The organism is Microcoleus sp. Pol11C2 (assembly GCF_036701505.1).
GTDB lineage: Bacteria > Cyanobacteriota > Cyanobacteriia > Cyanobacteriales > Microcoleaceae > Microcoleus.
Genome location: NZ_JAUBQX010000005.1, coordinates 1 through 57,671 on the forward strand (window position 1 = coordinate 1; position 57,671 = coordinate 57,671).

The following is a 57,671-nucleotide window of genomic DNA, read 5'->3' on the forward strand; positions in this document are numbered from 1 at the left end:
CTGCCTATCTTTTTTTACCACAAGTTGGCTCAATCCTTACTAACTATGGGTTTGGGGCGGGTCGTCACCCCCCCAGATCTCAGAGCGCGGATGCTGAAAAAATATTTAGCGATTTTCAGAAGCTTATGAGAAGTTGGGAGGCCACAGAACTTAACTATCTTTTTAGTTCTTCCAAAACACCTGATATTTCGCCTATACTCGACGGCATAAAGACTTTCTGTATTCATCATAGGGATATAATAAATCAAGAATTAAACTCTTTACAAGGAACTGATATAGGCAAGTGGATTTTAGAGCTTTCGTACCCGGCTTTGTTGTCTATTCTCTGTGACTGGGGACAAGAGTTTAACCAACTTAAAGTTTTTTGTGATGTTAGTAAACCACTCAAAGAAAACAATAGACTGTTCCATCCTATGATTGGGATAAAGGATAAGATTGATATGGACTTTTTTCAAGGAGTAAAAGAACCCTGTACATTTAATCTATCCCAAGAAGTTCAATTTGTGGAATCCGATAAATTTCCGGGCATACAAATAGCTGATGTTGCTGCGGCTGCTTGTGCCTATGCTGCTAGAGAAGGTGTCAACCAAAATACAGAGAGCTGGATAGAGCATATACCCGGTATTATAGGTGGCAACTCAGTGATTCCTGATTTGAGTTACACCGACCCACATACATTTGATGCGACCAGAAATTATATGTTGTTAATATATTTGGTGGAGAAAAGTATCAACAAACAGCCATTGCTTGATGGAATAGAAGAGTTTTTATCGGCGGTTACTCATGATTTAAATCTCAATCCGAGCAATCGGATAGCTACTATTGCCGAGAATTGTCGAAGCGACGCACCCTACTTTAACTTTTAGCAGGTAAAGGAATCTCATCCCCGCACTTATAAGCAGTCTCTATCCACAACTCCCTAGCTTCCTCAATGTTCTCCATCGCTTCCGACAAAGTTTCCCCCACAGACATACAACCCGGAAGGTTTTTGATTATCGCCGTGTAACCTTCAGATTCTGGATAAAAAATGATAGGATATTTCAGGCTCAAGTAATAATCTAGAGATTTAAACTTGACTTTCATTTTCTAATTATAAAGATCGATCGCACTCTTCATCCGCGTTCATCTGCGTTCATCTGCCTACATCAGCGGTTCCTAAAAAAATAAGGTGAGCAACGCCCACCTTACTATCTTACAAAAAACTATTAAACCTTAGCTTCTTTATTCACCAAGTCACCCCAACCCAAATCCTTCAGCGAATTATTCCGGCGCAATGGACGAGTCACCAACTCCAAAATATCCCGCGCATTACCAAAGCCGTGAATCTGAGCAAAAGTAAACTCAACAGACCACTTAGTATTAATTCCCCGCGCTTCCAAAGGATTAGCGTGAGCCATACCAGTAATCACCAAGTCAATATTCTGCTCGTAAATCCGCTGAAGCTGATTGTAATTGTCTGGTTTCTCCACAATCCGAGGAGTAGGAACTCCCATCTCGTGACAAGTTTTTTCTAACAAAGCCAATTCTGCCGCCTGATAGCGCTTGTCCATGTAAGGAATGCCAATTTCCGGGCAAGTCATGCCGCAGCGAATCAAGAAACGTGCTAAAGAAATCTCTAACAAATTGTCCCCCATAAAGAAGACAGATTTACCGCGAATTATTTGCAGGTAATCTTCCAAACCAGCCCAAATTTGCGCTTCCCGTTCGTCCAAACCTTTTGGTTCAATTCCCAACACTGAGCAAATCTTCTCAATCCAAGCGCGAGTTCCGTCAGGGCCGATCGGGAATGGCGCACCAATTAGCTTACACTTGCGACGACGCATCAACGTAGAAGCAGTACGCGACAAGAACGGATTCATACCCGATACATAATAACCTTCTTCCAAGACTGGCAATTCAGTGTAGCGCTTGGAAGGAAGCCAACCGGAAACTTTGATTCCTTGCTTCTTCAATTCTAGAGTTAGCTGAGTAACAACCGGATCGGGCAAAGAACCGAAAAGTACCAGCGGTGTGTGCTTGACATATTCCGATTCATCTGCTGCAACTTCCTCTTTTTTCTTGCCGAAATTCAGCAATTGAGAGATAGCATTGCGTTCTTGTTTCTGAGATTCCATCACGGGCGCTTTCTCAGGACATTTAGCAGCCATCGCTGCTAAAACGGTATCTTCCCCTTGAGTAAAAGCGTAATCCAAGCCGTTAGCGCGAGCCGTGACGATGGGAATCCCAATTTCTGCTTCGAGTTTAGGCGCTAACCCTTCCAAATCCATTTTGATGATTTCGGTGGTGCAAGTGCCGATCCAAACAATTACACTGGGGTTACGATCGCGCTTAATTTGCAAGCACAGCCGCTTCAACTCATCATAATCGTTTAACTGAGCGGAAATATCGCCCTCTTCCAACTCAGCCATCGCATAGCGAGGCTCAGCAAAGATCATCACGCCCATTGCGTTTTGCAAGAAATAGCCGCAAGTCTTGGTACCGATGACCAAGAAAAAGCTATCTTCAATTTTTTGATAAAGCCAAGCTACGCAGCTAATCGGACAAAAGGTGTGATAATTGCCTGTTTCACATTCAAAGTTTAAAGCTTCCGGTTCATTAGTAGTAATAGCAGTCATATCTCAAATCTTCTCCCTTTAAATTGTTTTTTGTCTGGAACAGGACAGGCTCGCTAAGCGAGGAAATACCTGTTTTTTGCGATCGCCTCCTTGCTCTCGCGGACTATAGAAATAGGTTGTTTTCCCTCTCAAACGCGAACAGGCACAGGAGCGAAAAAAATCTGTTTTTTGCGATCGCGCTGAAGCAGCGAACAATAAATAGAAATACCTGATTTTGGGCTAATTCCTCTGAAAAATAGATGCAACAAACTCAATATTTCCGCAGCCGCAGCATCCAAAATTTGAGCTAAAAAATTCTGCGCGAGGGCTTATAATCCCTCACAGCAGGGATTTAGTTTTCTTCAACTAGCTCGTGGCAAAAAGCCTTTTGGCAGTTGTGAGTTGGAGCTAATTAAAAATTAACAACTCGCAACTCACAGCTCACCAATAGAGTGGCAAACTTCAAGACTAGAAGAGACGCGGGCGATCGCAACAACCTCACTTAAAATCAGATAAAAACCCGGAAATTTCTTCATCCTCATCGTCGGAATCCAAATCGCCGAGACCTAGAGCATCTAAATCATCTTCGTCAGGATCTCCGGTAGTTGCTTCCCCCAGATCGTCGAGTCCGAGATCATCGAGGTCATCGTCATCAGATACAGAGAAATCGTCAATACCGTCATCGTCCAAGTCGCCCAGATCCATGTCTAGGTCATCTGAGGTCGCTGTCCCAAAAGGATCGGGTATTTCTTCGGCGACAAACTCTTCATCTTCTTCCCCAAACGGATCGGAAATCCCCGATTCGAGATCTCCCGAGGTCAAAGTCCCAAATTGTGAGGCTTCATCTTCCTCGTCATCGCCGAGGTCGAGACCGCCCAAAGCCAAAGCTTCATCTTCCTCGTCATCGCCGAGGTCGAGACCGCCCAAAGCCGAGGCTTCATCTTCCTCGTCATCGCCGAGGTCGAGACCGCCCAAAGCCAAGGCTTCATCTTCCTCGTCATCACCCATATCAAAGTCAGATACGGCGTCTTCCTCATCGTCGCCCATATCAAAGTCAGATACGGCGTCTTCCTCATCGTCGCTCATATCAAAGTCAGATACGGCGTCTTCCTCATCGTCTTCTAGACCGAGACCGTCCAAAGCCGAGGCTTCTTCCTCGTCATCATCCATGTCGAAGTCGGAGACAGCTTCTTCCTCGTCATCGTCCAAGTCGAAGTCGGAGACAGCTTCTTCCTCGTCATCGTCCAAGTCGAAGTCGGAGACAACTTCTTCCTCGTCATCGCCCATGTCGAAGTCGGAGACAGCTTCTTCCTCGTCATCGCCCATGTCGAAGTCGGAAACCGCTTCTTCCTCAAACTCATCGAAGGATTCCTCCTCTGAGCTCAGTGCTGACGCTGCTGCTGCCAGACCGGCGACTCCGGCGACTCCGGCGACTACTCCGCCGGCTGCTAAGGCAGCACCGCCCAATTTATTAGATTTGGCTGCGGCGGGTGCAGCAGTTGCAGTTTGAGCTGCTACGGGTGCAGCAGTTGCAGTTTGAGGGACTGCGGGTGCAGTAGTTGCAGTTTGAGCTGCTGCGGGTGCAGCAGTTGCAGTTTGAGCTGCTGCGGGTGTTGGAGATTTACCGACCGTCTGCGGCGCGAGATTTGAGGGCATACCCAGCGCGATGTCCGGGTCAAAATTTAGCCCCAACACTTCGATCAGGCTGTCTGCATCCGGCTTGAGTTTTGAGAAGGGCAGCATTAATTGCTGGAGTTCCGGCTCCAGGGCAGCCGCAATTCCCAGGATGAGGTAAGAAACAGGCCTTTTCCCGCCGTCGGGTGTGGCGACCGTGTTCTCAGCCGTCATGTGCAGGAGCAGCCAAGCCCGATTTACCTGGTAGTAGTCCAACCACTTCTGTTTGAGAGCAACTGAAAAAGTATCAAAAAAAGCCATAACCTCTTTATCCTCATCCTGATCGCTAGACCTATTAAACCATCATCAGGTCTAGCTCATCTTCCTCCTTCTTGACCACCGGTTGCACTGGATTTAGATAAAAATCTGAAAGTAAGGCGAATAATTCGCGATCGGGCGTGTCGTTGGGCACTACTCCTTCGGGCATTGCCAAAATCTGGTCAGCGATGTTGAGGTAGTAATCGCAGACGTAGTTGAGGGAAGGATCGCTTTCAGCCATCTCAAACAATGTTTTGCCTTTGACGCGAGAAACGCGAATGTCTTCAATCAGGGGCAGCACTTCCAGCACCGGCATCGGTACAGAGTCTATGTACTTGTCGATCAAGTCGCGCTTTGAGGTGCGGTTGCCAATTAAACCGGCGAGCCGCAACGGGTGAGTGCGGGCTTTTTCGCGGACAGAGGCGGCGATGCGGTTGGCTGCAAATAAAGCGTCGAACCCGTTGTCGGTAACAATCATGCAGTAATCGGCGTAGTTCAATGGGGCTGCAAAACCGCCGCACACTACGTCACCGAGCACGTCGAACAGGATGATGTCGTATTCGTCGAAGGCATTGAGTTCTTTGAGGAGTTTGACGGTTTCACCGACTACATAGCCGCCGCAGCCAGCTCCTGCAGGAGGGCCGCCTGCTTCTACGCAGTCAACGCCGCCGTAGCCTTTGTAGATGACATCTTCGGGCCAAACGTCTTCGTAGTGATAGTCCTTTTGCTGAAGCGTGTCAATAATTGTGGGGATCAAGAAGCCAGTGAGGGTAAATGTGCTGTCGTGCTTTGGATCGCAACCGATTTGCAAAACTTTCTTGCCGCGCTTGGCTAGGGCAACGGAGATGTTGCAGCTTGTTGTTGATTTACCAATTCCACCTTTTCCGTAAACTGCTAGTTTCACTCTTGGTTCTCCTATAGGTTTCTATCAAAACGATGAGGGCTGGGTTTTCCTGCTTTTTTTCGCTCGCCCAATTGCAATAGGCCAATTGCAATAGCCCAATTGCAATTCCCTTACTGTCAGTCGATTTGAGATTTCAGATTAAAGAATGGACTCCACAGATGAATCTGGGTCTTTTCTCTAACTAAAATTTTTTCTCTCGACGACTTTTGTTTGGGGCTTGTATCCGTCTTTGGGTTAGACCAATTTTGGACTCTGCCTTTAGTCACCTCGTTGAAAGCATTATTAGCTAACTTGCGATGAAAAGAAAGGGGGCGTCTAAATGAAAATGCTAGTAAATTGGTTTATTTTGCATCTTTGGGAATCTTAACTGGTTTTTTGATATAAAAATCTATTTTTAGATTATTTTTAGATTTTAAATTAATTTTAGAATACTTTCTTAATATAAAGAGGTACAAAAATAAAACAAAAATTAACTTCTCCAACAATCTGGGATTTTGGCTTTGGAGCTAGGATGCAGGCAGTTGATGGCTTGTGCGGGTAACTGGAACGGTCATAAAGGCGCTAGTGGATGAGGCAAACTCGAAGTGAGTTCGGCTCATTTGGGTCAGGGGAGGGCAAAGTTATGGGATTTTAGATTTTAGATTTTAGATTTTAGATTGGGAAAGAGGGACTTTGGTGGGGTTTCTGGCGTTTTGTAAAAAATTGTGAATTTTTAGGAAATGGTGGGGAGTTGGAAAGTGGGGGAGTGAGTCGGGAAGAGGGAGAGTGGATGGGGAGAGTGGGGGATTGGGAGAATATCATGTCTTCCCCATGACTACTGAATACCATTTGAAAAAAAGAATGCAACTTTAGGCCCGTGCTCCAAACCACGAGCTTAATGAGTCATTTCCAATTCTTCAATTTTTCAATCTAAAATCTAAAATCCTATGACTGCTGACTAATGACAACTGACAATCGGAATCTCGATCGCAAACTCAGTGCCCCGTCCCGGTTCCGAAACGCAGTTGAGCCGTCCCCCGTGCTGTTCGACAATTAAATGGTAAGAAATCGACAGTCCCAACCCAGTGCCCTTGCCGACTGGTTTGGTAGTAAAAAACGGGTCAAATAATTGGCGGCGAATCTCCTCCGGTATGCCCCGCCCGTTGTCGGAAATGCGGATCGCCACAAAATCGCCACCAACAACTTCAGTGCGAATTGTAATAGTGGGAAGAGTCAATGGAGAACTAGGATTTGACGGGAGTGAATTTTTCCCATTTCTCGTCGCCCATTCCCCTTTCTGGATTTCTTCATCCAAAGCATCAATAGCATTGCCGATAATATTCATGAACACCTGATTGATCTGACTGGCACAGCACTCGATGTGGGGCAAATTGCCATATTCTTTAATAATCTGGATAGGTGGATGTCCGCCGTGGGGTTTGAGCCGATGCTGCAAAATCAACAAAGTGGTTTCGAGTCCCTCGTGAATGTCAACGAGCTTGGTGTTAGATTGATCGGATCTGGAAAAATTACGCATCGACACAACTATTTGGCGGATGCGCTCGGTTCCCACTTGCATAGAAGACACTAGCTTAGATAAGTCTTCTACCAAAAAATCGACTTCCATCTCTGCTGCTGCTTCCCGAATTTCCGAGGCTGGTTCCGGATAGTGCTGCTGATAAAGTCCCAAAAGTTGGATCAATTCTTTGATGTAGTGGCTGGCGTGGGAAAGGTTGCCGTAGATAAAATTAACAGGATTGTTAATTTCGTGAGCGATACCGGCAATCATTTGTCCCAAAGAAGACATTTTTTCGGTTTGCACTAATTGAGTTTGAGTTAGCTGCAACTTTCGCACAGTTTGCTCTAATTGCTGCGCTTGATTTTTCAAGCAAGTTTGCTTTCGCCGCAACACTTCTTCGACTCTCTGGCGCTTGATAATATCCCGTCTCAACAATTCATTGGATTCTAAAAGTTGAGCCGTGCGTTCTTCAACTTGTTTTTTTAAGTCGTCGTGAGCTTGGCGCAGGGCTTCTTGGGCCCGCTGCCGCTCTAAAATTTCTTGCTGCAAAAGTTCGTTGGCTTTCTGCAATTGGGTGGCTCGATCGTCCACTGCTTGTTGCAACAGCTCGATCGTCCCATACATTTCAGATTGGTTAAAAACTTGCGGCAAATTTGTCTGAGACACAACGCCCAAAAGTTCTCCCTGGCTGCCAACTACTACCAAACGGCGGACGCAGTGGCGCTGCATGGACTGGTGGACACTCCACAGGGAATCGGCGGGAGATATGCAAAATAAAGGCGCACTCATGGCCCTTGCTGCTGGGATTTCCGAGAGGTTGAGTTCGAGGGCGTGAAACTGCACGATGTCGCGCTCGGTGACAATGCCGATCGGAATTTGATAATTTTGTGGTGGTGCGATCGCCCGCTCGGGATGCTGAGTTTGCTCTTTGACAATGACGACGGAACTAACTCGATGCTTGACCATGAGCTGGGCTAAATCGAGGGCTGAGGCAGTTGTTGGGGCAGAAATGACTTCTTTCGTCATGACATCTGCTGCACAGCGCAAATTGGTTAGCAAGTTAATCGGTTGCAGGGCTTCGTGAATGGCTTCGCGGGTGATGATGCCGAGAAGTCGCGAGTCGTCGTCCACTACTGGCAAATGCCGGATCTGGTGCTGGCGCAACGTGAACATAGCTGTGAAAATATCTTGAGACTCGGATTGTCTGAGGGTAATGGGCGATCGAGTCATTACGTCAGCAATTGTCAGTCCGACTGTACAAGCTGCGACGGTAGTTAGCTTGACGATATCCCGTTCTGTAAAAATGCCGATCGGCCGATTATCTTCGACGACTAAGACGCAACTGCGCTTGGCTGCGCTAGCAACAGCGTTTTGTTTTTCGCCACAAAGCTGACAGGAGACGCGCATCGGGTTCATGAGAGCCAACACCTGGGCGATCGGGGTTTCTGGAGCCACGGTGAGGGGGTGGCGGTCGATCGCCCGATCTAAAGGTGACGAGTAGAGCGGCCGGCTGTTAGGGCGTCCGGCGGGTTCTGATGATTTAATTACGGGCAACTGCGGGGCTAAATCTCGGAAATGTTGTAATTTTTCTTCTTGTAGCATGATTATTAATTTTACTTAATGAGTTGTTACAATTTTGGAGACTTGGGTTGGCAGACTTAGCATTAATTAAGCGGGTGATAGATGCTCGATCGCCTAAAATCTGATTGCTAGAACACTCTTATTTAATTTTTATTTTTTAAATCCTATGTCGTGGACTCCCTTAAGTCATCGAATTCATCACTTGCCGCTTATCCTTGCGGGCCCGATTTTGCGCCGGACTGAAAGTCGGGCCGTGACAGTTTGGCTAGCTTTAAAAGCACCCCGCCAAGTCGAACTCAAGGTTTATTCGACAGAGGGCGGAACCGGCGAAATTGTCGATCGGCCATTGCTCCAAGGTACGAACTCTACCGTGCAGCTCGGCAAATACCTGCACGTAGTCGCGGTGACTGCTAAACCAATTAATAGCAATGTCTTGACATCGGGGCAAATTTATGCGTATGACATCGAGTTTGCTGGGAGTAGCGAGTCGCCGTCGGCGGGCGCAGTCGCAGAAAATGAGAAAGAAAATCTCATTTCTTGCCTGTGGCCTGCCGCTCCTGATTTATCGGCTTTGGGGCCGGGGACGATTAGTTATTTCGCTCACCAGTTGCCGACTTTTGCCCTGCCACCGAACGATTTAAACTATTTGCGTATCGTTCACGGTTCTTGTCGCAAGCCCCACGGAGACGGCAGAGATGCGCTGCCAATCTTGGATAATTCGATCGAACAGTTTGCAGGAACGGCAAATAGCAGGCCCCATCAACTGTTTTTAACGGGCGATCAAATTTACGGCGACGACGTTGCCGATGCCATGCTGTGGGCCCTGACTGATGCTGGTGATACACTGTTGGGCTGGGAAGAGAGTCTACCCCTGATGGATGATGCCCAAATAAAAAAGAATTTGTGTATCAGTATACCTAAAAATTCGGAAAACGAAACTGCACTGGGCCAAGAGAGGGAAATTTTTAGAGAGTCGCCAATTCAGAAACCGTCTGATGCTGAGTATGAGTCCAAAAAACCAATTGAGTTACAGCCGGGGACTCGCAGCGATATTGCCAGAGATTTTGGCGGCTTTACGGCGATGTTGGTAAATAAACCCAACAATGCTAAAAGTCACTTGTTTAGCTTGGGCGAATATTATGCGATGTATTTGTTAGTTTGGTCGCCGGTACTCTGGTGTACGAGTTTTCCGAAGGGTAAGGATATTTGCCCAAATTATAAGCAGGCAAAAGTCTGGGATAGAGAAGTTGTTGAACTTAACGGTTTTGCTCGCAATTTGTGGAGGGTGAGGAGGGCTCTAGCGAATATTCCAAGTTATATGATTTGCGATGACCATGATGTTAGTGACGATTTGTATTTGAATCGAGAGTGGTGTTACCGGGTGCTGGGAAAGCCGCTGGGCCGACGGGTGGTGCAGAATGCTTTGCTGGCTTACGCTGTGTTTCAGGCTTGGGGAAATACGCCTGCACAGTTCGATCGCGAAAAACCTGGATATAAATTATTAACAACTGCTGAAAAATGGTCGGCTTCTGCTGGTACGGATGTTTCTGCTTGGGAGGAGGCGGCTTTGTATTTGGGAATTCCAGGACTCGATCCGAAAACTCATTTGCCTAAGTTGAAATTAGATGAAGATGTTTTTATTTTGGATAGAGATGACGATGGTGTAAATGAGGTTTTGAATTGGCATTTTACTGTCAGAAGTTTTAAGCACGAGGTGATTGTGCTGGATACGCGGAGTTGGCGGGGGTATCCGGTGAAAAGCGCAATCGATCCGCCCATGCTTTTGACTCACAAAGGTTTTGAGGAGCAAATTCAGAAACCTTTTAAGGAGACTGATTTGCTGAATAAAACTGGGGAGTTTGAGATTGAGGCGACGCTGGTAGTTGTACCAACAAATTTGGTGGGTCTGTGGATTATTGATGCGGTGCAAAAGTGGGATGTGGAACAGGGGAAGGTTTTTAATAGTGATGCAGGGGATGCTTGGAATTTTCATGAGTTAGCTTTTGTAAAGCTGTTGTCGGAGTTTTTTAAGCAGCGCGATCGGGTGATTGTGTTGACGGGGGATATTCACTATGCTGCTGCTGTGCGACTGAGTTATTGGTCTGATTGTCATTTTGGCGATTCTCGGCCGAATATTGATCCTTTGAAGGGGGCGAATTATAAGTCAAATTGTCAATATTCTGTGCTGGCGCAGTTGACTGCTAGTGCTTTTATCAATGAGGAGTGGAAAACGCATTTAGTTCATACTAAGATTAAGTCGCTGTTTCCTGAGCGATCGCACGAATGTTTGGGATGGAATGAGCCACTGGAATTAATGAAGATTTCGAGGGGTGGCCCAAAGAAAGCTATGGGGGCTGCTCTCAGGAATAGACAATCTCTGCCTGATTGGGGCTATCGGATTGACTGGATTAAACGGCAAAGAGCTCGGGTATTTTTGCTGCTAGAAAAGGGAACTGCGTCAGATAGATCGCATAAAAATAAACAATTGTCATTCCTGCGTAGGTTGTGGAATTTTATAGCGCTGTTGTGGCGCAATCGCTGGCTGCAAGAGGGTGATGAGATTGTGGGATATAGCAATATTGCGATCGTCAGTTTTCAGTGGCCCGCTGAGAATGATGGGGAGAAAGCGGTTATGCAAAATGTTTATTGGCGGCCTCTTTGGGAGCCGGATAGTGTGGTTTACAGTCAATATTTTGTGCCACTGGGATTAGATGAGGATGATTAGATTCACGATTTCTGGAAGAAGTCGGGGATTTGGATACGGGTACAATATTGTGATGAGTTTGTCGCAGTTTCCGCCGGGGGGGAAACCCTAGTCTCATAGCTAAAGTCGGTTGGAAGTGAGATGTTACACCATTCTCAAGAACAGGCTTTCGGGCCTGTTCCACAAAGAATAAGTTTTCTAGTGGGGAGTAGGGGTTGGGCAGGAGATCCCGCCCAAAAAAGGATTATTGATATTGGTGCAACATCTCCGGTGGAACTGAGAGGTGACACCATTCTCAACTAGCCATACTGCCAGCCACTAACAGTGATGTCAAAACCGTGCTTACGAGCTAAACTATGGGTACGATGATATTAATTAACAGCCCCAACACTACCAAAGATAGCAACAAAGTTTCTCCGGCCGTCGCAAAATTTCCAGAGCAGGCCGACCTGCTCAATCAGTTAAAAGCCAGACGCAAAAAGTTGAGGGCGCACTTGGCAGATATGGAAGTCGTTTTGGAAATATTAGAAAACCATCAGCACGAAAGTTAATCGCAAAACTAACCTTCTTGATGTGCGATGAACCTGAAACCCTTGATGGATATAGCATATACTAGAAAGCCCGTGACGAGATTTGAACTCGTGACTTCCTCCTTACCAAGGAGGTACTCTACCACTGAGTTACACGGGCATAAAAAATTAAGAACCTCCAATTAAAAAATTAATTTTTAATTCTTAAATTTTAACTTTTTATTAAATTGAGGTGGGCCGAGCTAGATTTGAACTAGCGTAGGCGTAGCCAGCGGATTTACAGTCCGCCCCCATTAACCGCTCGGGCATCGACCCATTTCCATCACAGTTATACATCTTAGCACCAGAATCTTTATTTGCAACATTATATTTAAAACTCTAATCATTAAGTTGAGAACACATAAGTTAGTTAGCGGCAGAGGGGAAATTTGAACACTGTTTAAGGTGTCCATTGCTACGTCTAGGCTGGGTGCCCGCCCGGAGCACCCTAAGTCTAGACTTAGCCCAAATCCCTAATTCAGTAATTCCCCGGTTTCTTGCAGGGAGTGCAGGCGGCGGTAAATGCCTTGTTGGCTTAAGAGTTCTTCGTGGCTGCCAATTTCGACGATTCTACCGCCGTCGAGTACGACGATCGCATCGGCTTCGCGAATTGTACTCAGTCTGTGGGCAATAATTATGGTGGTGCGCGTACCGAGGATATTTCGCATGGCTATCTGGATCGATCGCTCGGACTCATAGTCCAAACTAGAAGTAGCCTCATCAAAAATTAACACATCCGGTTCCACCAAAAGCGCCCTGGCAATCCCCAACCGCTGCCGCTGACCGCCGGACAACCGCATTCCTCTCTCCCCGACCACGGTATAGTAACCTTGGGGCAACAGTCGCACAAAATCGTCTACTTTGGCGATGCGACAAGCATCCTCAACTTGCTCGAAAGTTGCATTTCTGTTTCCGTAAGTCAAATTTTCCAGCAAAGTACCGTTAAAAACGTCTACTTCTTGGTGGACAATGGCTAAACGCTGACGGTAGCGAGTCACGTCTAAGCTGCCAATGTCTTCGCCGTCGATCAGAATGCGGCCGGAGTTGGGTTCAAAGTAGCGAAACAGAAGTTTAACTAAAGTCGATTTTCCGGAACCCGATCGCCCGACTAATGCTACAGTCTGACGGGGATGAATCAATAAACTCACATCCTGCAAAACGGGTTTTTGACTGTCGTACCCGAAGGTCAAACCGCTGAGTTCAACTTTCCCTGTAAATTTATAAGGCGACGCCGATCGAGCATTTTCTGCTAAATTAACTGCATCAACACCGTCTGGCGTTTGCATAAACTCGTGGAACCGGATCATTGAAGAATAACGCCGCGCCAATAATTCGGCGATAATGCTAATCGGACGCAGTTGGGAATATGCCATGCTTGCCAGGGTGTAGACGGTAACAAAATATCCGAGGGAAATTTTGCCTGCAACCGTGGCTGCTAGGCTAAAACCAAGAACTGAAAACAAACACAACTGGACGATCGTCTGCTGGTATGTCCCCAGGGTGACGTATCCTTTGTGAATGCGGTTGATCACGACTTTTAATTCGCGATCGAGTCTGGTGGTTTGCCTTTTGAGTTCATCGCTTTCTGTCGCAAAAGCTTTGACTGTTTTGATGTTGGTGATAATTTCCGAGTTGCGGCTTTCGGTATCTTCGATGTATTCATCGAGAATTTCTTCTCGCGCAGTCACCCCTTGCAGGCCTTTGAGGGTGAAACTGAGGATAAATAGGAATGAAACCAAAATTAATAAGCCAATCCGCCACTCAATTAAGCAGATAACGGCAAAAATGCCGATTAAGCGGACGACTTCGGGGATGAATTCGCCGGCAATTTCTGGGTAAGTCCAAGTATGGTTGGCGATGCCTTTGGCGATGCGGCTGGCAATCCGTCCGGCGTTGTTTTCGTCGTAGAATTCTAGGGGTAAGGTGAGGATTTTGCCGATCGCACTTCTCATTTGATCGCGCCTTGCCCTCAATGGTATCGCCCAGTGGAACCAATTTCCCACCCAAGGCTGTACCGGTGCTTTGGCGACTGTTACCAGAAAAATCAGGCCCAGCAAGACCGATAGCGATAATATTTTGTTGGATGAGTGCTGGGTAACAGAGGCGATCGCTGCTATCAGTTTTTGAGTTATTGTATCTGTAGCTTGACCCGACAATACGTTTAATATTTGACCGATCGCGTACGGAACAAGCAAATCGGCTAGTGCCAAAACGCTGGAGCCAGCTATGCTGTAAAGTGATATTTTCCAGTAGCGACTGTAGTATTTGAAGATGTCCTGAAAGCTTGCCATAAATTCTTGTTGAGATACAACCCTTGCAAACACTTGCATTTAAAATTGCGCTCTCGGCGCGCTTTGTTTACAAGTGTACTACAAAAGTAGTTGATCGGGGAGTCATCTCGGCTCATGCTAGCGACTCGCCCGATCGGGTGATTTATGGCAATCATTTGATCGTCAGCAATCGATCCGCATTCCTGGGCAATCAATTCCAGACTAAGGGCCAAAAAATGCAAAAGACAGAATTTTTCTTAAATTCTGCCTTCTGAGCAAGACCTTATAAGTTTTACGTTTGAGTAGTCTGTTAGCTGAAGGTGTAGGCTGATTGCAGCGCCCACCAGATCAAGAAGCCGATTCCGCCGGCAATGACAATCGCCGAAATGGCGATCGCTATAGGACTGTCAGCTCCCTTGAACTTCATGATTCCGCGATTTAAATCTGACATGACAGTGTTCTCCCACAATTCCAGCTTGATTGTAGCTTTGCCGTCGGCCGATGGCGGTCAATTTTCACGGCAATTACTGATTTGGTTAATGATCTGGCTACTGAAATTGCAGGTGGGGAGTGGGTTTGGGGGGGGTTTACTGGGTTTGTGAAAAAAACTTAGTAAAAAGACTTGACAAATTTCGAGAATTGAGACAATATTGTTAATACCGCAGGAAATGCGGGTGTAGCTCAGTGGTAGAGCGTCACCTTGCCAAGGTGAATGTCGCGCGTTCGAATCGCGTCACCCGCTTTAGAAGATAAAACAATCAAGGAAACCGGAAAGTATATCAAAAAATTTTTCGGTATAGTCCTAATGATGGTTGAAAATACCTAAGTTAGTGGTAAGATTGAATCCAGAACTTGCAAGTCAAAATTGCCGATCGGGCGAGATCTCGGAACAGGCAGTTGAAAGCCTCGCTTTGGCGGAATTGACAAGTTTGATTAAGTGGATATGTTAACGATTATTTTTGCAAAAACGCTTTTTTTATCCGATCGCTAGTGCCATCTCAAAAAGCTCCAAAGATTGACTTAAACGATGAGTACCCCTGTCCTTGCCGACGCCGGGGTCGTCTAGTTCCCATAACGTTGACAGAAGCCTTTGGCTGCAACCGCTGTCAACAAATATTTGTATTGGACGAAAGTGGATACGTGATCGAGCAACTATCAACGAACTATCCTTACAAGCAGGCTTGGCGGTGGACGGGCAACCAGTGGAACAGAGCGCATCCGGGTTTGAAGGCCCATTACTTGCCACTGGCTTTGGGTATGATATTGGTGCCGCTAGTGATTTGGTTGCCCTTGGCGCTACACTCGCCGGGCCCGAATATTATTCTGTGGGCAATGGTCGCGGTGCTGCTAGCAATGCTGCCGGCGCTGATGGTATGGCTGGCTTATAGGCGTTAGCTAGATGATAATAGAGGATTTTACCCATTCATCAGATGCCGCAAATGTCGCGCGTCGTGCTTATCAAGCTTCTTTGGAGTTGGCTGCGACAAAGAGTGCCGATCGCGCGGCAGCTTTGCAGGCGATGGCGGGATCGCTGAAACGCAGACAAAATGACATTTTAGAAGCAAATACTCTGGATCTAGAAGCGAGTCGGGACATGGCGATTCCCGAGTTGATTGTGGAGTGGCTGAAGCTGACGCCGGAACGGATCAAGACAACTGTGCAAATTCTGGAACGGTTGGGGGAAATGCCAGATCCGATCGGCAGGGTGATCAATGCTTCTTATCAGGTTGATCGTTGTCAGGTGTACTGTCAGTCGCTACCACTGGGGGCGATCGCTCTAATTTACGAGGCGTTTCCAGAGTTGGGGGCGATCGCCGCGGGTTTGTCTCTCAAAAGCGCTAACAGTTTGATTCTTAAAGGCGGCAGCGAAAGCTGGCACACTAATAGTGTAATTGGAGAAGCTTTGGTGTCGGCGATCGATGAGGTCGGTTTGCCCTCAGGATGTTTGCAGGTACTGCCGCCTGACCGGGGCGCTTCGATCAGAGAATTGGTCACTCAAGACCAATATCTCAATTTAATTATTCCCTACGGCCGGCCAAGTTTGGTGCAGCAGGTGGTAAGGTTGTGCACAGCACCAGTTCTGAGGTCGGCAATGGGAAATTGTTACCTTTATTGGTCACCGACTGGCAGTTTGGAGATGGCAAGGTGGATGATTTTGGACAGCCATCAAAGCGTGCCCGATCCTGTTAATGCGATCGAGAAAGTGCTGATCGATCGCAACCAAAAGCCTTCTTCCTTAGTCAGGCTGTGGAACAGTTTAAAAGAAAAAGGCTTTCAAATTAGCGCCGATGCGGATCTTGTTGCAGATTTCCCAGACTTGAAGCTGGCGGAACCATACGAGTGGACTCAACCGTATTTAAACAAAACCATAGCGTTTAAAGTTGTCGATAGTTTAGAGATTGCGATCGGCTGGATCAACCGCTACAGCAGCGGCCACGCTGACTGCATCGCCACTGAATCTTACTTAGAAAGTCGCCAATTTGCTCTGGATGTTAACAGCGCCTCAACTTTTATTAATGCCTCGCCTCGGTTTTGGCGTTATCAAAATCGGGGAGATGCGATATTTTTGGGAATGTCCAACCAAAAAGGTTATCGTCGGGGATTGATCGGGTTAGATACGCTGACGACAATTAAAGAAATTGTTCAGGGAAACGGACTTTTTTAGTCTTATAGGTTATTTAGGATTGGTTATTGGGATTAAACCAAACTGAAAAGTGGGAGACTATTATCGATGCGTAAGCCTTCAATAGTTGTCCAAAAATATTTTTATAGGATACAATAATATCTGGGTAGAACAATCAGGCAGCCTTGATATAAAGCAATTTGATCGCAAGCTCCCGGATAGCCGCAGTGGAGACAAATAAAATCTCCGCCTCCTAACAATAAGCCGCCGGATTTATGTGTGGGTTCAATCTAAAATCTGGTACGGGATCTAATTAAATTTAGAAACTTATTAAGTCACATGAAAATAGTCTTAGCGATTACATGAAATCAGAAAAATCACTCAATACTCTAGACAAGACGGCAACGCCGACTTTAGGCGAAGAAACGCTAATTCACCACTCGGTATACGCTAAGAAATTGCGCCCACTCCTGCCATCAGAAGCCTTTAAACCAGATTCTAGTAAGTTGGTTATACTGTTCATTAATATGGTCATTTTGCTACTGGGTTGGGGAATTGCCGCTCGTCTAGATCAGTGGCCCATCTATCTTCTATGGCTTTATTTACCTTTAGCTTTAAGTATGGGTAATAGTATCGTAACTATGGGATTTTTCGCCCATGATTTCATGCACGGTAGCGTCAATAAAAAGTCTCGTATGACTTATCATATAATTAGTTTTCTAGGGTTTGCAATGATGTTTATGCCTTCAACTCAGTGGAAATATGTTCATAACATTGTACATCACAGTCAAACAAATTATCTAGAAGATCCGGATCGCAATTACCTTTACCAGCAGCCGAATAGTTGGGGAAAATGGATTCATAATTTCTTTGCGCCAGCGATTGATAATCCATCTTGGTTATTAATAGTAGGACTTCCAGCATCGTGGTTATTTCATCAATTTTGCCACCTCTCGTCGAGCCTATTGTTTAATAATAAAATTGTGGATTATGTGCCCGCTGCATTCACAGTCAGTCAGAAAGATAGATTGAAAATTGCTCTTGAGTTGTTTGCGGTTTTATGCCTGCATTTTAGCATTTTATTCTATTTAGAGTTTCATCCGCTAAAAATCGTTCTTGGGTACTTGCTACCCTTAGCAATCGGTCATACAGTTGCAATGTTTTATATCTACACAAATCACCTGATTTGTCGGATGACGAGTGTTAACGATCCTCTGATCAATAGTCTCTCGCTACGGGTTCCCAAAATAGTTGATCTGTTGCATTTCAATTTTTCCTATCACACGGAGCATCATATTTTCCCTAGTCTTAACTCAGACTATTACCCTTTGGTTCAAGAGTTGATCCAAACTCACTATCCCGGGCGGATGAATTTACTTGATGCTGGTGAAGCTTGGCAATTGTTAATGCAAACTCCTCGGCATTACAAAGATGAAGTCACCTTAACTGATTATTTAGGGAAAACTTCGGTAAATTGCCCTCTTGATAATTCTGGTGTAACACCTTTGCCATAGCTAAATACACCAGTTACGCTCACAACTTTCCCCCAGACTACAACTATAAACCGACGCTAACGACCAATACAGAGTAAGGTGTGCAGTGCACACCTTACTTTGAGATATCGGGCTTAATTTTTAATTCTACATACTGATACTATTGAGCACCAACGAAGGCTTGAGAGCCAAATAAGGGATGACTCGTTTTTGATTGTTGGCATCAATCTTTTGTTCTGCCATATTCAAATTTTGCTGGAACTGTCTGGCTAAAAGTTGGATCGGCGTTCCCTCAAAAACTTCATCGAAACTCATCCGGTAGAGTTCTCGGAAAGATTTATCGTAATAACCTAAACGGTCATATCGATAAGCTGACAAAATAAACAGAATTTTCAGTTGTTCAGCCGCTCGCTTGTACGGAGGAAGCAACCGTAAAATGTCATTTTCCGTAATCACTTCGAGAGTCCCAGAAGCATTAATTTTGGGAATGTCCCGGTATGCTGCCAAGGGCATATTGGCAGCAAAACTCATGTAGTCATACTGGGGAAAATTGACGGCTGAATGCTGCGGGCCGCAGGTAAAAATTATGGTTGTGACAATTTTAATTAATTGTTCAACTGTGTCGATTTTGCTGGGCATTCCTTTGACTTTACCGCCCTCATTCGAGGCTAATTCTTGGGCCCAAGTTTGCAGTTCCACATCTTGGACGAGTGCTTCATTTGTCGGGTAAAAGAATTTGAGATAGCCACAGACAAAGGTTTCGATCGCATTCCACAGCAGTAATCCATCATCTCGGTAAGGATAGTGAGGCAGTTGATTTGGATCGTCCATGCCCCGATTTTTCAGTTCGGTTGGGAAGGCAAATTGATCCAGACTCCAGTTACTGCAAGCCTCTCTAGCTATTTCCATTGTCTCTGGCAAGCTACCGCTTAGCAAGTCATCGACTGGCCCGCCCGGAGCGATCAAATAAGAACGCGCCAGTTCGTTGTTAGTCAACATAAACCGAAAGTGCGGTTTCAGCAGCAGGCTAAGGGGGTGATTTTTAGCCAACTGTCGGGCGGTGACGATCGCGATTGGTTCCATCACCAAATGAGTTCGACCTAAATGCGAACTCATTTCGTGGTGATTGGCATCTGCTACTTGCACGCAGAGTTTCGCAAACAGCCAATCCACAGGAGGATCGAACGGGGTGTAAAGATGGCTATTTGGCGTTGGATCTAGTTGAATGGCGATCGGCACCAGTTCACCGCGATCGCGGATTCCAGTCCACCGCCAAGCGAAAAAAGCTCGCGGTTTTGGCAAGAATTTTCTGCCTTTTTCATAGCTGCCGCCTCCAATTTTTGAAGGCGCGCGATAGTGTTGGTCGCTACCCGTATAATCGGCAATGTAAATGTTTTTTTGTTGCAACTCTTGGCCCAGATCGAATAATGGGTGAAAGCTGGAAATTTGTGCCAGTGTTTGCGCTCGAGGATCGCCGGCATCTAACAAACGAAGCACCATCGGATTTGCTCCAGACAGGCGCTGTTCTGCAAAAGAGCGATCGGTTTGGTAGATTTTGGCAACAGCAGGTAGCGGCAGCAGAGTAAAGAAATCTTCATAGTCTTGGAGCTCGTCGAGAGGATCGAGAAAACTTCTCGAATCGGCCGCCAGCATATTTCCGGGAAGTTCCGATGTTGCTAGTATCCGCTCTCCAATATACTTGCTCGAAAAGTTCTCGACTGGTGGCAGATCTTTCAATAATGCCAAAGGTGATAAACTGTCATGGTCAAACTGATAAGCTTGTTGCTGACGATTCAAGGAATCTTTGCGCTGTTCTTGGTTCGGGTCGTCTTGAGGAAGAGAAGGTTTCATATTGTCTACCATTGTATAAATCAACTCTCTTTTTGTAGTAAAATATCGGACCTCATCACTACCGATCGAGGAGGGAATTTAAAAAGTATTGTGCAGGCTCACGCTTGATATAGGTCTTATTCACCGAGCAATAATCTTATTCCGGATTTTTTTAAACTCAGAAAAATTCCTCAAAAGAAGGCAACACTTCTCGATCGCCCTAAATCTAAGTTGAAACGTTTCATTCTCCCAATAATTAGCTCGCACTCAAGAACCCCGACTTCTTTGAGAAGTAGGGGTTCGGGGTGTTCTGTTGTTGAGCTTTTTGAGCTTGGTCTACTGATTAGCGGTTATGCACGAACCATTAAATATTGGCCGTTGCCGATATATTCACCATCGCAACTCGCGAAAAGAGTTTCCGCCCAAATCAAGAAAAACCGCCAGATGCGACGAAATTTGCCATAGTCCATGCCGTAGTCTAAATCTTTGACTATTGCCTGAGAATCATCAAAATTTTTCAGCCAATTAACTAAGGTTGTAGAGTAATTGTATCCGTTGAGATACCAGCTTTTTATCGTTTTGAGGTCTTTGTTGTGGCTGGCAACGGCATCGTATTTCCAGATACGACCGTGGGGGAAAATGTATTTGTGGAGGAAAGGGCTGGACATATTGTTGGGAATGCGGACTGTGATAATGTGAATGAAAACTTTGCCGTTATCCTTCAGGAAAGAGGCAAGCTTTTGGAAACCCTTCGTTAAATTGCCTACATGCTCAAAAACTCCGATGGAGAGAATTTTGTCAAATTTTGTCTCGAAGTTGGCGTCGTTCAAATCGCCTTCATATAGGGTAAATCGACCGGAACTGAGGTAGCTTTCGGGGTCTTGCATCTTCTGACGCATATACTCGCATTGGTTGTGGCTGAGGTTAATGCCAGTAAACTGGACATTGGGGAATTTGGAAAGAATGTAATTGGGAACGCAACCCCAACCGCAACCAAAGTCTAAAATGCGATCGCCATCCTGAATGTCTAGCTTCTCAATCACATCATCAATCATCTGCATTTGCGATTGTTCAAGGTTGGCCGCTCCTTTTTCCCACAACCCCATGGTGTATTTAGGATAAATGAGTTTGCCGTCGCCTAACATCGGATTCAGCATTGCTTGAGGCAAGTCGTAGTGAATTTTCATTAAATCCCGGGACCCTTCGGCGGTGCGGTCTGTTTCTGTCAGTACCCATTCGTAGGCCATAAGCAGAGAGGGAAAGTACCGAAATAATACGGGCATACAGGTATCAAAAAGCGATCGCAATACTGAATCTGGGACTTCTAATCCGTTGATGTAAGACTCTGCTACTGCCATTTGTACCGCGTTAACTGCACTGACTGCGAGGCGGGTTGCTCCGTAGGCGATCGGACTTTTGGTATGGATATTTCCCACGATGGGAATGTGGTTTTCGATGTTTTGTAAGGCTGTTGATGAAGTCATGGTTATACTGGTTTTAAAGATGCTGCTATTCTATCTCACGAAAATTAGCTGGTTGTTAGAGAGCAAAAAAGCTGAAACTATTACCAAGTAAGGTTTGCATACCACAACTCCCAAAAGTCCTAAAAATATATGGCGGTTGAAGGGGATTTGATAACGGATTTATCGGGCTTTGGGCGATCTTAATTTTATTAAGAATTATGTCAGTTTATTTTAGATTTGAGATTTTAGATTTGAGATTAACTCCACAGCTTGAATTGGGGTATTTTGACGGTGATATGAAAATTTTAGTGTTCAGTTATACCATTTTAGATTTTAGAATTGAAAAGGAATGATGAGCTAAGAGTTGGACTCTTGCCTAGAGTTGCTTTCTTTTTTTAAACTGGTGTCTGTTGGGCGCTTGACTTGAGGCAACGAGAAGCAAATGCCGATCGCGACTTATAGTTAAGGAATCAGGGATACAGAAAAAATGCCCAGAAACCGGGTTTGCATACAGGTTCGCTGCAATAACAGATGTCCGCGAGATTCCTCGCTAATTAGCTAGACGCGCCACATATGCCACAGATTCACTATCTGCCGGACGATCGCACGATCGAGATAGACGACGACGATATAATTCTCGAAGCTTCCCTGCGTGCCGACATTCCCCACACCCACATCTGCGGCGGTAGCGCCCGGTGTTCGACTTGCCGGGTATTGATTGTCGAAGGTTTAGAATTTTGCTCTCCGCGCACTTCGCCGGAAGAGGAACTCGCGAAAAAATTGCGTTTAGAACCGGAAATTAGGCTGGCTTGTCAGACGCAGGTTGCAGGTGGCAAGGTGATTTTGCGCCGATTAGCGATCGATTCTGAAGACTTGGAATCATTTAACGACGAAATGGCGGGAAAGTCAATTTCTGCTCCTGTGGGTCAAGAGAAGAAAATTGCAATTTTGTTTGCGGATATTAGAGGATTTACGCCTTTTGCAGAATCGCTGTTACCCTACGACGTAATCTATGTTTTAAATCGCTATTTCCAAAAAATGGGTTATGTAATCAACCGGAATGGTGGCATGATTAATAATTACATGGGAGATGGTTTTATGGCGCTGTTTGGGTTGGAAAATCCCGACAAAGCAGCCGAACAAGCGGTAAGGGCTGGGGTGGAAATGCTGGAGGAACTAGAGAAACTCAATCCCTATTTTGAGACTTTATACCGTCACAGCTTGCGGATTGGGATTGGGATTCACTGCGGCTGGGTGGTTGTGGGGAATTTGGGGGCGTTGAAAAATCAGACAGTGACGGCGATCGGGGATGCCGTAAATTTGGCCAGCCGGATCGAGGCGGCTAATAAGCAAGTAGGAACGAGTTTACTGATTTCCGAGGAAACTTATCAGGAAGTGAAAGAATTGGCGATCGTCAATCAGTGCGTATCCGTGCCAATTCCGGGGAAAAGTGGCGAATATCCGCTGTATGAAGTAGTCGGGATGCCGCCGCTGCCCGTGGAAATCGAAGAAGTTTCTGAGGTAAGGGAAGGTTCTCTTTGGCAAAGTTTTGTCAATAAATTGCTGGCTTTGTATGCTGCGGTGTACAATTGGATGAGGAAAGTTTGGAGTCAAATCATAAAACTATAGAGAAACTTTTTTTAGTTTGGTTATTTCCTCGATAACATGAATATTCCCAATTCAATTGTCCGCATTTTTATCATGCTCCCCAACGGTCAGATTGGGGCACAACTACGAGATAATATTCCGGGTATTGCCAGTCAAGGGATGCTTTCTACTTTTGGTGGTGGCGTGGACATTGGAGAAAGCCCACAGCAGGCAGCAGTGCGAGAAATGGAGGAAGAAACTAGCCTCACAACCAATTATTACAAAATGGATTTTATCACAACTTTTACTCACCAAAAAACTCAAAATAATAAAAAAGTATTACAAAAAAACCACCTTTTTTTGGCGAGAGTTAGCGATTGTGATAAAATAGAAATCAAAGAAGGTGTGGGTTTGGTAGTTTTGAGAAAAGATGTAGATTTTGAAAAAGTCAACGCAGGAGAAGGTACTCAAATGGCTTGGAAATTGTTGCAGGAATTTTTAAAATAAAAACTCTCACACTACCTTTTACCCGCGATGAGACTGAAACTTTAATATAGAACTTCTTTACGATGTTGTTAAATACGAATTCAGATTACGAATCATTACTAAAACGAGCGACCGCGATCGCAGCCAAAGCTCATGAGGGGCAGGTTGATAAGGCAGGCAATCCCTATATCGATCATCCGCTATTTGTGATGGAAAATGTAAATTCTATAGATCAGAAAATCGTAGCGGTGCTACACGATGCGGTCGAAGATTCTGAACTTACACTTGAGCAACTTAGAAGCGAAGGTTTTCCTGAAGTTCTAGTCTCGGCGATCGCGGCGATTACCAAAATAGAAGGAGAAGCTTATGCAGCTTATTTAGAACGTGTGATTGCCAACCCGATCGCACTGCGAGTCAAAATCGCTGATGTTACTCATAACCTTGATCTTCGTCGCATCGCCAATCCGACAGAGGCAGATTTTCAACGCATTGCAAAATACAAAAAAGTCCTCAGTCAGTTGCGTGCCGCCTTAAAGTAATTATTTTTATTTATAAAGTAAAAGTATGTAAATTCAGCCTAATTGGACTTAAACATTTTATAGCCCCTTGAGGAGCCTAAAAGCCCTCGCTCGCAATGGAAAGAGGTCGAGGATCTAAAAATGCCTGGAACCCTTAGTATAACTATATTCATCCCCTTTCGAGCTAAAAGTCTTTCTAGAGCGGGGTTTGAAGCCCAAATGGCTTCAGTTTTTGTCTAACTCCCCATAAAAGCAAATTGAAGGTTTTAATAGGGTATTATCTTATCCAAATGGACGGGAGTCTATAAGATGTTGGAATGGCTGAACAATTGGCGCCAAGCGCTCAGCATACTCAAGCCTGCTCTGGAGGAGCAACCCGCGCCTTCTCCTGAAATTCCTAAAACTTTTCTTCACCCAGCTCCCAGAAAAACTGTTGCTAAAAAATTATTGAGTGACAATCGACGGTATAAGCTTGCAGTCGATCCGCTAGAATCCAGCTTGTTTTATCGCTCGCTTGAGGGAAAAATTGTGAGCCGATCGTTAGTTTCTGGCGCAATTGAGTGGCAATCTGAAGAATCTGGCTCTCCCCTACGAGTAACTGATCAAATCCTTTGGGCGGTGGAAAGTGATGCAATCGCCGCATATTCCACAATAGATGGTCAACTGCTTATGCGATCGAATCAGTTGTGGCTACCTGGTGAAGTTACTGACTCACGGTGTGATTTATCTGAGCAAAGCTTGCGGATCGCTCTACTTCGTGTTCGGGTGCAAGGAACTCCTGGCCCGTCCCATGAGGATTCAGCAGCTTATCAGATTAATCTGATTACTGGAGAAGTCACTAAGATATATGCTTTTGAGGGTATGCGGTGGGATGATGGGCCTAATTTCAAACCGCGTGATGATTGGCGGCCTAATTTGCAAGAAGTCGAGGGGCAAATCTATCCATCGGTTTCTAGTGAGCAGCTTTTGAAAATAAACCGCCCTCTAGGAATTTCTGAATCTGCTCAGTTGCAAACCGCTTCAGTAATCATTCACAACTACCGCACTGCCGACGCAACTGTAAGAATTGTATTAAGTGTCTTTAGTAACCAACCTCCCTATTCACCACTGTGGGAAGCCATCATAAATGAATATATGATCGAAGAGGGGCCACTACCTTGCTAACGTGACTTAGACAAAAACTGAAGCCAAAATGGCTTCAAACCCAGATAGAGAAATACTTTTAGCTCAAATGGGCATGAATCTACTTATACCAAGGGTTTCAGGCATTTTTAGGTCATCGACCTCTTTCCATTGCCAGCGAGGGGGTTTGGGATCCTAAAGAAGCTATGAAATGTTTAAGTCCCACTAATTAATTTCAGTTCAAATACGCTAACAGACATAAATTTAACCGCAAATATCCGCCTTCATCGTGGCACAGGCATCTTGCCTGTGCGATATCTGCGGTTAAAAAAATCCCGAAATCCTAAGCCATTACCATCCCCCCATCCACATTAAAAACCTGCCCCGTTATATAAGCCGCCGCCGCATCGGCCGCCAAAAACTTCACCATGCCGGCAACTTCCTCAACTTCCCCGTATCTCCCCAGCGGAATATACTTCAAAATCTCATCAGACTTGACATCTTTAGTCATATCTGTAGTGATAAAACCCGGTGCAACTGCATTCACAGTAATCCCGCGACTCGCCAACTCCTTCGCCACAGTTTTAGTAAACCCAATTACCCCAGCCTTCGCCGCACTGTAATTAGCCTGTCCCGGATTGCCCATTTGCCCAGCAACCGAAGCAATATTAATAATTCGGCCGCTTCGCTGCTTCAGCATGATTTTACTCGCAGCTTTCGCACACAAAAACACGCCGGTTAGATTCAAATCAATTACCGCTTGCCAATCTTCCAACTTCATCCGCAGCAGCAAAGTATCGCGAGTAATGCCGGCATTGTTCACCAAAATGTCAATTCGTCCCCATTTTTCCATGACATTACTGGTGAGTAAATCTACTTGGTCAGTTTTCGAGACATCTGCTGCAAGTGCCACAGATTCTCCTCCAGCAGCGACTATTTCTGCTACCACCTCATCAGCAGCCGCACTCGAACTGGCATAGTTGACGGCGACTTTAGCGCCTTCTGCTGCTAGTGTTAAAGCAACGGCGCGGCCGATTCCCCGCGACGCACCGGTCACGACAGCAACTTGACCCCGCAATCTCTGAAAAGTCTCTGGTAATAATTCCATAATTGTATCCTCGCAATCTACCAGAGAATTTTGCACTAAAATCGAGCCAGAACCCAAAAAATTATTTTGTCTTATGGCAGTTCAAAAACAGTTCAGCAGTTTTGAAGAGTTACTATCGGGCTCTGACTTGCCGGTGTTGGTAGATTTTTACGCTACTTGGTGCGGGCCTTGTCAGATGATGGCACCGATTTTGGAGCAAGTGAGTGGTCAGATGAAAGACAAGCTGATGGTTGTCAAAATTGACACCGATAAGTACGAACAGTTGGCGTCGCAGCATCACATTTATGCTTTGCCGACTTTGGTGCTGTTCAAAAATGGCGCTGAGGTCGATCGCATTGAGGGAGTGATGCAAGCGGCGCAGTTGATCGCTCGAGTGCAACCTTACTTGTAACCGGAGCCAATTATCTCACACGTAGGGTGCGTCACCTCATATCTGATTAATTATGAATAAGATAATCCTAGTGGACGCACCCTACTTATGAAGACTCCCAGCCACGCTATTATCAATCTGGCTATTCTCGGCAAACCGCAACTGCCGCAAGCTAATCTCATTATTGCGATCGGCGGAATTTTGCCGGATATTCCGATATTTTTATTTTTCTTTTGGGCGAAATACATTGCTCGCTTGCCCGCAGCTACAATTTGGTCCAAAGCATATTATGAGCCTTTTGTGCAAAATATTGTGGCTCTGTTTCATTCAATTCCCCTTGCGGTTATTGGTTTGCTAATTGCTTATTACTTTGGCTGGCAGAGTGTGCAAATTTTGTTTATCAGCATGATACTACACTCTCTGGGAGATTTGCCTGTCCACAATGACGACGCTCACCGACACTTTTTTCCGTTCAGCAATTACCGTTTTATCAGTCCCTTTTCTTATTGGGATAGGAAGCACTACGGGTCAATTGTTTCTGTGGTTGAAATGTTGTTAGTGCTGCTGTCAACTTACCGCGTTTTTGGTTTTGTTAATTCTTCTGCTGGAAAAACGTTGTTGATTTTGGTGAATGCTTTTTACTGGGCTGGCGCGGTTTATTTTCAGGTTAGAGACTTATTTAAATTCACTTCCCAAAGATGAAACATGAACTCAAAATTACCCATTAGCAATTAGGAATTAGCCATTACCATATTGTTAACTACGCCGAATATTAAAACAACACCAATCTTGGCGCTTCCACAGAGTAGCGACAATCCAGCCGTGCTGTTCCAGAGTGTCGGCAATTGGCTTAGCTTGTTCGAGCAAAATGCCGCTGAGCACGCCCCAAGTAGTGGGTTTGCTAATTGCAGTGAACTGCGGGATTAAATCAATGATTACTTCTGCTAAAATGTTGCATATCAAACCGTCGATCGGCTCATCTACCATTTCTTTCAAACGATCGATACTTCCGAGCTCTGCAACTAACTGCTGAGAATTAACGCGGTTGAGTAGTCTGTTGCTAATGGTCGATCGCACTGCCAAAGGATCAGTATCCAAAGCATAAACTTTTGTAGCGCCCAACAACACCGCGCCGATCGACAAAATACCCGATCCGCAGCCGATATCAGCAACGATGCACTCTTTGTCATCAAAACCGAGCCGCATTTCCAGCGACTCCAGACAAAGTTGAGTAGTGGCGTGAGCACCTGTACCGAAAGCCACACCCGGATCTAAACGCAAAATGACGCGATCGGTATCAGTCGGTAAGGGCAGCCAAGCCGGATTAATTAAAAAGCGATCGCCCACTTCTTGAGGCTGCCAGTGCTCCTTCCAAGTGCTGCCCCAGTCTTCGTCTTCAATTAAATCCCACTGCATCGCAGGTAGGGGCAAACCTGCACACAGAGCATCTTGGCGCAGCCACAGAGACAGAGCGGCCAAATCCAGCAATCCTGCCTGTTCTTCGGGCAAATAAGCCGACATCAGGCAGGAATTGCTTTTGAGCTCAGTAGCAGTTCCCCGACAGTTAAACCGTTCCAGACGCCAAAAGATGATATCTTCCAGCGCCGGATCGCAAAGAATTCTAATTTCCCACCAGCTATGTGCCATAACGATTTTAGATTTTAGATTTTAGATTTTAGATTGGCCCAGGGGAACTGGAGACTGGGAACTCGGGAGTGAGGAATGAGGATTGGCTAATAGAAAAATTCCCGCTTTCTTGCCAATGACCAATGACCAATTACCCATTACCAATTATCAGCCCTTGCATCCAAAATCTAAACTCCAAAATCCGTCAAAGATTTACCGTGTAAGCATCCCGAATTCCCGGAACTTTTAGGATCTCCGCCAGTATGCCCTCTGGTAGAGGGTCATCGAGGCTCAAAACCATCACCGCATCGCCTCGCACGATTTTACGGCCTACTTGCATACTGGCAATATTGACATTAAAACTGCCCAATTGGGAACCAATTTTGCCAATAATCCCCGGCATATCGCGGTGCAGGGTAAACAGCATATGGTGAGTGGGGGAAACGTTGACCGGGAAATCGTCAACGCTGGTAATCCGAATTTCGCTTTCGCCGAGCACAGCACCCGTGACTGTGTGTTCGCCGAGGGTTCCCTTGGCCGAGAGGTGCAGGGAGCCGGTGTAGTCGCGAATTGAGGCGTCTCTGGTTTCGACGACGCGAATTCCGCGTTCTTTGGCTTCAATGCTGGCGTTGACGTAGTTAACGCGCTCTCGCAGGGCTTGGGAGAGCAAGCCTTTGAGGGCGGCGACGACTACGGGCTGGCTTTGGTTGCTGGCCAATTCGCCTTGCAGTTGAACGTTGAGGTAATCGACTCGGCCTCCGGCTAGCTGGCTGACGAGGTTGCCGAGGGTTTCGGCGAGTTGCAGGTAGGGTTTGAGTTTTTCGATCGAGTCTGGGTAAATTCCTGGTATGTTAACAGCCGATCGCGCGGGTAGCCCCAACAGTACATCGCGAATTTGTTCAGCCACGTCGATCGCCACATTCACCTGAGCTTCCGCTGTGGATGCTCCCAAGTGGGGCGTTAGCACGATGTTCTGGCCGACAGTCCGCAACGGGGAATCAGCTTCCAGCGGTTCATGTTCGTAAACGTCCAAAGCTGCGCCGGCGATCTGGCCTTTTTTGATGGCTTCTGCGAGGGCTGCTTCGTCGATGATGCCGCCTCTGGCGCAGTTTATGATGCGGGCCGTGGGCTTCATTTTCGAGAGCACTTCAGCGTTAATTAAGTGCAGGGTTTCCGGGGTTTTGGGGATGTGCAGGGTGATGTAGTCGGATTCGCGCATCAGCAGTTCGAGTTCTACCAAGCGGCAGCCCAACTGGTCGGCTCTTTCGGTCGAAATGAAGGGATCGTAGGCCAGCAGTTTCATGCCCATTGCTTTGGCTGCGGCGGCGAGGTGGGAGCCGATTTTGCCCAAACCGACGATGCCGAGGGTTTTTTTGTAAACTTCTACACCGATAAAACGGTTGCGTTCCCATTTACCACCCTTGACGGATTCGTTAGCTTCCGGGATGTGGCGGGACATCGAGAGCATCATGGCGAGCGCGTGTTCGGCGGCGGCGATCGTGTTGCCTTCGGGGGAATTGACGACTACAATTCCTTTGCGGGTAGCGGCGGGTACATCGACATTATCTACACCGACGCCGGCTCTGCCGATAATTTTAAGTGAATTCCCGGCTTCAATGATTTCTTTGGTAACTTGGGTGCCAGAACGGATCATCAAAGCGTCGTAATCGGGAATAATTTTTACCAGTTGTTCGGCTGAGAGTCCTGTGTTTACGTCAACTTGCGCGACTTGGGAGAGGATGTCAATTCCGGCTTGGTCGATCGGATCGGATACTAGAACTTTAGGCATAGCAAGCAATTGAGTGCAATAGTAAAAATAGACCGAGCGTTGGCGAGCTCAAAGTTGAGACTTAGACTTAGAGCAGTATCTAACAGCTCAGCTCAAGCTTGCCTTTGTGCAGTTTGAATTGTATCTGTATTCGGTCAAGGTCGGCCGTTTTTTGCATGAAATATTTTAGCTTTGCGGGCGATCGGACTCTCTGAGTGTCTGAAAATCCCCCAAGTGCTTAGCTAGTATGTCTTTTCGGTCTATAATAGACTTTGGCTATTCAAGCCTAACTATCAGGAATTGTTTTCTAATGAATTATCTTATCGCCGTACTGCCCGATCGAATTCAAGCCGAAGCTGCCTACTGTGCTCTCGAAAAAGAAGGCTTGCCTATGAAGCAAGTGAGCATTTTGGGTCGCGGCTATAAAACTGCTGATGAATTTGGCTTGATCGACCCGAACCAGCAAGCGAAGAAACAAGCTAAACTCATGGCTATTTGGCTGATTCCCTTTGGCTTTATTGCTGGCGTTACTTTTAGCTTGATTACTGAGTTGAAGACTTTTGCCTGGGCGGGGGAAATTGGCGATCACGCGATCGGCGGAGTGCTAGGTGCGATCGCCGCTGCGATGGGCAGTGTGTTTGTTGGAGGCGCGGGCGGTATGGCTTTTGGTAGCGGCGATGCTTTGCCCTACCGCAACCGTTTGAATGCGGGTAAATTTTTGATTGCGGTTAAGGGTACTGATGATTTGACTGGGAAAGCTGCGAAGATTTTGCAGCAGTTTGAACCGGAAAATATCCAAGGTTATACAGAGACTTAGTTATTTGTTTGTTAACAGTTGACTATTCTGTTGACTGTTGACATTCAACTCGTGTAATATTTGGAGGCAGTTATGGAATCACAAACTATCCCTCTACATTCTCCCCTAGAATTAACGCTCGAATTAACTGATGAGCAGTTTTTTCAGTTGTGTATAGACAACCGGGATTTGAGATTTGAGCGCACTGCAACGGGAGAATTAATTATTATGCCGCCTGCGAGTAGCGATACAGGCAGACGGAATGCGGAGCTAAGTTTTCAACTCGAAGGTTGGAGCCGTCAAAATAAGCATTTGGGAATTGCTTTTGATTCTTCAACGGGATTTAAACTGCCCGACGGTACTGATATTTCTCCCGACGCTGCTTGGATTCGGCGTGACAGGTGGGATGCTTTAACGGCTGAAGAAAAAAAGAAATTTGCGCCGATTTGTCCCGATTTTGTGGTGGAATTGCGTGAAGCGAAGCTATCCCGTAGGGAATCGACCACCGACTCCCTAGAAAAATTGCGGGCTAAAATGAAAGTGTATGTAAAAAATGGAGCGAGGTTGGGATGGTTGCTCGATCGCAAAAATCGGAAAGTAGAAATCTCCCGTCAAGGTACAGAAGTAGAAATTTTAGATGAACCTGCAACTCTGTCAGGTGAAGATATATTACCCGGTTTTGTTTTGGATTTAACTGATATTTTCTAAATTTGTAAGAAGACTCGGCGTTTGAAACCGCATCTATAAAGTCAAAACCCGCCTCTGCGGGTTAAAGAGGACAACTGGGGTAAAATTGCGTTATTCTCTTTAGTCGGCATCCAGCCGACATGGTTTGTATAAACCTGCTTTCAACCGCCTTCTTATCTTTTCCCACTCATTCATGATATGATAGGCTGCCAAAGGTTGCGTTTGGTATGACCTATGAAAATCCTCCACGGGACTTGGATTCCTCAAGCAGAAGAGAATTTTATTCAAGGTGGAACGTTTTATATTTGGGTTGAAACCACTGAAAAGAAAAAACAGCCTGCTAAGGTTCATCCCCGACAATTGAAGACGGCACAGTTAAAAGAGTTTCTAACGAAAGAAGCCGGGATTCAACTGCAACCAGTCAGCAATACAAGTGCGATGGGGCTAGAATACGCGATCGTCCCTCGGTATTTTTTACTTCCCACTGCCGACAACCAGCCGTTACCATCTTTAGAGTTAGCGCGATATCTAGAGACAGAGTTACCCGAAACATTTGAGTTGGAGTATTGGGAAGTTGATTGTGTGTCCATCGCCACCCACACTTTGACTAAAGTATTGAACGATCTGCATTTTTTGGCCCTCTACGATTTAGCAGAAGTTCAGTTTGGTTCAGACTTGCTATTTTGGTATCACTACACCCAATTTTTTAAGCAAATTGTTCTGAAAGATCATTATATTCCGGCGTTGCGCTATCGAGAAACTGATCCGATCGCGATCGCACCCATCGAAACATCCGAACCCGCTGAGAAAGCCACGCGCGGGCGTAAGAAAGCGGGCGAGACAAAAACCAAAACAACTGCAAAAACTCCAAAAACATTTGCCAAAATTGAACCCAGCTTTGAGATTTATCCGGGATGGGAAATTGTTTCAACACAGTACGAAACTGATTTACAACGCTATGTTGAATGGATGCCTTTAGTTTGTGTGTCCGGTTTTCGGAAGATCCAGCTACAAGATACACCAAAATTCTACGATCGCGAACGGTTGCTGCGGCATTTTTCCGAGTGTGCGATCGCGGAAATTGTCACTCAAACCGCCATCCCAGCATCGTTTGAAAATAAGATTGCGGATTCTTTACTCCAAATCTGCCTCAACCAAACACGAAAAATCGCGCGAGTAAGCCTTGAACAATACCGGCAATGGCAAACCTGGCGCGATCGCATTACGCGCAATCAATCTGCTGACTCATTCTCCCTCTGCTTTCAACTACAATCCCCCGACAACCCCGAACAGCCTTGGGTTTTAGAGTTTCAGGTGGCTGCTAAAAAAGACCCATCTCTGCGGATGCCGTTGCAGGATTATTGGCGATCGCGATCGACTCAACAAAAACAGTTGCAAACACAATTCGGAGACAACTTTGAGCAACATTTGCTGACAAATCTCGGCTACGCTGCCCGCATTTATCCCCAACTTTGGCAAGGGCTAGAAACCGACCAACCTGCTAACATTTCCCTCAGCTTAGATGATGCTTTCACCTTCCTCAGCGAGTCCGCTTGGGTATTAGAAGATGCCGGATACAAAGTGATTGTCCCGGCTTGGTGGACGCCGAAGGGACGACAACGGGCAAAGATTCGCCTGCAAGTCAAAGGAAATGGCAGCAAAAGCGCTGCAATCAAGGGTAAGGGATTATTTTCGGCGGATTCCTTGGTGGAATATCACTATGAATTGGCGATCGGGGGTGAACGGGTTAGCGAACAAGAATGGCAGGCGTTAGTAAATAGCAAAACACCGCTGGTGCAGTTCCGAGGACAATGGATGGAACTGGACAAAGACAAGATGCAGGAGATGTTGGAGTTTTGGAAAAAACATCGCCAAGAAAACCCTGATTTAAGCTTGATTGACTTTATGAAGTTGACGGCAGAAGGAGAAGCGAGCGAACAGTTGGAGGTTGAGCGCGATCGGGCTTTATCGGATATGTTGGAGAAGCTGAACGATAAGAGTCGGTTAGAGTTAATTGCAGATCCAGCAAAGTTTCAGGGCAAGTTACGGGATTACCAAAAGCGCGGCGTTTCTTGGTTGAGTTATTTGGAAAGTTTGGGATTAAATGGCTGTCTTGCCGATGATATGGGTTTGGGTAAATCGGCGCAGGTAATTGCTCGATTATTGCAAGAGCGGGAAGTTTTATTTACTACAAAAGAGACAGAAAAAAAGACAGAAAAAAAGACAGAAAAAGCGATCGCACCTTCGGTTCTACCCACGCTGCTAATTGCGCCCACTTCCGTAGTTGGTAACTGGCAAAAGGAAATGGAAAAGTTTGCTCCCGAATTGCGATCGCTGATTCACCACGGCCCTCAACGTTTGCAAGATGCCAAGGAATTCAAAGCCGCCGTCCAAGGTTGCGATATGTTGATTACTTCGTTTACCTTGGCGCGCAAAGACGAGAAACTGTTGAGCAGCGTAGCGTGGCATCGCTTAGTAATTGATGAAGCACAGAATATTAAAAATCCGAAAGCGGCGCAAACAAAGGCAATCTTAAAGTTGCCTGCTACCCATCGGTTAGCGCTGACTGGAACACCGGTAGAAAATCGCTTGTTGGATTTATGGTCAATTTTTAATTTCCTCAATCCCGGATATTTGGGAAAAGAGGCGCAGTTTCGGAAGTTGTTTGAGTTACCGATTCAAAAACATGGGAGTCGCACCCAATCAGCAGCGCTGAAAAAATTAGTAGAACCTTTTATCCTGCGCCGCCTGAAAACCGATAAGTCGATTATTCAGGATCTCCCCGACAAAGTTGAGCAAAAACTATACTGCAATCTCACCCGCGAGCAAGCTTCGCTTTATGAAGCGATTGTGAAAGAGGTAGAACAAGAAATTGATGCGGCGGAAGGGATGAAGCGCAAGGGCATGATTTTGGCGACACTGCTGAAGCTGAAGCAAATTTGTAACCATCCGCGCCAGTTTTTGCAAGATGAAAGTGAGTTTACACCAGAGCGATCGCACAAGCTGGAACGGCTGATCGAGATGATTGAGGAAGTCAAAGCAGAAGGCGAAAGTTTATTGGTATTTACGCAGTTTACAGAACTGGGAAGCGCGTTGGAAAAATACATTAAACAAACGCTACATTACAACACTTACTACATCCACGGGGGAACCAGCCGCGAAAAACGGGAACGGATGATTTCAGAGTTTCAAGATCCAGAGTCTGAACCTTCGGTATTTATTCTGTCACTGAAGGCGGGCGGCGTGGGAATTACGCTGACAAAAGCCAATCACGTGTTCCATTTCGATCGCTGGTGGAATCCGGCGGTGGAAGATCAGGCAACGGATCGGGCGTTTCGGATCGGACAGGAAAAAAATGTGTTTGTGCATAAGTTTGTGGCAATTGGCACGTTGGAGGAAAAAATTGACCAAATGATTGAGGACAAAAAGAAATTGGCAGGGTCAATTATTGGTGCGGATGAGTCGTGGTTGACTGAGTTGGATAATGAGGCATTTAAGAAATTAATTAGGCTCAATAAAAATGCAGTTTTAGATTAGGATAAACCAAAAAGTATGTCACAATTTACTCGGACTTGGTGGGGCAATAAATTTATCGAGGGGCTGGAAAGATTTACCGATTCGGGACGACTCGGACGGGGACGTTCCTATGCACGAAACGGCAAGGTAAAAAGCTTTGGCATGAATGATGGGTTAGTGATGGCACAGGTGAGAGGCTCGGTTAATCCTTATTTTGGGGTTTATAAGGAGCCTCTGTACATAACTCAAATTGAGTTTGAGCCAATTAGTCAGGAAAAGTGGCAAATGGCGATCGCCCAAATGGCATCAAAAGCCAGCTTCATTTCTCGGCTGCTACTCAACGAAATGCCCGACAATATTGAAAAGGCTTTTGCACCCCTCGGATTGCACCTTTTACCCAGCAGCCACGAGGACTTTAAGACTACTTGCTCTTGCCCAGACTATAGCAATCCCTGCAAACATATTGCCGGAGTTTATTATTTGGTGGCGGCAGAATTGGACAAAGATCCATTTTTACTCTTTGAATTACGGGGGCTTTCTAAGGAAGTGCTGCACCGCGAATTGGCAAAAACGCCTTTGGGAATGGCGCTTTCTGCCGAGTTAACGGCGGATGCAGCGGCCCCTGTGGCGGTGGATTCCTATTACACGCAGGCGATCGCCAGTGAGGCGCAAACGGTCAGCCTGAAAGAGTTTTGGCATGGTGTGAAGCGATTACCGCAGACGATTGAGGTGGCAGCGCAAAGTGGTGTAAGTGCGATCGTGGTGAAGAAACAGGGAGATTTTCCCCAGTTTTGGCACAAGGATGGTTCGTTTATTGAGGCGATGGAAGAGTTGTATTTGCGGGTGAAGAAGAATAAGTAGTTGGGTGGACAATTTTGCTGCCATACTCGATCAAGCTCTTGCAAAAACTTTAACTCGAAGACTTCATACATTTGGTACAATAATCGTGCTCATCATATCAGCTTTACCAGCAACTAAAATCATAAGATCGTTATTTGATGATTTTAGACTATAATTAAGTTAGTGCGAGTGTTAAAAAAGTAGACTTTTTAGTTACAGCAAGCTTTGGCAATTTCAAATTAGAATCTAAAATTGACTGATGTTACCAAGAGAAGAACTGTTAAAAGGCATTGAAAACCGCGACTGTGTGGCGCGGGCGATCGACCAAGCGGAACAAGCAATTAAAACTTGGGAAGTTACTCTGACTGATTTTCTGTCGCCTCCAGAATTGGCGGACACTCTGACGGTATTTAAGCGCTTAACTGACGTGGAATTAGTGGCTTGGGGCGGCTACCCGCAAGCTGAAAGACAAAGAATTGCGATCGCGCGATCGGATATCCCGATCGACTCTGGTAGCGTTAACGTTGCTGCCGTAGAAATTGCTGGCAATTTCTTGTTCGATACAGCTTCTCACCGCGACTTTTTGGGGGCGATGTTGGGTACGGGAATTGTCCGCGAGAAAACTGGCGATGTGATTGTTTTGGGAGAACGCGGCGCCCAAGCCATTGTCATGCCGGAGATGGTAGAGTATTTGGAGATGAGTTTGCAGCAAGTGCGATCGGTTCCTGTGCAAACGCGGCGCATTGAGTTGAGCGAACTCAAAATTAGAGAACCCAAAAAGAAAGAAATGACAACCGTTGAAGCATCCATGAGATTGGATGCTGTCGCCTCGGCTGGATTCGCAATGTCTCGCAGCAAAATGGCCGATTTAATTGACAGCGGCGACGTGCGAGTTAACTGGAAAGACGTTACTCAAGCTAGTTATAATGTCAAGTCTGGAGATTTAATTGCTGTTACCGGCAAGGGAAGATTGGAAATTGGGGAAGTTGCTGTTACTAAGAAGGAACGCTATCGAGTGCAGTTAACTCGGTATTTGTAATTCTCGGAATTAGTAATGGGGAATGGGGAATGGGGAATTAGGAATTAGGAATTCTCTTCCCTGTTCCTTTTTCCCGATAGTGGTTAAATGGGTTAAATTTCGTAAACAATCTGTGGCCGAACTTTCCTAGAACCCACCTCGGTTAAATCCGTTCAATCCCGTAGACTACTTCCTTGCCGAACTTCCTTCGTAATTACGCTTTCGCCTGAAACACCTTTTCTACCGACTTCACCAAAAGTTCTCGCGGCATCAATCGAGGCAGATTGGCAATGATTTTATTGGGAATTCCCCCTGTCACAACATTAGACTCATTTTTCTCTAAAGCTTTGAGAGCATCTCGCACTACTTCCGCTGCTGGAACGAGTTTTTGTCCGCTGCTGGATGCCAGAGCTTTCGGAAATTCCGCTATTGCAAAAAAGTCCGATTCTGTCGGCCCTGGACAAAGGCACAAAACGCCAATTCCTAAATCTTTGTTTTCCGCCCACAGCGCCTCGCTGAAACTCAGAACAAAGGCTTTAGTCGCTGCATACATCGACAAGTACGGCATCGGTTGAAAAGCTGCGATGGAGGCAACATTGATAATACTTCCTGATTTTCGCTGCCGCATTCCCTGCAAAAATAAGTGGGAGAGTTCAACTAATGCTACAATATTTAGTTGCACCATTGTTAATTGTTTGGCAAGCGGGCGATCGGCAAAAACACCGTAATCGCCAAAACCCGCATTGTTTACCAACAAATCAACCGTCCAACCTTTTTTAACAACCGCGTCAAATAGAGCAGTTGCGGCTCCGGGTGCGGTTAAATCTTGAACGATAATTTCGACTAAAATATTGAATTCCTGTTGCAGTTTAGCAGCTAACTGTTGCAATTTGTCTTCGGAACGAGCTACCAAGATTAGATTGTGCTGGCGTTTGGCTAATTCGGCGGCAAAGGCTGCACCAATTCCGCCAGAAGCACCAGTGATTAAAGCAGTGGGCATGAACTTAATTCGCATTATTTAATAGAAACTTTATATATTTTAACAATTATTGTGACGGGGAACCTGTAAAATAATTAAAAGTGAATAGGTGAGTTTTATGGCGCGTCTTACCGATCGAGCTTTTGAAATTTTGCGGGCCGAAGTTCACAAGTGCGCGGCGGCTGATAATCTAACCGGTGATGTCTACCGACGGATGGTAATCAAGCGGTTAGAGAAATTACGCTTGCAAAACGGCACTTTCGCCTCAAGAGAAGAAATCCGCGATACCTTCAAAGACGAATTTCCCAACTTCAGCGAACAAGCTCTCAAAGCTGCCGTCAAAGCCAACCGCCCGCCCGGATTGTTCGATCAAATTATTTTTGCTGGGAGTTTGTTGGGAAGTGCTGCGGGGATAATTTGGCTGCTAAATCTACCTTTTCCGATGATTCGCTGGCCCGTGGCGAAAACAATGCCGATATTGTTGCTGCCGAGTTTTATCAGTATGGATCACAATTACCGGCAGGCGATCGCCCTTGTGGAACAATCCGATCAACTGGTGAATAAAGCTACGGCTGTCGCTGATTTTGACTTGGGCGAAATAAAAGCAAAAGAGGCTCAAAAACACCTCGACGCCTTGCCGGTGTGGTTCCTCGGCTACTATCCCCAAACTTACTGCAATTTTTTTGGCTGCAGTTGGCGGTTTACACTCGATGAATTTGAAGCCGCCCGCAAAAATGTCGGGCGGATGGAGGCTCAGATTTTTCAGCAAAAAAATGCTTTTACTCAGTTAAATCAAGTCGAACAAACGCTAAAAGCCGCGAAACAGGAGTACCAGCAAGCCAAAACTGCCACAGATAGACAAAAAGCGACGGTAAATTGGCAAAGTGCGATCGACCAACTCAATCAAATTCCCGCCGAAACCCTCGCAGGAGAAACGGCTAAGAAAACATTCAAAGCAGCAGAAAGAGACTTTCAAGAAATGGGCGGCGTCGCTACCGGTTCTGTACGGGCCGACAACTTAATTGAAGCTGCCAAAGAATTTGCTCTCTCCGCCGCCGTCGCCTCCCAAAAACCGCCACATCCCGCCGCACACTGGGAGCAAATAGCAGAATTGTGGCAAGAAGGAATTAACAGACTGAAATTGGTTTCTGTCGATAACCCGGGCTATCTCGACGCTCAAACTAAACTCGCTGAATATCAAAAAAATTTAGGAATTACCCAGATTAGATTGGAAGCAGAAAAAGATTCTGCAACAGCTTTGCAAGAAGCTAAAAGCTTGTTTGCCAACTTGCAAAAAGATGTGAATTCTCAAACTCCCGGTTACTCCCTCAGCCAGTTGCAACAAATTATCAATCAATTAGAATCGGTGAAACCTGGGACAACTGCTTATCCCGAATCCCAAAAATGGCTGCAATCTGCTCGCAAGAAACAGCAAGAATGGCAAAAAAATTAAAGGTTTGAAATTGGGAATATGGCATTGTTAGCTGTTGACTGTTGGCTGTTGACGGCCAACTGCCAACTGCCAACTGCTAAGTGACAAATTACCAAGTCGGGTCAACATACAGATTAATTGTCACTTGCTTTTTCCCGGAAGGGATCCCGGAAATACAAGCACAAATTGTATCTCCACCATCAATTTCTACTTCGCAAGCGTGACAAGAACCCATGAGACAGCCGGTAGGAATAGAAACCCCTGCACGTTTAGCTACATCTAGCAAAAGCTCTCCTGGTTCAGCTTCAACTGTCACGTTATCTGGTAAAAAACAGACTTTTGTCATTGAATTTGAACCTCAACTCTAACAAACAATAATCAACTGTCAACTGTCAACTGTCAACTATCAACTGTCAACTAATTAACCTAAAATATGCTTTATATCTAAATGCTTTTCCACTGTATCTGCTAGAGAGTCTAACAGAGTTTCTCGGTGTTCTCGGTAATTAGGAATACCTGTAGGCAACGCGCGGAGTCCCCGCTGCTGCCGCAAGTGATTTAACCAAGCTCGCCGCCAAGCTCCGTTGTCAAAGATGCCGTGCAGGTATGTACCCCAAATTGATTGAGAAGTATTGACAATGCCTAAACTAGCATCGTCAAATAGCGGTTGAGTCAAATCTGACTCTAGGATTTGCGTTTTTCCTTGATGAATTTCGTAACCGGAAACTGGCAAACCCGGTTGAGGATAGTTAGATGTTACGATTCGTTGGCGGGCAATTTTGTTCGGTGCCATCGCCGTTTTCAAAGGCAGCAACCCCAATCCTGGAAATTCTCCCCTTTCTCCCTCAACCCCTTCTTTATCGGTGATACTTTGTCCCAGCATCTGAAAGCCGCCGCAAACTCCCATGACTGTACCGCCAGCTACTAAATAATTTTGAATAGCTTTTGCCATACCTGTTTGGCGCAGCACCTGCAAATCGGAAATTGTAGTTTTAGAGCCTGGTAAAATCACGGCGTCTGGATGGCCTAAATGGTCTTTTGGGCTGACATATTTGACGCTGACGCTAGTTTCCGACTCTAACGGGTCAAAGTCGGTAAAATTGGAAATTCGGGGCAGGCGGATGACGGAAATATTTATGTCGGTTTGAGAATTGGGAGAACGCCGATCGAGCAAATCGAGAGAATCTTCTGAGGGAAACACTTCGTCTATCCAAGGAATCACCCCAACTACCGGAATTCCCGTCCTTTCTTCTAGCCAAGTCAGGCCCGGATCTAAGATCGATTTTTGTCCTCGGAACTTATTAATAATGAATCCTTTAATTAAAGCTCGTTCGTCGGGATCGAGCAATTCCAAAGTACCGATAATGTGAGCAAAAGCACCGCCGCGATCGATATCAACTACTAGCAAAGTTCGAGCCTTTAAATATTTAGCTACCCGCATATTTGTTAAATCGCGGTGTTTGAGATTAATCTCAGCAGGGCTACCGGCTCCCTCACACACAATCATGTCAAATTCTTGGCAGAGAAATTCTAAAGATTCCCGAATAGCTTGCCAGCCGATATCGAAATACTGTTCATAATATTGAGATGCTCGCACATTTGCGATCGCCCGGCCCTTGACAATTAATTGAGAAGTCATGTCTCCTTGTGGCTTGAGCAAAATCGGATTCATTTCTACCCAAGGTGCGACGCCCGCAGCCCAAGCTTGCACTGCTTGAGCGTAACCAATCTCTCCGCCGGCCGCTGTGACATAGGAATTCAGTGCCATATTCTGACCTTTAAACGGAGTTACCCGCCAGCCTCGCCGAGAAAAGATTCGACACAAAGCTGCCACGAGTAAAGATTTCCCTGCGTGAGATGTTGTTCCCACGACCATAATTGCTTTCATAATATTAAAAGAGAAGAAAGTTCGGCAACGCGCAGTGTACGGGATTTAACGGATTTAACGGATGAATGTTGAGGGAAGAAGGAGGAAGTAAGAAGTAAGAAGTAAAAAGTAAGAAGTAAAAAGTAAGAAGGCAGAAGGCAGAAGGCAGAATCAAAAAAATTCTGGTTTCTACCTTTTGCTTTCTGGCTTAAGATGACGGCTTATCTTCGCCGGATACATTCTCAGACTTGGATTCATCGGCCGCTTGAGCAGCTTCTACTAGATCCGAAGGGGGGGGATTCGGGCGAATCAATTCCGGGTGTTCTCCCTCAGAAGATGGTTCTTCACCTGTCGATTCGATCGAGATCACTGATACTGAAACCGTTTCCACCTGCACGCTCAACCCAGGTTCTCCCGGTACTTCTATCTCTACAGGCGCTGCGATTTCCACCACAGTCATTTCTATCGATGCTGCAGGGGCTTCTGCTTCCGGTACGCCTGCTGCTGCTGTTTCCGGTTCACCAACCGCAGCCAGCGGTGTCTGGGTTTCCAGAGATACAGCAGGGGCTTCTGCTTCTAGTACGCCTGCTGCTGCTTCCGGTTCACCAACCGCAGCCAGCGGTGTCTGGATTTCAGCGGACGATCGATCTTCGATCGGAGTTTCCCCTATTTTGTCAGAACTCGCGGTTTCTGTGGCCATCAAAAAGGCCATTGCTTCAACATCGTTGGGAAACGGCACTCCTTGGCTTGTTTCCACAACAGTGTTGCTACTTTCGGCTGCCACTTCCGCAGCCACCTCGGCTAATTCGGATTCGAGAATTTGGTCGATACCCGGTGCAGGAGTTGCCGTTATTTTAGATTCAGGTGCGAGCGATTCTGGAGTCACTGAAGGTTTTGGCGTCTGCGGAGTTGCATCAGACTTGTTTTTACCCGCACCTCTTCCCAACATACCGCCGAGACTATTTTTGATATTGTCGAACAGACTTGCGAAACCGCCGGATTTTTTAGCTGGTTTAGGAGTTGGAGGAGTTGGAGGAGTTGGGGCCGCTGCCGCCGCCGCTGCCGCCTGCGACTCTTTAACGGCTGTCCTCCATTCTGTTTCCTCGTCAAAATCATCGGCTTCTGGCTGCTGTGGAGGTTCTGGCTGAGCCTCTGCTGGCTCCACACTCGGTGCAACGGCTATTTCTGAAATTTCTAGAGGTAGAGGTAGAGGAGTGAAGCTGCTGGCTAATTCTTCTGGAGTTGGTGAAGTCTCAGCAGCAGGAGTTTCGACTGAAAACACTGGTATTTCGGCAATTGCAGGTGGTTTCGAGTCGGGAATTTTCAAGTCAGGGGCGATCGCACTTTCGGCCGTCGGAGCGATCAAACTTTCAGCAATACTTTCAGCTATGGGGGGAATTGCCCGCTGTTCCTCTAGCTTTACCTCGCCCTTATCCAGAGTGGGTGCTGGAACCACATCAGTTTTCGGTTTGGGCGATCGAACAAACTTAGGTTTTTTCGCTGCTGCGGGTTCTTTTTTCTTGGCAAACAAGCCAGCCAACGGCACGCCTGCTGCCGCCAAATTCGCCGACTGAGGAATCGGCGTTTGCTCAGCAACGGGCGTCACCTGCCGGCGCAAAGTCAGAGTTTCCCAGGCAAACCAGCCCAACATCGCCACGCCCGCCATTTGACCAAGCAGGAGAGCACCAGTAATTCGTCCCGCACAAGCCCATAAAATTAACGCATAAAAAAGCCCTACCCCGCTCCAGGTAAAATCACTTTTGCGGTGCACTTCTGGAAAAAAGAAGGCCGCCATGTAAATACTGAAGCTGCCTAGACCGACCGCCAACGCCAGAATGTATGCAAGCATCTTGTCGGTACCTCCGCTGTGTCAAATAACTTCTACGCGCTAATTCTACCTTTGAGAGAGACTCAACGGCTTCTTTCTCTAGGACAATTCTTGATTTGTAGGGAAGTTCGGCAACGAACCGATGTAAGGAATTTAACACGCTCAACGGATGTTGGCGGTAGAAGTGCGATGAAAGATTTCCCACTCTCCCCCACTTCCCTACTGCCCATCACCCCCCATCCCCACACCCCCTATCCCCATCACCCCCTTCTCAATGGTGATAGATGTCACTTAAACTATGCCCGTGCGATCGCACCAAGCCACTGAGGATGTTTATATGTTGGAGGTGTAAGAGGAATTATGCCCTAGGGCGTATGTATTGGAGACAGTGCCATGTTAGAAAAACTATTATTAGCTGCCGGCTTAACCTTATCGCTTCACATATTTCCCGGACTCAGCACTTCCGCGCCGCTACCGAAAAATTTGGTATTGCGATCGAGCGATCGCCCGGCTCAAACCCTGAAACTTCCCATCGTGGCAGTACCTGCCGACCAGAATCCGAACGTCCAATCCTAATGATACGTGCAAGATACGTGCAAGTGCGATCGGACTTAGGCAGAGCCTTTATAATATTTTTTTCAAGCTGTTCTCTTTTTTATGTGACTGTTCACAACTCATCAGTTTGTAGTCAGGGCTTTAGTCCTCATTAATATCACCTAATAAGGACTAAAGCCCTTACTACAAACCGTAGGCAAATAATTAGTAGCAGATAGAACATTAATTCCCATAAAATACTAAACAAATCTCAACATCAGGGTGTCTTATAGAGACATTCAAACCTTAAAAAACTTGGGAAACCTTGAGTAAAGGCTCAAAATAGATATATGATGTCAGATTGAGCTTAAAGCTAATAAGCACATTGACTATTAAATCAAGGAAAGTGAAAATGGGACTTAGCGATATTCTCTTGAATGAAAACAACAGAGAAACTTTTGTGGATGACTGTGTGAAGTTGATAGACCAACAAGTTGCAGCAGCGCCCGGATTGGGTGGTATGGCTCTTAAAGCTGCCTACTCTACTGTCAAGGGGATACGGGCTGACTATTGCGCCCAAGTCGTCGATCAACTTCTGCCAGAAATCTCGATCGCACTCGATCCGATGTGGACTGAAGCGGTAAACAATGGCAACCCAGTCGAATATTTTGCTCAAAGAAAAGGTGAAGTAGCAGACGAATTGCTCCAGATAAGCGACAAAAGGGTCGAGAAAAGCACAAGATCGATGGTTAAAGGCGCCTATGCCAAACTCCGCCCCTCAGCTAAGACTTACGTAGAAAAGGGAGTACCGGAGTTAGCCGAAATTATTAATAAACATAGTGCGGCCTGATAAGTGAGCAACGGCTAAAAAACAGAATACCCAGATACCCGGCTTCTTCCAGAAATCGGGTATCTAAACTCTGACTTATTCGTAAGTTTGTAACTAGGAGGGAGAGTCCTAATTTTATGCTTATCCATTGCCAATTACCCACTGATTTGCAGCCACTATTTTCAACATCGCCTGTCCGGTAATTCCCAACCCCAAAAACATTACAAACATCGCACTAATCGCAGGCAAAAATTTAACTGTTGTTATCTGTTTTGGCAATTTATCAAAATTCCGTTTGGCATAAACTAAGATTAATCCGATCGCACTCAGCACTAAAGCCAATCCCAAACTAAACGCTACCACTAGCGTCATTCCCAAACCAACATTGCCCAAAGCCGACGCGCTCAACAGCATCACCAAAGCGGAAGGACAAGGCAACAAACCGCCGGAAATTCCCAACGCCAATAAGCTTTTCCAAGTAATAGCAGAACCATCAGCACCGGGAGGCAAATGCGAGTGAATCCGGCCGTCTCCGTGATGGTGGTAGTGGTGAGATATATCTGGTTTTACAGGTTTAAATTCTCTCTCCCAACTTCCCCTACTCAAAAGATTTACGGGTTCTTCACATTCCGCAGTAAGGACTTTACCCCTTAAAAACCAGTTTTTATTAAAAATTTTAGTTTTGATTTTTTTGAGAACTTCAGTCCTCACTACCAACCTAGTCTTAATTTTTGATAAGAGTAAGTTAAACCCGATTACGGCTACTAATAAACCAGAGATTAAACTCAGCCAAGGATCTAATTTTTCTGGGTCGATCAAGTTAGAAGCAAACAAAGTAATTCCGCCCACAGCAAACACGCCGGCAGTGTGAGTAATTGTAGTGGTCGCTGCTAGAAATAAAGCGTGTACCGGAGTAGCCCGCGAACCCACTAAATAAGCGCCGACTATGGTTTTTCCGTGTCCGGGCGACATCGCGTGCACGCATCCCCAAGCAAATGCTCCCGCTACTGCTAGCAGCAAATTCCAACCTGAATCCCAGATAGATTCATTTCCGGCTAACAAAAATTCCCGGTTTTGTGGCGTAAACACAAAGCTTTTTACAGCACCGGCGTGTACAATCGTAGCTTGGCAGCTAGCTGTCGGAACTTCGGGCAAAAACAGATTGTAATTAATCCGCAATTTCTCTGGTTGGGGAATAGAAATCGAGTCAGGTAAACCGGGGGTTTTATCTTGAGAAGGTGCGGGCCAGGTGTAGTCTAAAATTAAGGTGCTGTGGGTATTGGGCTGCTGTATTAAACTGGCGCTTTTAGCTGCTATTTCTAGCGGTTTTACTGCTACGGAGCCTTGAATGTTGCTACTGTTGGTGAGGCGGATTTGTTGACTAAAAAACTTTTCTAGCTGTGTTTGGTGGCTGCGAACTTCAGCAAGTTGTAACTGGCTGTCTCGATTGTCGTCGGCGAAGTTTGTTAAGCCCGTTGGGAAAGTTAATGTTATTTCGGTTTGCAAATCGTTGACTACTATTTCTGCTACGGATAAGTCTGACCAGTGCGAGTAAACTGGCCTGGTTGAGGTTGTTAGCAACAATGAAAGTGTCAGAAAAAATAGGATAAATAATTGGGAAACTCGGTTCATTTTGTACTGCATAAATACAATTTTTTCGGTATTTTATTTTATTGTTTGTGATTTTTTAGGCGCGCGATATTTTCCTGAGTCTCACAGTCCGCCAGGGGTTGAAACCCCTGTCTAATAGCGAAAGTCGGTTCAAACCGACTAAAAATTTTTCTACTTTTTAGTGAAATCTTTTAGTTTTATGCAAGAGGACTTAAGGTTTTAACCAGGGGTTTCAAGCCCTGGTGGGCTGGGAGAGTTGCAGGTATTAGCTAATCTCAAAATTCATAACTTCCCAAACCCAATGCTTGGCGGGATCGATCGTCAAAACTCGGGTCAATTTCCTTGGACTTTTGAAAATAAGCGCGAGATTCGGTATCCTTACCTAAAGTCCGGGCGATCGCACCAGCCCGGTAAAACATACCCGCATCGCGAATGCCCGAGCGCACTATTTCCGCCATCACTCGATCGGCTTTTTGCCACTCCCCAGCGGCGGAAAGCGCCCAGGCTAAAGTATCCAGCGTCACCGCATCCCGCCGAATTTTCACCTCCTCCTGCATTAACGCCAGCGCTTCCGCGACATCCTGCGATCGACCTTTTTCCAGCAGCAAACTCGCCAAATCCCTGCGGTGGCCAAAACCGCCAGATCCCGAAACCTGTTCCTGTCGCAGCCCCGCTTCTGCTTTGTCGCGAAGTAGCCGCGATTCGATCGCATCTCCCTGCAAATCCTTCACCCTCGCCATACCGCGATCGACAATGCGATCGAACACAGTCGCAACCCCACCAGAATACGCAGAAACCTTGCTGTAATAGCCTTCCGCCTCGCGATAATTGCCCTGGCGCGTCTCCAAATCCGCCAAATAAATCAGCGCCAGCGGGTATCGCGGCACCAAACGCAGCGCTTCCAAAAACAGCGCTTTCGCCTGCACAAACTGCCCGCGACGCGCGTAAAATCGACCCAAGAGCGATCGGGCCCGCGCCGAACCAGCAACCTCTCCCGGTTCCTCCGCCGCCATTGCTTGGCGGTAATCCTGCAAAACCTCAGCATCTCGGCCCTGAGACTCTCTCACTAAAGCTCTCAAAGTGAGAGAACCCAAGTTGGGAATCCGGTTAACTAAGGCTTCTGCGGCTGCATTTGCCTCGCTCACTTTACCCATCGCTAAGTGAGATGTAACTGAAAGGGCGATCGCATCTTCATTGTCAGAACCCACCTGTTTAGCAAAGCGCAAAGCAGTAGCAAAATCGTGTCTGGCCTCGGCAATTCGAGCTAAAACTAACAGCGCACCTTTGTTGTCAAAAGGCAAATCGGCGATCGACCTTTGAGCCGCCTGTTCTGCCAATAAAAACCAACCTCCCTCCCCTGTTGCGCGAGCCATTTTCAAATAAGATCCCGCAAGTGATGCCCGGTTCAAACCGCTGCGGGAATCAACGGCCAACCGCTGCTGGTAAAAAGCAATCTCTTGCTGAATTGCTTCCTTTTGATTGGGATTATTTCTCAAACTTTCCGAAAAATGATAGCGGTAATTAGTATCGAGATGTTCGGGGCTTCTGTTAGAAAATTTATGGGAAATTAAACGCAAATTAGGAGGTAAATTCACTACTACCATCCCAACTAAAGGAACTACTATCAGCAGCCACCACGAGAAAATATCCGATTTTATGTCATGTTTAATTTTAGTTTTCATACATCCGCGTTAATCAGCGTTCATCTGCGGTTCAAAAAAGTATTTTCAATATGTCATTAGCCAATAATTACTGACTAATGACTAATGACTAATGACTAATTAGGCAAAGCCAAATAAGGAAAAGTCGGTTCTAAAGGTTTGTGTCCCTGAGCCGGATTGCCCGGAGTTCCGTTATATGAAACGTTATCGCCAACCGGAGAACCCACCAAAGCTCCCAGAGTGATATCAATAACGTCGTCCATCAGCATACGACCTCCGATCAAGCTTCCTTGAGCATTTGTAGCGCTAGCGTAGCCGCTGGTTTTTGTGGTATCGATCCGCATGACATCGGGTAAGAAAGCTCCGGCGATCGCATTTGGATCGACATTATCCCGACCGTCCAAAAGATCCACAGCATTGAGAGTACCAACAGCCTCCTGCCGCACCGGAGCAGCAGCAGCGCTCAAATCCAATCTCGGAGGAATATTATTAAATGCCTCCAGATAAGCGGGAGAAACTATCAAACCTTCATTAATTGCAGGTCTCGCCAAACGCTCGAATTGTTTGAAACCGCCAGCTCCATCCCGGATCGAAACTGTTGACCAAACATCAAAAGTATTCGCCGCAGTTCCTGCTTGCAAGAAAGCTTTGGGAACGCGGACAGCAATTGTATTGACGTTGTAACCTTTAGTAAAGTCCACTGCTTGATTCGGTTCTTTAAAAGCAGTGCGCGGCCCAGTTCCCAAAGCTGCGGCGCGAACTCGGAAAAATTGTTCCACATCAAAGAAAAACGGGTCTTCGCGTAAACCCGCAAATACAGTCAAGTTAGAACCGCCCACAGGTACTGTATTCAAAACAGCATTAGAATTCAGCGGAGTTGTGGCAATTAGGCCGCCGTTAACTGTAGTCTTAGCAACAGTCTCCGAGCCACCGCGAACAACAGTTACAGCTACCGCTTGCATACCTTGATTGTTAGGCGGACTGAAGGCAAACCGCAAGATAATATCCGAACGTCCAGTAGGTGTAGAATTCACGTCACCTACCTGCGTGATGTGAAATTGGTAGAGGGCTGTAGTGCTGAAATAATATTGATAACGGGCTACAGACCTGGGATTTGAATTCATGGTAAATACTAAATCCCCGTCCGCAGCACCGGAGTTTTGGTCTTTTTCGCGATATACGTACAGGTCAGTTAAATTTACAGCGCGACCTTTAATATCTACTTCGCCGTCGTCGTGGTCGGAAGCGACAATTATCCCTGGAGTTAATAGAGCAATTAGAGCTACTTCAATAGCTAGTATGGTTCGGCGAATTTTTTTTGTGAGCTTCACAGTTAGCACCTTTATTTCAATGAGATTTTTCCACAAATCAATGGTAAATAACCCGCATTCGCGAGTTTTACTTTTGTAGCAACAGGTTGAAATCTGTCAACCTGTCGCGCTTTTGCGCTGTTGCTGAGCCTTGTCCTATTGGTGGTATACGAAGGTTTGGCAATTTTGGATCTGTGCTGCCCGACTAATTTATGTAAAAAAGTGTGTTATTGAGGATTTACTCGTTCCCGGACTATGCTTGGGAATGCCCGATCCGAGACAGAGCCTCCCTCGCTCTACTGGAGACAGAGCCTCGCTTCTATGGGTTTCCATGCTCTGCTTGGGAGCGAGCAGACAGAGCTTAGGAACGAGTTAATGGCGCGGTTTTGACTGTTCAGGCTCAGGGCATTTCTTCGTTGTGCATAAAGCGGATTGTTAAGTGTCAAAAAAATTACTAATCAGGTGGTAAAATTCAAGATAACTTGGGATTTTTACAATTCAAAGCACGACAAAATTAGCCTGAAAAGGCACTCCAGGTTGTACCCCAGACTTCAAACTTACAATTATGTTCTGTAGTGATATACGCCGAAATTTTAATTTTGGATCTGTGCCGTCAAAACAAAAATTTTGGGTACACTGAAATGACAGGCCAGAAGTTAGGCGATGAATCGCTGCTTTTAGTGCAGATTGCCCAGAAAGACCAAACGGCATTAGCTAAACTTTACGATCGCTACGGTCGCCCAAGTTACGCTCTCGCTTACAAAATTCTGGGATCGGTAGAAGAAGCTGAAGAAGTGGTACTCGATGTTTTTTCCCAAATTTGGCAAAAAGCAGCAACTTACGATCCTTCTCGCAGTCGAGCAGATACCTGGTTGTTCATGCTTACCCGCAGTCGTTCCCTCGATCGCCTGCGAACGATGCAGCGAACAGTCCGGGCTGCTGAAGCTTGTTTGGAAGATGCGAAGATACCAATCTCTAGCGTTGCAGAACCGATGGAAGATGCAATGTTTAAAGAACGCAGGGAACAAGTCAAAGCGGCATTAGAAAAACTGCCAAGGGAACAGCAAGAGGCGATCGAACTGGCCTACTACCAAGGGCTGACTTGCACGGCGATCGCAGCTAAAACTGGTATCCCGACAGGTACAATCAAAACCAGAATTCGATTGGGTATTTCCAAATTGCGTCAAGCTTTGAGCGAACAATTTTTTTAGACTGTTAAAAAACTTAAATTTTGTTTTTTAACAATCTAAAATTCTACCATTTCCCATCATCTATCTTGAGTGCGAGGGCAGCAGACCAATCTCAAATTTAAAATCAACTTAGGCTGAATTACAATTAATGGCGGAAAACAGATGGAAATGATGCCAGACGAGGAGTATAAAATCCTTGCAGCCCTTCAAGCTCTCGATACCCTCGACGAGTCAGAACGCGGCGCATTTGCAGAGAAATTGAAAGAGTCCGCAGAACTGACAAGTGAATTAGCAGCTTTTGAAGCGGCAATTGCCGCGATCGCCTACACAGTCCCCCCAGTTCCCGTCGCACCCGACCTCAAAAACCGCCTGTTCCAGCGCATAGCCGAACTGCCGCTAACCCCGACAGAATCAGCCACTATAAAGCCAATTGTTACCTCCCCAACAGAGAACAATACTCCATCTTTAATCGTGCGATCACACGATGTCAAATGGAAATCTTATGGAGTTCCGGGAGTTTCGTTCGGCAAGCTTTACATTGACAAAACAAAGCGCGAAATTACCTGCTTGATGCGACTAGACCCTGGAGTAACATTTCCCATGCACCGACACGCTGCCTCGGAGGAAGTGGTTGTATTAGAAGGAGACTTAATTGTAGAAGGGGAAGTTTGCCATCAAGGCGACTACATTCGATCGGTTCCCGGTTCCACACATTCGCCCCTCACACAAGGGGGATGTTTGCTGTTAATGAAAACTTCCCTAGACAACGAAATGTTCGTCTGATATTATGTCGGTTGATTTTCCTGCAAGGATTTATTTTAGCTTAGTCGGGGCTGGTTTATGTATGCCGACTTTTATGGGAAATTATTGAGTGTTGTTGAAACTCGCCTTTCCAAGTATTTCGTCGGTTAATTTACCCGACACGTTCTAACTCAAGAAGATCGCATTATGCGGTTAAAAATTACAAATATATCACGTAATTCCATGCTAAATTACTCGCGTTTAACTGCTGTTATGTCCGCCGTTATCATACAATTTGTACCAAGCAACCAAAGCGCGATCGCCCAAGAACGCGAAGGATGTTTTCTTGTTAATTCATTGGGAGAAGTAATTAACTTAAATTTGTTGTGTTCGCTTCAAGAATCCGACATTAAGCTGACAGGAAACGATGGGAAATTTCTCGAAGACTACAAACGCTTAGCAAAAAGCTACTCTCCCGAAGCAACGGATAATTTATTGCAAGCAATCCAAAGGGCACCTGGTCAAAAAATTGCGGCCGCTAAAAGAATGTGTGCGGAAGCAAAATCCGGAGTTTCTCTGCCGGAAGTTAAATTAAGAGCGATCGGGCAAGCTGTCAGTATCGAAAATCCAAGTCTCAAAGAAAGTTTTCTGGCGGATGCCGATATTATTACCACCCTTGCCGCCAATCATTATTGCCCGGAATTAGCCAGTAAGTAATCATGAAATCTTTAGAGACACGGTAAGGAAGTATCTCAGTTTTGATTTTACAGGAGTGCAAGGGGGACGTTGGCACTCCTAAAAAACGCTTTTTACAAAACTGAGATTCTCCCACGGTAGTGCCGCGTCTCTAGTTGCAGTTACAATATTAATTGTCCTCTTGTCGCGCAACGATCCATGAAATTACCGGACATGAGATGAAACATTTAAAATCAAGTTCCGCCGACTTGCGGGATTTATTCAAAGACAGCATTACAGTTAAATACCTCGCGGAACCGTTGAAATCTGTCCCAGCTTGCGAAGATGCCGCCCAATTGCGATCGTGGATGGAGGCCCGCGATTTTGACGTGCTCGGTATTGAAGAAAAGGGCACGGTTTGCGGCTATGTAGAACGATCCCACTTAGGTAAAGGCAAGTGCAGTGACTACCAGCAAATTTTTCACCCCTCACAATTAATCGCCGCTTCGACTCCTTTGATGGAATTGCTGCCGCTGCTTCGAGAAAAACCGAGATTATTTGTATTGGAAAGCAACAGGATCAACGGGATTGTTACCTGCGGCGATTTGCAAAAAGCACCAGTGCGGATGCTGCTGTTTGGATTGGTGACGCTTCTCGAAATGAATTTATTGCGAATCGTGCGGATTTACTTTCCCCAAGATTCTTGGCAAAAATTGCTTAAGGGCGATCGCATTTTAGCCGCAAAACACCTTTGGGAATTGGGGCGATCGCGAAATGAAGCAATTGACTTAATCGATTACCTGCAATTCTGCGACAAGCGAGATTTAATCCTCACTTCTGCTGAAATAGTCGATCGGCTGGGGCTTAAATCCAAACGCTACGGGGAGCGTTTTTTAAAGTCAGCAGAAGCATTGAGAAACAAATTAGCTCACGCTCAAGATTTAATTAACGGTTCTTCTTGGCCGGAAGTAATTTTTTTAGCTCAGGAAATAGAAGCGCTTTTGCAGCGATGCGAAGAAATTGAAATTGCCACACCCGCTGAATGAAAAAGCATTTAAAAAATCAGAAAGGTTGGAGACTAAGGAATGAAAAATCAATAACTTGCACAATTAAACCCCAGAAGCCTTGATCCAAGGTAAACTATTGCTCTATTAGTCACCTTATTTATTTTTCATTCCTTAGCCATTAGGAAGCTAATTTAACGGTAAATTCCGAAAAATTCAGTAAAAACGAGCTGCAACTTTTCCAGAACTCCGACTTCAAGAGAGTGCCGACTTCTCAGTCGGCACTATATATATTAATCTCTCTTACGAGCAACAATGTGAAAAATATGCCAGTGTTTTTCCTCGCCTAGCGCCGTTACTCCAGGATGTTCTTCTTCGTCAAACCACTCAATCTCAAAGGACTTTAGCAGCACTTGAATTTGTTCGCGAGTATGATGAGTGCGATTGGGATAAACAGCCCATGAGTCGCGATCGCCAAACAATTGACCGCAGAAATATCCTCCTGGATGTAGCGATGTCACGATCGTTTCCCAAAGATGGGGGAAATCGGCGGGCTGACAAAAAGGAAGGCAAAAACTGGCATTGATTAGATCGATCGATTGAGGCAAAGTTAAGGTTTCAAAACGCATCAATTGAGTTTGCAGGAGATCGCGTTGAATCGGACGATCCAGCAGGCGATCGAAGGCATTTTGTTCCCTGTCAATCGCTAAAACCCGCCAGCCTCGACGCAGGAGTTCCACCGTATCTCGTCCATCGCCACAGCCTAAATCTACAGCGAATCGAGGACGATCGAGCAACGGTTCCCTGTCAAAAATTGACAAGGCTTTCAGCAAAGTTTCATGCGGCGGGCGACCTTCCACCGCTTGATAGTAAGTCACCCAATTCTGTTTCATCTTCTTCTTCCTCCTCTACAAATTTCCCCTCTCCTTCTGACTCTTAATTTTTAATTTTTAGTTTCCTGTTAGTATAGTGAGGAACCCAGCCTTGAGCAGTGGTGTAATACTGCAAGGCTTTCAAGTACAGCGACGGAGTGAGATAAAACCAATGTTCGGTATTGGCAGGCACTTTAATGTATTCTTCAGCTTGCAGCATTAATTGTACCTGAGAGCCGTTAGAATACACAAACCCAAAAACGCATTCCCCAGCTAAAATGTGAAGAACTTCTGCATCTGTGTGGGTGTGAGTGCGATGGCTTTGAGTCATCAGCGCGTAAATCTGCTGCGAACCTGGATGCAGCACTTTTAAGTCGCACCACCGATATCCGCTGGCGCGCTTAAACTGTTCAAACTCGCTATTAAAGGCTGCGAGAATCTGCTGTTTTTCTGTAACATTGAGAATGTCTTGAACGAGCAGTTCTTGAAACGCCGGATTTTCGTTTGTGGGCAGGGAATCGATCTCAATATTTAAAACTGCCAGTTGACTGGCGATCGCCCGGATATCCGTATATGTTCTACCGTCTTCTAGTTGCAGAACAGCCATATTACCACCTAATGTGTTGAGCTTTGAGGGAAATTTAGTTTCCATTTTTAAGCTGCTGTTTTAAGCTTTGGTCAAAAACTAAACTCCTGCTTATTTTCAATAATAGCCGATCGCTAAAATTCCATGTCTTGCCTCGCCAATCATCAAAGCAATACCACCCATAAAATAACTTTGTGGTTTTTTTAACTTTTATTTAATAACATTTACTGGAGTTAATGTAAGGTGGGCCATAAGCACCGCACAGCTTAACTAAAAAACTCAAAACTTTCAACTAAAACAGCAGGAGTCCCGCAGTCTAACGGTACTCCGTTGAGTGACGGGAGGAATGCGCGTGAGGCGTACCCGCTGAACAAATTATCTCTAAACGCAACAGAATTTCTTCAATACCTGATACAATCACGTCATGAAACAAGTCCTGACAGTATCTTGCAAGCTCCAAGTAACGCCTGAGCAGTTCATCAAAATTGATGCAACCCTTCAGGCGTATGCTAATGCTTGTGAATATGTGAATAAAACTGTGTCACCAACGCTGACAAATGAATTGGCGATGCAATCCTTGGTATATCACAATGTCAGAGATATGTTTGGACTTTCGGCGCAGTTGGCAATCCATGCTATTAGACGGGTTTCTGGCAACAGAAAAACAGCTAAAAAAGATGGGAAGCCAGTCAGCAAATTTGCTCCTACTAGCGTCACTTACGATACCCGTATCTTTTCTTTTCGGGAAAAAGATTGGACAGTAAGTTTGACTACTATTGGTGGTAGGGAAAGGTTTGTACTGGCTATCGGAAACTATCAACTGGGATTGCTGAAAGGTCAAAACCCCAAGACTGCTACTTTGTGCAAACGCTCTTATGGTAGTTACTATCTTAATATTCAGCTTGAATCTCAGCCAGCCGAGCCTCCACCAAGCAATCAAGTTTTGGGCTGTGATTTGGGTAGGACTGACATTGCAGTTACTTCTGATGGAGATACATTTAGTGGTAAACAAATTACCAAAGTTAGAAATCATTATGCCAAGCTGAGAGCAAATATCCAGCGAAAAGCCACGAAAGGCACACGCAGCACTCGGCGTAGATGTCGAGAATTGTTGAAACGGTTGTCGGGCAAGGAAAAGCGCTTTCAGACATTGGTAAATCACACTATCAGTCACCGTATCGTAACGAAGGCTCAAAACAAAAATCAACTTGTCGCTTTAGAAGATTTGACTGGAATTAGGGAGCTCACAAATCAGCAGCCACGCTCGAAAAAAGAGCGGAGACTTAGCAATAGCTGGGCCTTCTTTCAGTTGCGCCAATTCCTAATCTACAAAGCTATAAAGCATAGCGTAAAGATTTTGTTTTTTGAGCCTAGATACACTAGCCAAATGTGCCACAAATGCAATAAGATTCACCCTATACAGGGTGAATCTTATAGAAACGGTAAAAAGTTTGCTTGTGGTCATTGTGGATGGAAAGGTGATGCCGATTTAAACGGCAGTAAGAATATTGCTGCTATTGAGGCTTTCGTAAATAAGCCCGAAGGTTCGAGATTGTTTTGCAATTTGCAAAATCATTTCAGGGCTATTGAAAGCCCACACTGTACCTGTACTCAGGTCAGTGCTGGGTAATTTACATCAGCATCCCCGCGATACAAGCAGTCATAAAACAAGCCACAGAGCCAGCAATCATCGCCCTCACGCCCAACCTCGCCAAATCGCCTTGCCGCTGCGGAGCCATCGCGCCAATTCCCCCAATCTGAATCCCGATCGAACCAATGTTAGAAAACCCGCACAAAGCATAAGTCGAGATAATTTGCGATCGTTCAGAAATCGCCTGTTGTTTCACCAATTCCATCAAATCTAAATAAGCAATAAACTCATTCAAAATAGTTTTTTTTCCCAAAACAATCCCCACCGCTGCACAATCAGCCCAAGGCACCCCCATCAGCCAAGCAACCGGAGCCATCAAATAAGCAAAAATTAATTCTAGCGACAACTGAGGCAAACTAATTAGCCCTCCAAACCACCCCAAAAGCGCATTAAAAAAAGCCAACAAACCCAAAAAAGCAATCAGCATAGCGGCCACATTCGCCGCCAACTTCAACCCGTCGCTAGCACCCGAAGCCGCCGCATCCACCGCATTAGCATAAACCTGTTCCACCTTCACCTCCACCTCCCCAGCAGTCAGCGACTTTTCAGTTTCTGGGTACAGCAATTTAGAAATAGCCAAAGCTGCTGGTGCAGACATCACCGACGCCGCAATTAAATGTTGAGCCGGTACTCCAAAAGAAATATAAGCTGCCATGACTCCGCCGGCAATTGTGGCAAATCCTCCCGTCATGACAGCATGGAGTTCCGAGAGCGTCATTGCCGCCAAATAAGGTTTAATTAACAAAGGAGCTTCCGTTTGCCCGATAAAGATATTCGCAGCACAAGAAAGCGTTTCTGTGCCAGAAGTTTTCATGGTTTTAATCATCAACCATGCCACTGCTTGGACAACTCGCTGCAAAATGCCGTAGTGATAAAGTATGGTGATAAACGAAGAAAAAAAAATGATAGTAGGCAGCACTTTAAAAGCGATAAAGTGTTCGGCAAAATTGTCTCCAAAGATAAACTTTGCCCCCACATCAGAAAAATTGAGAAACTGCGTCACCAAATCTGCCAAAAATTTAAAGACAGCCAAACCAGGAGCTGTTTTGAGAATCAAAATAGCAAAAATTAGCTGTAAAGCAATTCCCCACAATACGGGCGGCCACTTGACAGCGCGCCGATCGACTGAAAAGGCGTAGGACAAACCGACAAAAACAGTTAACCCGAATACAGAAATAAGTCGTTCCATTTAGCAATTTTTAGAGAATGTGCAGCAAGCATTTATCCTTACCAGGCTCTGATAATCCAAATTAACAGTCCGATCGTACTTTATGTCGTTTCCAGAGGCCGCAATGAGTTCGCGGCGCGGGCAGCACAGCCCCGGAGGGCGCATAATACACGATGCAGCCCGATCGCATACAATCTGGGCCAGTTTCGCTTACAATAAAAGGCTAAACCTCAAAATTACGGCGCAGCCTCATTGCTGCTACTTTTATGTCTCTACCTATAGTTGCTATTATTGGACGCCCCAATGTAGGCAAATCGACGATCGTCAACCGTTTAGCCAACACCCAAGACGCGATCGTCCACGACGAAGCAGGAATCACGCGCGATCGCACTTACAGACCAGCATACTGGGGCGATCGAGAATATCAAGTCGTAGACACCGGCGGGCTAGTATTCGACGACGAGACAGAATTTCTGCCTTTAATTCGCGAACAAGCAATGGCAGCCCTCGCAGAAGCCAGCGCAGCTATTTTCGTAGTAGACGGACAAACGGGGCTCACCGGCGGCGACGAATCGATCGCATCTTGGCTGAGACTGCAAAAAGTCCCAGTCATTCTCGCCGTCAACAAATGCGAATCGGAAAATACAGGACTCACCCAAGCAGCCGACTTTTGGCAATTGGGACTGGGAGAACCTTACCCAATTTCCGGCATTCACGGCAACGGCACCGGCGAATTGCTAGACAAATTAATTACTTACCTTCCCACGGAAGTATTACCAGAAGTTGAGGAAATTAAAGTAGCAATTATCGGTCGTCCCAACGTCGGCAAA

At 45.9% G+C, this 57,671-nt stretch carries 48 protein-coding genes and 3 tRNA genes (1 of these 51 running past the window's edge); 27 read left to right on the plus strand and 24 right to left on the minus strand.

Translation table 11 applies throughout. From position 1 onward, the window contains the following. Positions 1–866, plus strand: an 866-nt coding sequence (locus QUA42_RS04590) for a DUF3800 domain-containing protein (protein ID WP_333135517.1), incomplete at its 5' end; no start/stop codon positions are given. Here the strand turns inward: QUA42_RS04590 and QUA42_RS04595 are convergent. The 5 genes from QUA42_RS04595 to QUA42_RS04615 all read right to left on the minus strand — a co-directional run bounded on the left by QUA42_RS04595 (position 856) and on the right by QUA42_RS04615 (position 8,530). Beyond that, a complete protein-coding gene (locus QUA42_RS04595) occupies positions 856–1,083 on the minus strand; it encodes a type II toxin-antitoxin system HicB family antitoxin (RefSeq protein ID WP_333135519.1) in 228 nt (75 codons plus the stop codon). The two genes, QUA42_RS04590 and QUA42_RS04595, sit on opposite strands and share 11 nt — an antisense overlap. A 122-nt stretch (positions 1,084–1,205) precedes the next feature. Then, entirely contained in the window at positions 1,206–2,615 is a 1,410-nt protein-coding gene (locus QUA42_RS04600; RefSeq protein WP_333135521.1) for a ferredoxin:protochlorophyllide reductase (ATP-dependent) subunit N, read from the minus strand. Positions 2,616–3,092: 477 nt separating this feature from the next. After that, on the minus strand, positions 3,093–4,529 hold the full coding sequence (locus QUA42_RS04605; RefSeq protein ID WP_333135523.1) for a DUF5331 domain-containing protein: 1,437 nt from the start codon (positions 4,527–4,529) through the stop codon (positions 3,093–3,095). Positions 4,530–4,563: 34 nt separating this feature from the next. After that, positions 4,564–5,430 carry a ferredoxin:protochlorophyllide reductase (ATP-dependent) iron-sulfur ATP-binding protein gene (gene bchL, locus QUA42_RS04610; protein WP_006634709.1) on the minus strand — a complete coding sequence of 289 codons (867 nt, stop codon included), beginning with the start codon at positions 5,428–5,430 and terminating at the stop codon, positions 4,564–4,566. A 937-nt stretch (positions 5,431–6,367) separates the two neighbouring features. Then, positions 6,368–8,530, minus strand: coding sequence for a CBS domain-containing protein (locus tag QUA42_RS04615; RefSeq protein ID WP_333135525.1), 2,163 nt, complete (start codon positions 8,528–8,530; stop codon positions 6,368–6,370). A 145-nt stretch (positions 8,531–8,675) separates the two neighbouring features. On the opposite strand from QUA42_RS04615, the gene QUA42_RS04620 reads away from it, so the two are divergent. Both QUA42_RS04620 and QUA42_RS04625 read left to right on the plus strand, forming a co-directional pair. Next, positions 8,676–11,234 (plus strand): PhoD-like phosphatase, encoded by a 2,559-nt coding sequence (locus QUA42_RS04620; RefSeq protein WP_333135527.1) that lies wholly within the window; start codon positions 8,676–8,678, stop codon positions 11,232–11,234. A gap of 335 nt (positions 11,235–11,569) precedes the next feature. After that, positions 11,570–11,764: a hypothetical protein gene (locus QUA42_RS04625; RefSeq protein ID WP_333135529.1), complete on the plus strand. Its 195-nt coding sequence runs from the start codon at positions 11,570–11,572 to the stop codon at positions 11,762–11,764. 67 nt (positions 11,765–11,831) lie between these two features. Here the strand turns inward: QUA42_RS04625 and QUA42_RS04630 are convergent. The 4 genes from QUA42_RS04630 to QUA42_RS04645 form a co-directional block, all read right to left on the minus strand. Next, positions 11,832–11,903 (minus strand) — tRNA-Thr (locus tag QUA42_RS04630). Positions 11,904–11,976: 73 nt separating this feature from the next. Then, a tRNA-Tyr gene (locus QUA42_RS04635) sits at positions 11,977–12,058 on the minus strand. Between the two features lie 197 nt (positions 12,059–12,255). After that, positions 12,256–14,073 carry an ABC transporter ATP-binding protein gene (locus QUA42_RS04640; protein ID WP_333135531.1) on the minus strand — a complete coding sequence of 606 codons (1,818 nt, stop codon included), beginning with the start codon at positions 14,071–14,073 and terminating at the stop codon, positions 12,256–12,258. A 289-nt stretch (positions 14,074–14,362) separates the two neighbouring features. After that, positions 14,363–14,503: a hypothetical protein gene (locus QUA42_RS04645; RefSeq protein WP_172188980.1), complete on the minus strand. Its 141-nt coding sequence runs from the start codon at positions 14,501–14,503 to the stop codon at positions 14,363–14,365. A 219-nt stretch (positions 14,504–14,722) separates the two neighbouring features. On the opposite strand from QUA42_RS04645, the gene QUA42_RS04650 reads away from it, so the two are divergent. From QUA42_RS04650 to QUA42_RS04665, 4 genes are all read left to right on the plus strand, one after another. Then, a tRNA-Gly gene (locus QUA42_RS04650) sits at positions 14,723–14,794 on the plus strand. Positions 14,795–15,042: 248 nt separating this feature from the next. Next, a complete protein-coding gene (locus QUA42_RS04655) occupies positions 15,043–15,447 on the plus strand; it encodes a hypothetical protein (RefSeq protein WP_039888086.1) in 405 nt (134 codons plus the stop codon). A 4-nt stretch (positions 15,448–15,451) separates the two neighbouring features. After that, entirely contained in the window at positions 15,452–16,717 is a 1,266-nt protein-coding gene (locus QUA42_RS04660) for a glutamate-5-semialdehyde dehydrogenase (protein ID WP_333040318.1), read from the plus strand. A 320-nt stretch (positions 16,718–17,037) separates the two neighbouring features. After that, on the plus strand, positions 17,038–18,189 hold the full coding sequence (locus QUA42_RS04665; RefSeq protein ID WP_333135533.1) for a fatty acid desaturase: 1,152 nt from the start codon (positions 17,038–17,040) through the stop codon (positions 18,187–18,189). 126 nt (positions 18,190–18,315) lie between these two features. Here QUA42_RS04665 and QUA42_RS04670 read toward each other — a convergent pair whose 3' ends face one another. Continuing rightward, positions 18,316–20,019, minus strand: a complete 1,704-nt coding sequence (locus QUA42_RS04670) for a lipoxygenase family protein (RefSeq protein ID WP_333135535.1) — start codon at positions 20,017–20,019, stop codon at positions 18,316–18,318. 329 nt (positions 20,020–20,348) lie between these two features. Continuing rightward, a complete protein-coding gene (locus tag QUA42_RS04675) occupies positions 20,349–21,482 on the minus strand; it encodes a class I SAM-dependent methyltransferase (protein ID WP_333135537.1) in 1,134 nt (377 codons plus the stop codon). 552 nt (positions 21,483–22,034) lie between these two features. Here QUA42_RS04675 and QUA42_RS04680 point away from each other — a divergent pair. The 4 genes from QUA42_RS04680 (at position 22,035) to QUA42_RS04695 (ending at position 25,216) form a co-directional block, all read left to right on the plus strand. After that, the gene (locus tag QUA42_RS04680) at positions 22,035–23,090 is read left to right on the plus strand and encodes an adenylate/guanylate cyclase domain-containing protein (protein ID WP_333135539.1); all 1,056 of its coding nucleotides are present in this window, start codon (positions 22,035–22,037) and stop codon (positions 23,088–23,090) included. Between the two features lie 36 nt (positions 23,091–23,126). Further along, the gene (locus QUA42_RS04685; protein WP_333135541.1) at positions 23,127–23,555 is read left to right on the plus strand and encodes an NUDIX domain-containing protein; all 429 of its coding nucleotides are present in this window, start codon (positions 23,127–23,129) and stop codon (positions 23,553–23,555) included. Positions 23,556–23,617: 62 nt separating this feature from the next. After that, positions 23,618–24,073, plus strand: a complete 456-nt coding sequence (locus QUA42_RS04690; RefSeq protein ID WP_333135543.1) for an HD domain-containing protein — start codon at positions 23,618–23,620, stop codon at positions 24,071–24,073. A 288-nt stretch (positions 24,074–24,361) separates the two neighbouring features. Beyond that, positions 24,362–25,216, plus strand: coding sequence for a hypothetical protein (locus QUA42_RS04695; RefSeq protein ID WP_333135545.1), 855 nt, complete (start codon positions 24,362–24,364; stop codon positions 25,214–25,216). 301 nt (positions 25,217–25,517) lie between these two features. On the opposite strand, the gene fabG is transcribed toward QUA42_RS04695, so the two are convergent. Then, the gene (fabG, locus tag QUA42_RS04700; protein ID WP_333135547.1) at positions 25,518–26,282 is read right to left on the minus strand and encodes a 3-oxoacyl-[acyl-carrier-protein] reductase; all 765 of its coding nucleotides are present in this window, start codon (positions 26,280–26,282) and stop codon (positions 25,518–25,520) included. A gap of 73 nt (positions 26,283–26,355) precedes the next feature. On the opposite strand from fabG, the gene trxA reads away from it, so the two are divergent. Then, positions 26,356–26,673 carry a thioredoxin gene (trxA, locus tag QUA42_RS04705; protein WP_333135550.1) on the plus strand — a complete coding sequence of 106 codons (318 nt, stop codon included), beginning with the start codon at positions 26,356–26,358 and terminating at the stop codon, positions 26,671–26,673. An 87-nt stretch (positions 26,674–26,760) separates the two neighbouring features. Continuing rightward, positions 26,761–27,354 (plus strand): hypothetical protein, encoded by a 594-nt coding sequence (locus QUA42_RS04710; protein WP_333135552.1) that lies wholly within the window; start codon positions 26,761–26,763, stop codon positions 27,352–27,354. Between the two features lie 54 nt (positions 27,355–27,408). Here QUA42_RS04710 and prmA read toward each other — a convergent pair whose 3' ends face one another. Further along, positions 27,409–28,299 (minus strand): 50S ribosomal protein L11 methyltransferase, encoded by an 891-nt coding sequence (gene prmA / locus QUA42_RS04715; RefSeq protein ID WP_333061350.1) that lies wholly within the window; start codon positions 28,297–28,299, stop codon positions 27,409–27,411. A 184-nt stretch (positions 28,300–28,483) separates the two neighbouring features. Next, positions 28,484–30,067, minus strand: a complete 1,584-nt coding sequence (gene serA / locus QUA42_RS04720) for a phosphoglycerate dehydrogenase (protein WP_333135554.1) — start codon at positions 30,065–30,067, stop codon at positions 28,484–28,486. Positions 30,068–30,356: 289 nt separating this feature from the next. On the opposite strand from serA, the gene QUA42_RS04725 reads away from it, so the two are divergent. From QUA42_RS04725 to QUA42_RS04745, 5 genes are all read left to right on the plus strand, one after another. Continuing rightward, a complete protein-coding gene (locus tag QUA42_RS04725; RefSeq protein WP_333105187.1) occupies positions 30,357–30,863 on the plus strand; it encodes a hypothetical protein in 507 nt (168 codons plus the stop codon). 72 nt (positions 30,864–30,935) lie between these two features. Then, positions 30,936–31,550 carry a Uma2 family endonuclease gene (locus QUA42_RS04730; protein WP_333135556.1) on the plus strand — a complete coding sequence of 205 codons (615 nt, stop codon included), beginning with the start codon at positions 30,936–30,938 and terminating at the stop codon, positions 31,548–31,550. Positions 31,551–31,763: 213 nt separating this feature from the next. Beyond that, positions 31,764–35,066, plus strand: a complete 3,303-nt coding sequence (locus QUA42_RS04735) for a DEAD/DEAH box helicase (RefSeq protein WP_333135558.1) — start codon at positions 31,764–31,766, stop codon at positions 35,064–35,066. Positions 35,067–35,081: 15 nt separating this feature from the next. Beyond that, on the plus strand, positions 35,082–35,906 hold the full coding sequence (locus QUA42_RS04740) for an SWIM zinc finger family protein (RefSeq protein ID WP_333135560.1): 825 nt from the start codon (positions 35,082–35,084) through the stop codon (positions 35,904–35,906). Between the two features lie 238 nt (positions 35,907–36,144). Beyond that, on the plus strand, positions 36,145–36,924 hold the full coding sequence (locus QUA42_RS04745; RefSeq protein WP_333135562.1) for a photosystem II S4 domain protein: 780 nt from the start codon (positions 36,145–36,147) through the stop codon (positions 36,922–36,924). A gap of 193 nt (positions 36,925–37,117) precedes the next feature. Here QUA42_RS04745 and QUA42_RS04750 read toward each other — a convergent pair whose 3' ends face one another. Next, positions 37,118–37,918: an SDR family oxidoreductase gene (locus QUA42_RS04750; protein WP_333135564.1), complete on the minus strand. Its 801-nt coding sequence runs from the start codon at positions 37,916–37,918 to the stop codon at positions 37,118–37,120. Between the two features lie 82 nt (positions 37,919–38,000). Here QUA42_RS04750 and QUA42_RS04755 point away from each other — a divergent pair, with 82 nt between their 5' ends. Continuing rightward, positions 38,001–39,335 carry a hypothetical protein gene (locus QUA42_RS04755; RefSeq protein WP_333135566.1) on the plus strand — a complete coding sequence of 445 codons (1,335 nt, stop codon included), beginning with the start codon at positions 38,001–38,003 and terminating at the stop codon, positions 39,333–39,335. Positions 39,336–39,423: 88 nt separating this feature from the next. Here QUA42_RS04755 and QUA42_RS04760 read toward each other — a convergent pair whose 3' ends face one another. From QUA42_RS04760 to QUA42_RS04770, 3 genes are all read right to left on the minus strand, one after another. Further along, positions 39,424–39,660, minus strand: a complete 237-nt coding sequence (locus QUA42_RS04760; protein ID WP_006634188.1) for a 2Fe-2S iron-sulfur cluster-binding protein — start codon at positions 39,658–39,660, stop codon at positions 39,424–39,426. 75 nt (positions 39,661–39,735) lie between these two features. Beyond that, entirely contained in the window at positions 39,736–41,202 is a 1,467-nt protein-coding gene (cobQ, locus tag QUA42_RS04765; RefSeq protein WP_333135568.1) for a cobyric acid synthase CobQ, read from the minus strand. A gap of 187 nt (positions 41,203–41,389) precedes the next feature. Next, complete coding sequence (locus QUA42_RS04770; RefSeq protein WP_333135570.1) at positions 41,390–43,030, minus strand: Ycf66 family protein; 1,641 nt, start codon at positions 43,028–43,030, stop codon at positions 41,390–41,392. Positions 43,031–43,402: 372 nt separating this feature from the next. Between QUA42_RS04770 and QUA42_RS04775 the strand changes: the two genes are divergently transcribed. Then, positions 43,403–43,585: a hypothetical protein gene (locus QUA42_RS04775; RefSeq protein ID WP_333135572.1), complete on the plus strand. Its 183-nt coding sequence runs from the start codon at positions 43,403–43,405 to the stop codon at positions 43,583–43,585. Between the two features lie 370 nt (positions 43,586–43,955). Continuing rightward, complete coding sequence (locus tag QUA42_RS04780) at positions 43,956–44,393, plus strand: DUF6918 family protein (protein WP_333135574.1); 438 nt, start codon at positions 43,956–43,958, stop codon at positions 44,391–44,393. Positions 44,394–44,513: 120 nt separating this feature from the next. Here the strand turns inward: QUA42_RS04780 and QUA42_RS04785 are convergent, their stop codons facing one another. The 3 genes from QUA42_RS04785 to QUA42_RS04795 form a co-directional block, all read right to left on the minus strand. After that, a complete protein-coding gene (locus QUA42_RS04785) occupies positions 44,514–46,004 on the minus strand; it encodes a HoxN/HupN/NixA family nickel/cobalt transporter (RefSeq protein ID WP_333135576.1) in 1,491 nt (496 codons plus the stop codon). Positions 46,005–46,258: 254 nt separating this feature from the next. Continuing rightward, entirely contained in the window at positions 46,259–47,665 is a 1,407-nt protein-coding gene (locus QUA42_RS04790; protein ID WP_333135578.1) for a tetratricopeptide repeat protein, read from the minus strand. 95 nt (positions 47,666–47,760) lie between these two features. Beyond that, positions 47,761–48,975 (minus strand): DUF4331 domain-containing protein, encoded by a 1,215-nt coding sequence (locus QUA42_RS04795; protein WP_333135579.1) that lies wholly within the window; start codon positions 48,973–48,975, stop codon positions 47,761–47,763. A gap of 620 nt (positions 48,976–49,595) precedes the next feature. On the opposite strand from QUA42_RS04795, the gene QUA42_RS04800 reads away from it, so the two are divergent. The 4 genes from QUA42_RS04800 (at position 49,596) to QUA42_RS04815 (ending at position 52,606) form a co-directional block, all read left to right on the plus strand. Further along, on the plus strand, positions 49,596–50,165 hold the full coding sequence (locus tag QUA42_RS04800; RefSeq protein WP_333135581.1) for a sigma-70 family RNA polymerase sigma factor: 570 nt from the start codon (positions 49,596–49,598) through the stop codon (positions 50,163–50,165). A gap of 141 nt (positions 50,166–50,306) precedes the next feature. Next, complete coding sequence (locus tag QUA42_RS04805) at positions 50,307–50,927, plus strand: cupin domain-containing protein (RefSeq protein WP_333135583.1); 621 nt, start codon at positions 50,307–50,309, stop codon at positions 50,925–50,927. A gap of 201 nt (positions 50,928–51,128) precedes the next feature. Further along, complete coding sequence (locus tag QUA42_RS04810) at positions 51,129–51,602, plus strand: DUF732 domain-containing protein (RefSeq protein ID WP_333135585.1); 474 nt, start codon at positions 51,129–51,131, stop codon at positions 51,600–51,602. Positions 51,603–51,799: 197 nt separating this feature from the next. Beyond that, positions 51,800–52,606, plus strand: coding sequence for a hypothetical protein (locus tag QUA42_RS04815; RefSeq protein WP_333073065.1), 807 nt, complete (start codon positions 51,800–51,802; stop codon positions 52,604–52,606). Positions 52,607–52,857: 251 nt separating this feature from the next. On the opposite strand, the gene QUA42_RS04820 is transcribed toward QUA42_RS04815, so the two are convergent. Beyond that, on the minus strand, positions 52,858–53,457 hold the full coding sequence (locus QUA42_RS04820; protein ID WP_333135587.1) for a class I SAM-dependent methyltransferase: 600 nt from the start codon (positions 53,455–53,457) through the stop codon (positions 52,858–52,860). Positions 53,458–53,500: 43 nt separating this feature from the next. Next, positions 53,501–54,088 (minus strand): acireductone dioxygenase, encoded by a 588-nt coding sequence (locus QUA42_RS04825; RefSeq protein WP_333135589.1) that lies wholly within the window; start codon positions 54,086–54,088, stop codon positions 53,501–53,503. Positions 54,089–54,446: 358 nt separating this feature from the next. Between QUA42_RS04825 and QUA42_RS04830 the strand changes: the two genes are divergently transcribed. Continuing rightward, complete coding sequence (locus QUA42_RS04830; protein WP_333135591.1) at positions 54,447–55,652, plus strand: transposase; 1,206 nt, start codon at positions 54,447–54,449, stop codon at positions 55,650–55,652. A 1-nt stretch (position 55,653) separates the two neighbouring features. On the opposite strand, the gene QUA42_RS04835 is transcribed toward QUA42_RS04830, so the two are convergent. After that, positions 55,654–56,862 carry a NupC/NupG family nucleoside CNT transporter gene (locus QUA42_RS04835; protein ID WP_333135593.1) on the minus strand — a complete coding sequence of 403 codons (1,209 nt, stop codon included), beginning with the start codon at positions 56,860–56,862 and terminating at the stop codon, positions 55,654–55,656. A gap of 245 nt (positions 56,863–57,107) precedes the next feature. Between QUA42_RS04835 and der the strand changes: the two genes are divergently transcribed. After that, positions 57,108–57,671: the 5' end (the start) of a ribosome biogenesis GTPase Der gene (der, locus tag QUA42_RS04840; RefSeq protein ID WP_333135596.1), read on the plus strand. It continues 798 nt past the right edge of the window; the window shows 564 of its 1,362 coding nt (coding positions 1–564); its start codon is at positions 57,108–57,110; its stop codon lies beyond the right edge, outside the window.

Coding starts and splice junctions, on each gene's coding strand:
- QUA42_RS04595 (WP_333135519.1), bottom strand. CDS start 1,083: ATGAAAGTCAAGTTTAAATCTCTAGATTATTACTTGAGCCTGAAATAT.
- QUA42_RS04600 (WP_333135521.1), bottom strand. CDS start 2,615: ATGACTGCTATTACTACTAATGAACCGGAAGCTTTAAACTTTGAATGT.
- QUA42_RS04605 (WP_333135523.1), bottom strand. CDS start 4,529: ATGGCTTTTTTTGATACTTTTTCAGTTGCTCTCAAACAGAAGTGGTTG.
- QUA42_RS04615 (WP_333135525.1), bottom strand. CDS start 8,530: ATGCTACAAGAAGAAAAATTACAACATTTCCGAGATTTAGCCCCGCAG.
- QUA42_RS04620 (WP_333135527.1), top strand. CDS start 8,676: ATGTCGTGGACTCCCTTAAGTCATCGAATTCATCACTTGCCGCTTATC.
- QUA42_RS04625 (WP_333135529.1), top strand. CDS start 11,570: ATGGGTACGATGATATTAATTAACAGCCCCAACACTACCAAAGATAGC.
- QUA42_RS04640 (WP_333135531.1), bottom strand. CDS start 14,073: ATGGCAAGCTTTCAGGACATCTTCAAATACTACAGTCGCTACTGGAAA.
- QUA42_RS04645 (WP_172188980.1), bottom strand. CDS start 14,503: ATGTCAGATTTAAATCGCGGAATCATGAAGTTCAAGGGAGCTGACAGT.
- QUA42_RS04660 (WP_333040318.1), top strand. CDS start 15,452: ATGATAATAGAGGATTTTACCCATTCATCAGATGCCGCAAATGTCGCG.
- QUA42_RS04665 (WP_333135533.1), top strand. CDS start 17,038: ATGAAATCAGAAAAATCACTCAATACTCTAGACAAGACGGCAACGCCG.
- QUA42_RS04670 (WP_333135535.1), bottom strand. CDS start 20,019: ATGAAACCTTCTCTTCCTCAAGACGACCCGAACCAAGAACAGCGCAAA.
- QUA42_RS04675 (WP_333135537.1), bottom strand. CDS start 21,482: ATGACTTCATCAACAGCCTTACAAAACATCGAAAACCACATTCCCATC.
- QUA42_RS04680 (WP_333135539.1), top strand. CDS start 22,035: ATGCCACAGATTCACTATCTGCCGGACGATCGCACGATCGAGATAGAC.
- QUA42_RS04685 (WP_333135541.1), top strand. CDS start 23,127: ATGAATATTCCCAATTCAATTGTCCGCATTTTTATCATGCTCCCCAAC.
- QUA42_RS04690 (WP_333135543.1), top strand. CDS start 23,618: ATGTTGTTAAATACGAATTCAGATTACGAATCATTACTAAAACGAGCG.
- QUA42_RS04695 (WP_333135545.1), top strand. CDS start 24,362: ATGTTGGAATGGCTGAACAATTGGCGCCAAGCGCTCAGCATACTCAAG.
- fabG (WP_333135547.1), bottom strand. CDS start 26,282: ATGGAATTATTACCAGAGACTTTTCAGAGATTGCGGGGTCAAGTTGCT.
- trxA (WP_333135550.1), top strand. CDS start 26,356: ATGGCAGTTCAAAAACAGTTCAGCAGTTTTGAAGAGTTACTATCGGGC.
- QUA42_RS04710 (WP_333135552.1), top strand. CDS start 26,761: ATGAAGACTCCCAGCCACGCTATTATCAATCTGGCTATTCTCGGCAAA.
- prmA (WP_333061350.1), bottom strand. CDS start 28,299: ATGGCACATAGCTGGTGGGAAATTAGAATTCTTTGCGATCCGGCGCTG.
- serA (WP_333135554.1), bottom strand. CDS start 30,067: ATGCCTAAAGTTCTAGTATCCGATCCGATCGACCAAGCCGGAATTGAC.
- QUA42_RS04725 (WP_333105187.1), top strand. CDS start 30,357: ATGAATTATCTTATCGCCGTACTGCCCGATCGAATTCAAGCCGAAGCT.
- QUA42_RS04730 (WP_333135556.1), top strand. CDS start 30,936: ATGGAATCACAAACTATCCCTCTACATTCTCCCCTAGAATTAACGCTC.
- QUA42_RS04735 (WP_333135558.1), top strand. CDS start 31,764: ATGAAAATCCTCCACGGGACTTGGATTCCTCAAGCAGAAGAGAATTTT.
- QUA42_RS04740 (WP_333135560.1), top strand. CDS start 35,082: ATGTCACAATTTACTCGGACTTGGTGGGGCAATAAATTTATCGAGGGG.
- QUA42_RS04745 (WP_333135562.1), top strand. CDS start 36,145: ATGTTACCAAGAGAAGAACTGTTAAAAGGCATTGAAAACCGCGACTGT.
- QUA42_RS04750 (WP_333135564.1), bottom strand. CDS start 37,918: ATGCGAATTAAGTTCATGCCCACTGCTTTAATCACTGGTGCTTCTGGC.
- QUA42_RS04755 (WP_333135566.1), top strand. CDS start 38,001: ATGGCGCGTCTTACCGATCGAGCTTTTGAAATTTTGCGGGCCGAAGTT.
- QUA42_RS04760 (WP_006634188.1), bottom strand. CDS start 39,660: ATGACAAAAGTCTGTTTTTTACCAGATAACGTGACAGTTGAAGCTGAA.
- cobQ (WP_333135568.1), bottom strand. CDS start 41,202: ATGAAAGCAATTATGGTCGTGGGAACAACATCTCACGCAGGGAAATCT.
- QUA42_RS04770 (WP_333135570.1), bottom strand. CDS start 43,030: ATGCTTGCATACATTCTGGCGTTGGCGGTCGGTCTAGGCAGCTTCAGT.
- QUA42_RS04775 (WP_333135572.1), top strand. CDS start 43,403: ATGTTAGAAAAACTATTATTAGCTGCCGGCTTAACCTTATCGCTTCAC.
- QUA42_RS04780 (WP_333135574.1), top strand. CDS start 43,956: ATGGGACTTAGCGATATTCTCTTGAATGAAAACAACAGAGAAACTTTT.
- QUA42_RS04785 (WP_333135576.1), bottom strand. CDS start 46,004: ATGAACCGAGTTTCCCAATTATTTATCCTATTTTTTCTGACACTTTCA.
- QUA42_RS04790 (WP_333135578.1), bottom strand. CDS start 47,665: ATGAAAACTAAAATTAAACATGACATAAAATCGGATATTTTCTCGTGG.
- QUA42_RS04800 (WP_333135581.1), top strand. CDS start 49,596: ATGACAGGCCAGAAGTTAGGCGATGAATCGCTGCTTTTAGTGCAGATT.
- QUA42_RS04805 (WP_333135583.1), top strand. CDS start 50,307: ATGGAAATGATGCCAGACGAGGAGTATAAAATCCTTGCAGCCCTTCAA.
- QUA42_RS04810 (WP_333135585.1), top strand. CDS start 51,129: ATGCTAAATTACTCGCGTTTAACTGCTGTTATGTCCGCCGTTATCATA.
- QUA42_RS04815 (WP_333073065.1), top strand. CDS start 51,800: ATGAAACATTTAAAATCAAGTTCCGCCGACTTGCGGGATTTATTCAAA.
- QUA42_RS04820 (WP_333135587.1), bottom strand. CDS start 53,457: ATGAAACAGAATTGGGTGACTTACTATCAAGCGGTGGAAGGTCGCCCG.
- QUA42_RS04825 (WP_333135589.1), bottom strand. CDS start 54,088: ATGGAAACTAAATTTCCCTCAAAGCTCAACACATTAGGTGGTAATATG.
- QUA42_RS04830 (WP_333135591.1), top strand. CDS start 54,447: ATGAAACAAGTCCTGACAGTATCTTGCAAGCTCCAAGTAACGCCTGAG.
- QUA42_RS04835 (WP_333135593.1), bottom strand. CDS start 56,862: ATGGAACGACTTATTTCTGTATTCGGGTTAACTGTTTTTGTCGGTTTG.